Annotated in this window: 51 protein-coding genes and 1 pseudogene (1 of these 52 cut by a window edge); 43 read left to right on the top strand and 9 right to left on the bottom strand. The window is 61.8% G+C overall.

The features are described 5' to 3' along the window. On the bottom strand, positions 1–295 hold the 5' portion of the coding sequence (locus K0F86_RS06990) for a LysR substrate-binding domain-containing protein (protein ID WP_219133736.1). 599 nt of this gene lie to the left of the window's left edge; 295 of the gene's 894 nt are visible here — the first part of the coding sequence; its start codon is at positions 293–295; its stop codon lies beyond the left edge, outside the window. A 159-nt stretch (positions 296–454) separates the two neighbouring features. Here K0F86_RS06990 and K0F86_RS06985 point away from each other — a divergent pair, with 159 nt between their 5' ends. After that, complete coding sequence (locus K0F86_RS06985) at positions 455–1,948, top strand: acetyl-CoA hydrolase/transferase family protein (protein WP_219133735.1); 1,494 nt, start codon at positions 455–457, stop codon at positions 1,946–1,948. 81 nt (positions 1,949–2,029) lie between these two features. Here K0F86_RS06985 and K0F86_RS06980 read toward each other — a convergent pair whose 3' ends face one another. Continuing rightward, positions 2,030–2,692, bottom strand: a complete 663-nt coding sequence (locus tag K0F86_RS06980; RefSeq protein WP_219133734.1) for a TetR/AcrR family transcriptional regulator — start codon at positions 2,690–2,692, stop codon at positions 2,030–2,032. Positions 2,693–2,993: 301 nt separating this feature from the next. Between K0F86_RS06980 and K0F86_RS06975 the strand changes: the two genes are divergently transcribed. Further along, positions 2,994–4,115 (top strand): M14-type cytosolic carboxypeptidase, encoded by a 1,122-nt coding sequence (locus K0F86_RS06975; protein ID WP_096236951.1) that lies wholly within the window; start codon positions 2,994–2,996, stop codon positions 4,113–4,115. 12 nt (positions 4,116–4,127) lie between these two features. Next, positions 4,128–4,592, top strand: a complete 465-nt coding sequence (locus K0F86_RS06970; protein WP_219133733.1) for a CYTH domain-containing protein — start codon at positions 4,128–4,130, stop codon at positions 4,590–4,592. Positions 4,593–4,765: 173 nt separating this feature from the next. On the opposite strand, the gene K0F86_RS06965 is transcribed toward K0F86_RS06970, so the two are convergent. The 5 genes from K0F86_RS06965 to K0F86_RS06945 form a co-directional block, all read right to left on the bottom strand. Further along, on the bottom strand, positions 4,766–6,019 hold the full coding sequence (locus tag K0F86_RS06965; RefSeq protein WP_219133732.1) for a DUF2863 family protein: 1,254 nt from the start codon (positions 6,017–6,019) through the stop codon (positions 4,766–4,768). Between the two features lie 212 nt (positions 6,020–6,231). Beyond that, complete coding sequence (gene acnA / locus K0F86_RS06960; protein WP_219133731.1) at positions 6,232–8,952, bottom strand: aconitate hydratase AcnA; 2,721 nt, start codon at positions 8,950–8,952, stop codon at positions 6,232–6,234. A gap of 88 nt (positions 8,953–9,040) precedes the next feature. Then, a complete protein-coding gene (locus K0F86_RS06955; RefSeq protein ID WP_219133730.1) occupies positions 9,041–9,592 on the bottom strand; it encodes a hypothetical protein in 552 nt (183 codons plus the stop codon). Positions 9,593–9,605: 13 nt separating this feature from the next. Beyond that, positions 9,606–10,604: a CoA ester lyase gene (locus K0F86_RS06950; RefSeq protein WP_219133729.1), complete on the bottom strand. Its 999-nt coding sequence runs from the start codon at positions 10,602–10,604 to the stop codon at positions 9,606–9,608. A gap of 111 nt (positions 10,605–10,715) precedes the next feature. After that, positions 10,716–11,705 carry a malate dehydrogenase gene (locus K0F86_RS06945; protein WP_034752084.1) on the bottom strand — a complete coding sequence of 330 codons (990 nt, stop codon included), beginning with the start codon at positions 11,703–11,705 and terminating at the stop codon, positions 10,716–10,718. Positions 11,706–12,010: 305 nt separating this feature from the next. Between K0F86_RS06945 and K0F86_RS06940 the strand changes: the two genes are divergently transcribed. The 9 genes from K0F86_RS06940 to K0F86_RS06900 all read left to right on the top strand — a co-directional run bounded on the left by K0F86_RS06940 (position 12,011) and on the right by K0F86_RS06900 (position 19,504). Beyond that, positions 12,011–12,895, top strand: a complete 885-nt coding sequence (locus K0F86_RS06940) for a GntR family transcriptional regulator (RefSeq protein ID WP_219133728.1) — start codon at positions 12,011–12,013, stop codon at positions 12,893–12,895. Between the two features lie 306 nt (positions 12,896–13,201). Beyond that, the gene (sdhC, locus tag K0F86_RS06935; protein ID WP_219133727.1) at positions 13,202–13,624 is read left to right on the top strand and encodes a succinate dehydrogenase, cytochrome b556 subunit; all 423 of its coding nucleotides are present in this window, start codon (positions 13,202–13,204) and stop codon (positions 13,622–13,624) included. Beyond that, positions 13,624–13,989, top strand: coding sequence for a succinate dehydrogenase, hydrophobic membrane anchor protein (gene sdhD / locus K0F86_RS06930; RefSeq protein WP_034752078.1), 366 nt, complete (start codon positions 13,624–13,626; stop codon positions 13,987–13,989). The genes sdhC and sdhD overlap by 1 nt, the downstream gene beginning before the upstream one ends. A gap of 2 nt (positions 13,990–13,991) precedes the next feature. Beyond that, a complete protein-coding gene (gene sdhA, locus K0F86_RS06925) occupies positions 13,992–15,773 on the top strand; it encodes a succinate dehydrogenase flavoprotein subunit (protein WP_096236929.1) in 1,782 nt (593 codons plus the stop codon). Positions 15,774–15,782: 9 nt separating this feature from the next. Further along, complete coding sequence (locus K0F86_RS06920; RefSeq protein WP_034752075.1) at positions 15,783–16,493, top strand: succinate dehydrogenase iron-sulfur subunit; 711 nt, start codon at positions 15,783–15,785, stop codon at positions 16,491–16,493. Between the two features lie 100 nt (positions 16,494–16,593). Further along, on the top strand, positions 16,594–16,875 hold the full coding sequence (locus tag K0F86_RS06915) for a succinate dehydrogenase assembly factor 2 (protein WP_034752073.1): 282 nt from the start codon (positions 16,594–16,596) through the stop codon (positions 16,873–16,875). Positions 16,876–16,997: 122 nt separating this feature from the next. Beyond that, the gene (gene gltA, locus K0F86_RS06910) at positions 16,998–18,299 is read left to right on the top strand and encodes a citrate synthase (protein WP_035820759.1); all 1,302 of its coding nucleotides are present in this window, start codon (positions 16,998–17,000) and stop codon (positions 18,297–18,299) included. 97 nt (positions 18,300–18,396) lie between these two features. Then, positions 18,397–18,738 (top strand): helix-turn-helix domain-containing protein, encoded by a 342-nt coding sequence (locus K0F86_RS06905; RefSeq protein ID WP_219133726.1) that lies wholly within the window; start codon positions 18,397–18,399, stop codon positions 18,736–18,738. A 97-nt stretch (positions 18,739–18,835) separates the two neighbouring features. After that, complete coding sequence (locus K0F86_RS06900) at positions 18,836–19,504, top strand: NAD(P)H-dependent oxidoreductase (RefSeq protein ID WP_257572020.1); 669 nt, start codon at positions 18,836–18,838, stop codon at positions 19,502–19,504. An 11-nt stretch (positions 19,505–19,515) separates the two neighbouring features. Here the strand turns inward: K0F86_RS06900 and K0F86_RS06895 are convergent, their stop codons facing one another. Further along, entirely contained in the window at positions 19,516–19,971 is a 456-nt protein-coding gene (locus K0F86_RS06895) for a hypothetical protein (protein ID WP_219133725.1), read from the bottom strand. A gap of 117 nt (positions 19,972–20,088) precedes the next feature. Between K0F86_RS06895 and K0F86_RS06890 the strand changes: the two genes are divergently transcribed. The 20 genes from K0F86_RS06890 to K0F86_RS06795 all read left to right on the top strand — a co-directional run bounded on the left by K0F86_RS06890 (position 20,089) and on the right by K0F86_RS06795 (position 46,181). Next, entirely contained in the window at positions 20,089–21,063 is a 975-nt protein-coding gene (locus tag K0F86_RS06890; RefSeq protein WP_219133724.1) for a LysR family transcriptional regulator, read from the top strand. Between the two features lie 256 nt (positions 21,064–21,319). Continuing rightward, positions 21,320–24,172, top strand: coding sequence for a 2-oxoglutarate dehydrogenase E1 component (locus K0F86_RS06885; protein WP_219133723.1), 2,853 nt, complete (start codon positions 21,320–21,322; stop codon positions 24,170–24,172). A gap of 117 nt (positions 24,173–24,289) precedes the next feature. Then, the gene (gene odhB, locus K0F86_RS06880; protein ID WP_219133722.1) at positions 24,290–25,546 is read left to right on the top strand and encodes a 2-oxoglutarate dehydrogenase complex dihydrolipoyllysine-residue succinyltransferase; all 1,257 of its coding nucleotides are present in this window, start codon (positions 24,290–24,292) and stop codon (positions 25,544–25,546) included. Between the two features lie 94 nt (positions 25,547–25,640). Beyond that, the gene (locus K0F86_RS06875) at positions 25,641–26,021 is read left to right on the top strand and encodes a PspC domain-containing protein (protein WP_219133721.1); all 381 of its coding nucleotides are present in this window, start codon (positions 25,641–25,643) and stop codon (positions 26,019–26,021) included. After that, positions 26,011–27,438 carry a dihydrolipoyl dehydrogenase gene (gene lpdA, locus K0F86_RS06870; RefSeq protein WP_219133720.1) on the top strand — a complete coding sequence of 476 codons (1,428 nt, stop codon included), beginning with the start codon at positions 26,011–26,013 and terminating at the stop codon, positions 27,436–27,438. The genes K0F86_RS06875 and lpdA overlap by 11 nt, the downstream gene beginning before the upstream one ends. Positions 27,439–27,508: 70 nt before the next feature. After that, positions 27,509–28,606, top strand: coding sequence for a cell division protein ZapE (gene zapE, locus K0F86_RS06865; RefSeq protein ID WP_219133719.1), 1,098 nt, complete (start codon positions 27,509–27,511; stop codon positions 28,604–28,606). 19 nt (positions 28,607–28,625) lie between these two features. Continuing rightward, positions 28,626–29,330, top strand: a complete 705-nt coding sequence (locus K0F86_RS06860) for a hypothetical protein (RefSeq protein ID WP_257572019.1) — start codon at positions 28,626–28,628, stop codon at positions 29,328–29,330. A gap of 149 nt (positions 29,331–29,479) precedes the next feature. Beyond that, a complete protein-coding gene (locus K0F86_RS06855; protein WP_071076266.1) occupies positions 29,480–29,680 on the top strand; it encodes a YdcH family protein in 201 nt (66 codons plus the stop codon). A 43-nt stretch (positions 29,681–29,723) separates the two neighbouring features. Then, positions 29,724–31,766 carry an ATP-dependent DNA helicase gene (locus K0F86_RS06850; protein ID WP_374197268.1) on the top strand — a complete coding sequence of 681 codons (2,043 nt, stop codon included), beginning with the start codon at positions 29,724–29,726 and terminating at the stop codon, positions 31,764–31,766. 270 nt (positions 31,767–32,036) lie between these two features. After that, positions 32,037–32,642, top strand: coding sequence for a toll/interleukin-1 receptor domain-containing protein (locus K0F86_RS06845; protein ID WP_219133902.1), 606 nt, complete (start codon positions 32,037–32,039; stop codon positions 32,640–32,642). A 19-nt stretch (positions 32,643–32,661) separates the two neighbouring features. Further along, the gene (locus K0F86_RS06840) at positions 32,662–35,115 is read left to right on the top strand and encodes a tetratricopeptide repeat protein (RefSeq protein ID WP_219133717.1); all 2,454 of its coding nucleotides are present in this window, start codon (positions 32,662–32,664) and stop codon (positions 35,113–35,115) included. A 94-nt stretch (positions 35,116–35,209) separates the two neighbouring features. Then, a complete protein-coding gene (surE, locus tag K0F86_RS06835; RefSeq protein ID WP_071076269.1) occupies positions 35,210–35,947 on the top strand; it encodes a 5'/3'-nucleotidase SurE in 738 nt (245 codons plus the stop codon). Between the two features lie 9 nt (positions 35,948–35,956). Further along, a complete protein-coding gene (locus K0F86_RS06830; protein ID WP_219133716.1) occupies positions 35,957–36,847 on the top strand; it encodes a protein-L-isoaspartate(D-aspartate) O-methyltransferase in 891 nt (296 codons plus the stop codon). Positions 36,848–36,889: 42 nt separating this feature from the next. Then, positions 36,890–37,807: a peptidoglycan DD-metalloendopeptidase family protein gene (locus K0F86_RS06825; RefSeq protein WP_219133715.1), complete on the top strand. Its 918-nt coding sequence runs from the start codon at positions 36,890–36,892 to the stop codon at positions 37,805–37,807. An 8-nt stretch (positions 37,808–37,815) separates the two neighbouring features. After that, positions 37,816–38,847 carry an RNA polymerase sigma factor RpoS gene (gene rpoS, locus K0F86_RS06820; RefSeq protein ID WP_219133714.1) on the top strand — a complete coding sequence of 344 codons (1,032 nt, stop codon included), beginning with the start codon at positions 37,816–37,818 and terminating at the stop codon, positions 38,845–38,847. A gap of 134 nt (positions 38,848–38,981) precedes the next feature. Continuing rightward, the gene (rlmD, locus tag K0F86_RS06815) at positions 38,982–40,322 is read left to right on the top strand and encodes a 23S rRNA (uracil(1939)-C(5))-methyltransferase RlmD (protein ID WP_219133713.1); all 1,341 of its coding nucleotides are present in this window, start codon (positions 38,982–38,984) and stop codon (positions 40,320–40,322) included. Positions 40,323–40,785: 463 nt separating this feature from the next. After that, complete coding sequence (locus tag K0F86_RS06810; RefSeq protein WP_306823183.1) at positions 40,786–42,768, top strand: glycosyl hydrolase family 18 protein; 1,983 nt, start codon at positions 40,786–40,788, stop codon at positions 42,766–42,768. A gap of 75 nt (positions 42,769–42,843) precedes the next feature. Then, a complete protein-coding gene (locus K0F86_RS06805) occupies positions 42,844–43,890 on the top strand; it encodes a cupin-like domain-containing protein (protein WP_219133712.1) in 1,047 nt (348 codons plus the stop codon). Between the two features lie 272 nt (positions 43,891–44,162). Beyond that, on the top strand, positions 44,163–45,323 hold the full coding sequence (gene cfa, locus K0F86_RS06800; protein ID WP_374197272.1) for a cyclopropane fatty acyl phospholipid synthase: 1,161 nt from the start codon (positions 44,163–44,165) through the stop codon (positions 45,321–45,323). Between the two features lie 12 nt (positions 45,324–45,335). Then, on the top strand, positions 45,336–46,181 hold the full coding sequence (locus K0F86_RS06795) for a LysR family transcriptional regulator (protein WP_219133708.1): 846 nt from the start codon (positions 45,336–45,338) through the stop codon (positions 46,179–46,181). Between the two features lie 62 nt (positions 46,182–46,243). Here K0F86_RS06795 and K0F86_RS06790 read toward each other — a convergent pair whose 3' ends face one another. Then, positions 46,244–46,930: a Bax inhibitor-1/YccA family protein gene (locus K0F86_RS06790; RefSeq protein WP_034752039.1), complete on the bottom strand. Its 687-nt coding sequence runs from the start codon at positions 46,928–46,930 to the stop codon at positions 46,244–46,246. 220 nt (positions 46,931–47,150) lie between these two features. On the opposite strand from K0F86_RS06790, the gene ndk reads away from it, so the two are divergent. The 11 genes and pseudogenes from ndk to K0F86_RS27405 form a co-directional block, all read left to right on the top strand. After that, complete coding sequence (ndk, locus tag K0F86_RS06785) at positions 47,151–47,567, top strand: nucleoside-diphosphate kinase (protein ID WP_070223377.1); 417 nt, start codon at positions 47,151–47,153, stop codon at positions 47,565–47,567. 124 nt (positions 47,568–47,691) lie between these two features. Further along, positions 47,692–48,867, top strand: a complete 1,176-nt coding sequence (gene rlmN, locus K0F86_RS06780) for a 23S rRNA (adenine(2503)-C(2))-methyltransferase RlmN (protein WP_219133707.1) — start codon at positions 47,692–47,694, stop codon at positions 48,865–48,867. A gap of 56 nt (positions 48,868–48,923) precedes the next feature. Next, positions 48,924–49,655, top strand: a complete 732-nt coding sequence (gene pilW, locus K0F86_RS06775) for a type IV pilus biogenesis/stability protein PilW (RefSeq protein WP_219133705.1) — start codon at positions 48,924–48,926, stop codon at positions 49,653–49,655. A 67-nt stretch (positions 49,656–49,722) separates the two neighbouring features. Next, complete coding sequence (locus K0F86_RS06770) at positions 49,723–50,637, top strand: helix-turn-helix domain-containing protein (protein WP_306823182.1); 915 nt, start codon at positions 49,723–49,725, stop codon at positions 50,635–50,637. Between the two features lie 39 nt (positions 50,638–50,676). Then, positions 50,677–51,939 carry a flavodoxin-dependent (E)-4-hydroxy-3-methylbut-2-enyl-diphosphate synthase gene (gene ispG / locus K0F86_RS06765; protein ID WP_219133703.1) on the top strand — a complete coding sequence of 421 codons (1,263 nt, stop codon included), beginning with the start codon at positions 50,677–50,679 and terminating at the stop codon, positions 51,937–51,939. 51 nt (positions 51,940–51,990) lie between these two features. Next, the gene (hisS, locus tag K0F86_RS06760) at positions 51,991–53,352 is read left to right on the top strand and encodes a histidine--tRNA ligase (RefSeq protein ID WP_219133701.1); all 1,362 of its coding nucleotides are present in this window, start codon (positions 51,991–51,993) and stop codon (positions 53,350–53,352) included. Between the two features lie 54 nt (positions 53,353–53,406). Next, positions 53,407–54,075: a tetratricopeptide repeat protein gene (locus tag K0F86_RS06755; RefSeq protein ID WP_099762965.1), complete on the top strand. Its 669-nt coding sequence runs from the start codon at positions 53,407–53,409 to the stop codon at positions 54,073–54,075. An 85-nt stretch (positions 54,076–54,160) separates the two neighbouring features. Beyond that, complete coding sequence (bamB, locus tag K0F86_RS06750; RefSeq protein WP_219133699.1) at positions 54,161–55,306, top strand: outer membrane protein assembly factor BamB; 1,146 nt, start codon at positions 54,161–54,163, stop codon at positions 55,304–55,306. A 4-nt stretch (positions 55,307–55,310) separates the two neighbouring features. Next, the gene (gene der, locus K0F86_RS06745) at positions 55,311–56,657 is read left to right on the top strand and encodes a ribosome biogenesis GTPase Der (RefSeq protein ID WP_219133698.1); all 1,347 of its coding nucleotides are present in this window, start codon (positions 55,311–55,313) and stop codon (positions 56,655–56,657) included. A 242-nt stretch (positions 56,658–56,899) separates the two neighbouring features. Continuing rightward, positions 56,900–57,136 carry an RNA chaperone Hfq gene (gene hfq / locus K0F86_RS06740; protein WP_008450615.1) on the top strand — a complete coding sequence of 79 codons (237 nt, stop codon included), beginning with the start codon at positions 56,900–56,902 and terminating at the stop codon, positions 57,134–57,136. Between the two features lie 114 nt (positions 57,137–57,250). Continuing rightward, positions 57,251–57,671: pseudogene (locus tag K0F86_RS27405) on the top strand (GTPase HflX); the annotation flags it as partial.

Below are 57,671 nucleotides of genomic sequence, written 5' to 3'. Positions count from 1 at the left end.
GCGGGATGCCGACCGTCAGGCTGCCGCGCTGCAAGGCCTGGGTGTCGCGCACTTCCAGGGTCAGCTGGCGCATGTTCGCCAGCATTTCCTGGCCGTGCTGGTAGACGATGCGGCCCGTGTCGGTGAGCGTCAGCTTGCGCCCGTCGCGCACCAGCAGCTGCGCGCCCACTTCCTCTTCCAGCTGGCGCACCATCTTGCTGATGGTCGACTGGGTCAGGTGCAGCGATTCCGCCGCCTGCGTAAAGCTCGACAGGCGCACGGTTTCGACAAAATAGCGCAGGGAACGGATATCCAAGATGGGGCTCGCCTCGGCGAAGCATGAAAATATCGACTGGGTTTGGCGAAATTAATTCATGCCATGCATGTAAGCGGGATTTTATACTGAATCCACTTATGGGGTTGGTGTATGACAGCCATCCAGTTTGAGAATATTAAGAATATCAGGAGCATCACGATGTACGAGGACCGTATCCGCCACCCAGGCTTGCTCAGCAAAATCATGAGCGCCGATGAGGCAGCCAAATTGTTCCACAACGGTATGCGTGTCGGCATGAGCGGGTTTACCCGTGCCGGCGACGCCAAGGCCCTGCCGCGCGCGCTGGCCGAGCGCGCCCTGCAAGACCCGTTGAGCCTGACGCTGATCACGGGCGCCTCGCTGGGCAATGGCAGCGACGGCCTGATGGCCGAGGCCGGCGTGCTGGCGCGCCGCATGCCGTTCCAGGTCGACCCGGTCTTGCGCGGCAAGATCAACAAGGGCGAAGTCATGTTCATCGACCAGCATCTGTCGGAAACAGCCGAGCAGCTGCGTTCGGGCAACCTGGCCGCCGTCGACATCGCTGTCATCGAAGCGACGGCCATCACGGCGGCCGGCGCCATCATCCCGACCATGTCGGTGGGCAACTCCGCCGCCTTCGCCCAGCAGGCGAAGCAAGTCATCATCGAAATCAACCTGTCCACGCCGCTGGCGCTGGAAGGCTTGCATGACATTTACATTCCGCAAGCCTTGCCAGGGCGCGAACCGATACCCCTCACGCGCGTCGACCAGCGCCTGGGCAGCACGGCCATTGCCATCGATCCGGCCCGCATCGCCGCCATCGTCATCACGGACAGCCCCGACAGTCCGTCGAACGCCTTGCCGCCCGACGCGGAAACGCAGGCGATCGCCGGCCACGTGATCGCCTTCCTCGAAGGCGAAGTGGCGGCCGGGCGCATGGGCCCGGAATTGCTGCCGCTGCAGGCGGGCATCGGCACCATCGCCAACGCCGTGCTGCATGGCCTGATCGGTTCGCCCTTCCAGAACATGACCATGTATTCGGAAGTGCTGCAGGACAGCGCCATCGAGCTGCTCGATTCGGGCCAGCTGGCATTCGCCTCGGCCTCGTCGATCACCCTGTCGGCCGCCGTGCATCAAAAGCTGATGGACAATATCGACCATTACCGGTCAAAAATCGTGCTGCGCCCGCAAGAGATCAGCAATCACCCGGAAATCGTGCGCCGCCTGGGCATCATCGCGCTGAACACGGCGCTGGAATTCGATATCTACGGCAACGTCAATTCCACGCACGTGTGCGGCACGCACATGATGAACGGCATCGGCGGCTCGGGCGACTTCGCGCGCAACGGGCAGGTATCGATGTTCGTGTCGAAATCGGCGGCCAAGGGCGGACGCATTTCCAGTGTCGTTCCGATGGTCTCGCATGTGGACCATACGGAGCATGACGTCGACGTGCTGGTGACGGAGTGGGGTTATGCGGACTTGCGCGGCCTGGCGCCGCGCGAACGGGCGCCGCTGATCATCGAGCGCTGCACGCATCCCGACTACCGCGAGCAATTGCGCGCGTATTTTGACGCGGCATGCCAGCGCGGCGGTCACACGCCGCACCTCCTGGAGCAAGCGCTGTCGTGGCATACGCGCTATCAGGAAACGCAGAGCATGCTTGAAGCGTAGCAAGCTGCGCTAACAGCAAGACAGGGCAGGGCGGTGCAGTACCGCGCCTGCCCTTTTTTACGTCAGTTTCGACTCTTGTTGTCAGGCATCCGGCGCAAAGCGCAGGCGGATGCCTGTCGTGACGACGGCCAGCAAGTCGTCGATATGCGCATTCATTTCCGGGTGCGGCGTCCATGGGTCGCCCGCATCCATGACGATGCGCAGCGACACGAGGCCATGCAGCGATTGCCAGAAGATTTGCGTCATCGTGTGCAGCGCCGGCTCGTCCTGGCGCACCTGGCCCGCCTGCGCCAGTTCGCCGAACAGGTGCAGCGCATACGCATACGGATCCTGCTCGATATTGCCGTGTTCCACTTCGACGGCGTCGATTTCCGCATGCGGACGCAATTCCATGAAGATCAGCGAATATTCGTCGGGATGCTGGAAGCCGTACTCGATGTAGGCGCGGCCGACGAGGCTGATGCGTTCCCATGGGTCAATGCTGCTGGCGCAGGCGGCACGCATGGCGCGCACCAGTTCCAGCAAGTCCTTGTCCATGGCCTGGGCGATCAGGGTGGCCTTGTCGCGGAACAGGGCGTACACGACGGTGGTGGAAAAACCGGCCGCCTCGGCCACCTTGCGGATGGAGACGGCGCGCGCGCCGCCCTTCTTGATGAGATCTTTCACGACATCGATGATGTGCTCGCGCCGCGACTGGGCCTCGCGTAACTTTCTTTCCTGAATATTGGTCAACTTCTTGTCCACGACTCTTTCCTGGCGACTCAATGAAAGCAAGAATTATAGGGTGGCGATGGGCTGCCAATGTGTCTGGCATTGTTACAATTCGGTTTTTTGTCCGGTCGATGCGACAGAGCACCGTTTTTTCGCCCTTTTGCCCGGCGCTTTGCCATCGATGCCCCGGATTGGTGCATAAATCGCCCGCCCAGGCTTTGCTAACGGGGCCAAAGGGCGGAAAATAGCGGGATAGCTTACACTGCGTTTTTAGCGCGACGGCGGTAGCCCACGAGGCGACGCCGGAACTCTTACATTTGGACGGGATCATTACATGACCATTAAAATCAGCCAGAACTTCGACTCGGGCGCCATCGAGGTGGTAAGCGCCACCAGCGCAGGTGCCATCGACCTGAACTTGCGCAAGGATAGCCACGCCGACATCCATCAGTGGTTCCACTTCCGCCTGCAGGGCGCGCGGGACCAGGCATGCACGCTGCGCATCCTGAACGCGGGCCAGGCCACGTATCCGGCCGGCTATGAAGACTACCAGGCCGTGGCCAGCTACGACAGCGAAAACTGGTTCCGCGTGCCGACCGCATTCGACGGCCAGGTGATGACGATTTCGCATACGCCGGAACTCGACAGCGTGTACTACGCGTATTTCGAACCGTATTCGTGGGAACGCCATCTGCGCCTGCTGGGCGAAGTGGCCGAGCATCCGCTGGCGCGCGTGTCCGACCTGGGCAGCACGGTCGACGGCCGCGACATGAATATGGTCACCATCGGCAACCCGCAGGCGGAAAAGAAAATCTGGGTCATCGCGCGCCAGCATCCGGGCGAATCGATGGCCGAATGGTTCGTCGAAGGCCTGATCGACTCGCTGCTCGACGACGCCAATCCGATCGCGCGCAAGCTGCTGCAGCGCGCCGTGTTCCACATCGTGCCGAACATGAACCCGGACGGCTCCATCCGCGGCAACCTGCGCACGAATGCGGCCGGCGCCAACCTGAACCGCGAATGGATGACGCCTTCGCTGGCGTCCAGCCCGGAAGTGCTGTGCGTGAAAAACAAGATCCACGAAACGGGCGTCGACATGTTCTTCGACATCCACGGCGATGAAGCGTTGCCGTACAACTTTGTGGCCGGCAACGAAATGCTGGAAAACTTCACGCCGGCCCAGGCGGCGCACCAGAAAGCCTTCATCGAGCGCTACAAGCAGGCCAGCCCCGACTTCCAGGACAAGTTCGGCTACGCGGCCAGCAAGTACAAGTCGGACATGCTGACCCTGGCGTCGAAATATATCGGCCACCACTTCGGCTGCCTGGCGCTGACGCTGGAAATGCCGTTCAAGGAAAACGCCGACTTGCCGGATCCAAGCGTGGGCTGGAACGGCGCGCGCAGCGCGGCCCTGGGCGCAGCCATGCTGCAGCCTATCCTGCTGTCGCTGGATTGAACGGCGTTGATCATGGGTGTCGAGATCGAGCGTAAATTTTTGCTGGCCGGCGAGGCCTGGCGCGGCCTGGGCCAGGCGGTGCTGCTGCGCCAGGGCTACCTGTCGTCCGCGCGCGAGCGCGTGGTGCGCGTGCGCATCGAGGGCGACCAGGCGATGCTGACCATCAAGGGCGCGAACGTGGGCGCGACGCGCGGCGAGTGGGAGTATCCGATTCCGCTGGCCGACGCCGTTGAATTGCTCGACGGCCTGTGCGAACAGCCGCTGATCGAAAAATACCGCCACCGCATCGAGCACGCGGGCATGGTGTGGGAAGTCGACGAGTTCCTGGGTGCGAATGCGGGTTTGATCGTGGCCGAGATCGAACTGGCGTCGGAAGACCAGCCCTTCGAGAAACCCGACTGGATCGGCGCGGAAGTGTCGGGCGATGCGCGCTACTACAACGCGAACCTGATCCGCCACCCGTTTTCACAGTGGTGATGGTGTTGTAAATGACGTTGCAATGAAAAAGGCGGAACCTCGGTTCCGCCTTTTTTGCATGCGCTGGTGGTGTTGTCGGATTACGCGCTGCGCGCTAATACGACCTACAGCCCGTACCGGCATCGTAGGTCGGATTAGCCGGTACGGCGTAATCCGACAACACCGTTACAGCATCAGTGGAAATGCTCTGTACCCTGCGGCGTATCCTCGGGCATTTCCGCATGCGCCAGCTCACCGACAGGGTCGGCAAACAAAGGCGCGCCGCAATCGTCGCAGTATTCACCGACAAAACGTTCCGCGTGGCGCTTGATCTGCGTCACGCCAGCGGCGTTCAGGTGCTCGATGATTTCATCGACGGGCGTCTTTTGCTTGTCCAGCGCGGCGATGCCGACCTGGATCAGGCCTTCGATCGGCGTGCCATCCTCGTCTTCCTGGCCGTACAGGGGCCAGACGATGCCGTAGATGACGTCCGGCGCCTGGCGCAGGGTGAAGGCGATGCGATACTCGTCCACCTGGCTATCGGCCGCTTCTTCGCCGAAGCCGGCGATGACGGCACGCAGTTCCGACGGCTCGACGGCCAGCGTGTGCGTCAGGTAGTGCACGGCGGCGCGCACGGAGACGGGGCGTATCAGCTTGTCCGCTTCGCGGCAGGCCACATAGTACGCTTCCGGCAGCAGCAGTTCCAGGCCGCAGCCGGGCAGCAGGCGGGCGATGGTCGGCGTCGCCTGCGTGCGCCATTGTTCCAGGGCGGCGCTGCGCTCGGCGATGAAGTCGAGCTGGCTGGCCGGCGTCTGCCAGCGGAACAGCGGTGCGCCGCTTGGGGCCACCACGGCCACCAGCAGGTAGCGCGTGTCGGCCAGGAAGGGCGCCGTTTCCGCCTCTTTGCTGGAGGGCTTGACGGCCGTGCCTTTCAGCGCGGCCAGTGCCAGCTTCTGCGTCTTGACATAGGTCTCGACGTGGCTGCGCGGCAGCTGGTCGATCGAGTACAGGGTCGGCGCCATGGCCATCTTCGTGCCGTCGGCCAGCAGGTGGGCGGCGAAATGCGCCGACAATACGCCGTGCGCATCGCCGGCCATCGGGCCGGAAGCGATGGAAAAGCGCGTCCACGCGAGGATGGGCACGGCGACCAGCAGGGCGTCGTAGCGCACGTCTTCGTGCGTGATGACGGTCGATTCGCTGACGGCTTCAACGCAGTCCATCAGCACGTCGTAGGCGTTCAAGTCTTCCTTGAACAGGCTGCCCAGGGTGTTGTCGATGGTGTCCTGGTGGCCGGTTTTGAGTAATTTCTGGAGCTGCGTATCCAGGCTGTGTTCCCAGGACCGCTCTTCGAGACGGCTGGCTGCCTGTACGATCGCCTGGGCAAAGGTGACCAGGCGCTGGCTGTCGGCAGTCAGTTTATGGGATGAATCTTTGGAAGGACGACGCATAGCGGGATAAGAGTCTCGGAAAGTGAAAAAAATGGATCAGTCAAACAATGATAAACCCTTATAACCGTATTGTAGAGGATTCGGCCGCACGCAATACGTAAGCTGTTCTTAGATCATGCCAATAGTCGAAAATTCAAGTAAAAACGGGGCGGCAGGACGAAAAAAAACGCCGGTCGGAACCGGCGCTTTATCTTGCCTCACAGCTGGGCTGATTACTCGGCCAGCAGTTGACGCAATACGAATGGCAGGATACCGCCATGCTTGTAGTAATCGACTTCGATCGGCGTATCGATGCGCAGCAGCACTTTCACGTCGACGCTGGTGCCGTCGGCGCGGTGGATCACCAGGGTAGCCAGTTGTTGTGGCTTGATTTCGCCTTCGAGGCCTTTCAGGTCGAAGGTTTCATTGCCGGTGATGCCCAGGGTTTGCACGCTGTCGTCGCCGATGAATTGCAGCGGCAGCACGCCCATGCCCACCAGGTTCGAGCGGTGGATGCGCTCGAACGAACGGGTGATCACGGCTTTCACGCCCAGCAGTTGCGTACCTTTGGCCGCCCAGTCGCGCGACGAGCCCGTACCGTACTCTTCGCCGCCGAAGACCATGGTTGGCGTGCCTTCAGCAACATATTTCATCGCTGCGTCGTAGATCGACATTTCTTCGCCGGAAGGCTGGTGGATCGTGATGCCGCCTTCGACCGCCGAACCGTCCGCTTTCGCAGGGATCATGCGGTTCTTGATGCGCACGTTGGCAAACGTGCCGCGCATCATGATTTCATGGTTACCGCGACGCGAGCCGTAGGAGTTGAAGTCCGCTTTCAGGACGCCGTTTTCCTTCAGCCATTTGCCTGCAGGACCGTTTTCCTGGATCGAGCCGGCTGGCGAGATGTGGTCGGTGGTGATGGAATCGCCGAACACGCCCAGCGCGCGCGCGCCTTCGATGCCGGTGGCCACTGCCGCTGGCGTCATCGAGAAGTTGTCGAAGAACGGCGGTTCAGCGATGTAGGTCGATTTCGGCCAGTTGTAGACTTGACCGGAGACGGTGGTGACTTTTTCCCACAGCTTGCCTGGCGCGCCCTTGACGTCCGCGTAGTTGTCCTTGAACACCTTGGCGTTCATGGCGAACTTCATCATGGCCGACACTTCAGCCGAGGTCGGCCAGATGTCGCCCAGGTAGACGTCCTTGCCGCCCTTGCCCTTGCCGACAGGTTCCGTCATCAGGTCGCGCGTCATGTTGCCGGCGATGGCGTAGGCGACGACCAGCGGTGGCGAGGCCAGGAAGTTCGAGCGGATGTTCGGGTGAATACGCGCTTCGAAGTTGCGGTTACCCGACAGCACGGCCGACGCGACGATGTCGTGCGTGGCAATGGCGGCGTTCAGCTCAGGCGTCAGGTCGCCCGCATTGCCGATACAGGTGGTGCAGCCGTAGGCGGTCACGCCGAAGCCCAGTTTTTCCAGGTACGGCAGCAGGCCGGCGGCCGTCAGGTACTCGGTGACGACGCGCGAGCCAGGGGCCAGCGAAGTCTTGATGTGCGGTGCGACTTTCAGGCCGGCTTCGACGGCTTTCTTGGCCAGCAGGCCGGCAGCCAGCATCACGCTCGGGTTCGAGGTGTTGGTGCACGAAGTGATCGCGGCGATCAGCACGTCGCCGTTCGACACTTTGACGTTATTGGTGGTTTCGTACACGGCGTTCAGGTCGGCCGGATTCTTGTTGAAACCATTTTCGCTCGTTGGCTTGGCGAACAGTTCGGCGAAGTTCGCCTTGACGTTGCCGATTTCGATACGGTCTTGCGGGCGTTTCGGGCCGGCCAGCGACGGTGCGACCGTGGCCAGGTTCAGTTCCACCACGCGGGTGTAGTCGATGTCGCCCGCTTTTGGAATGCCGTACAGGTTTTGCGCCTTGAAGTAGCTTTCGAACGCGGCGATTTCAGCCTTGCTGCGGCCGGTGCCCTTGAAATAATCGATGGTCGCGTCGTCGACCGGGAAGAAGCCCATGGTCGCGCCGTATTCCGGTGCCATGTTGGCGATCGTCGCGCGGTCCGTCAGGGTCAGCGATTCGGTGCCTTCGCCGAAGAATTCGACGAACTTGCCGACGACTTTCTCTTTGCGCAGCAATTCGGTGATGGTCAGCACCAGATCGGTGGCGGTACAGCCTTCGCGCAGCGCGCCGGTCAGGTTCACGCCGATCACGTCAGGCGTCAGGAAGTAGACTGGCTGGCCCAGCATGCCGGCTTCCGCCTCGATGCCGCCCACGCCCCAGCCGACCACGCCGATGCCGTTGATCATGGTGGTGTGCGAGTCGGTGCCGACCAGGGTGTCAGGGTAGTACACGTCGCCGGCTTTCTTGCCTGCGTGGTGCACGCCGCGTGCCAGATATTCCAGGTTGACCTGGTGGACGATGCCGAAGCCTGGTGGCACGACGCCGAAGGTGTCGAATGCCTGCATGCCCCATTTCATGAACTGGTAACGCTCGTTGTTACGCGAGAATTCCAGTTTCATGTTCAGGTCCAGCGCTTTCTTTTCGCGGTAGTGATCGATGGTCACCGAGTGGTCGACCACCAGGTCGACCGGCACCAGCGGTTCGATCTTCTTGGCGTCGATACCCATCTTGGCGGCCACGTTGCGCATCGCCGCCAGGTCGGCCAGCAGCGGTACGCCGGTAAAGTCTTGCAGCACGACGCGCGCCACTACGAACGGGATCTCGTCGGTGCGCTCGGCGGTCGGGCCCCAGCTCGCCAATTGCTTGACGTGTTCTTCGGTGACTTTTTTGCCGTCGCAGTTGCGCAATACCGATTCGAGCACGATACGAATCGACACTGGCAGGCGGGAGACATTGATGCCCAGGCTTTTTTCCAGTGCCGGCAGGGAATACAGCTTGCCCTTCTTGCTATCCGAAATATTAAAGTCCTTGAGCGTGTTCAGAGTGTTGCGGGACATGACCTCTCCTTGTTGGGTATCGTCTATTTATTGATGATTCAAATTACAAAACATGACTGAGCCCCCGAAGAGGCCCTTGCTACGCACATCAGCCGCCGGTGACTGGCAAGACGCCCAGCGATGGCGCCGCTTCCAGCACTGCCGCCGGCTTGGCTTGCTCCGCATCCTTGCATTCATTGGCCAACTGGCGGCCCTGCTTGGAATCGAGCAGCATGCCTTTGGCCGGGATGCCGATCCAGACCAGGCCGTACAAGCGGTTTTCGAAGCGGTTGGCGCCGGTGGTGGTGCCAACGCGGCTCAGGCGGTGCAGGCGCTTCTTCCAGCGCAGGGCGATGTGTTTGTCGTCAGTCGCATTGGTGTAGATGGTAATTTTATTACCAAGTTCACAATTGAAATCCGTGGAGGCCGAGCCTGCGGTGTTCGGTTCATCGGCTTCTTCCTTGTCGGCGACCGACATGGCGAGCGGATGGTCTTCCTTGACGGCCGCCTTGGCCTTGGTGGTCTTGGCCTTTGGCTTGGCCTTGGCCTTGACTGCCTTGGGATTTGCCTCTGCCGTGGCGGCGAAGCTGGCTGGCGTCAGCGTGAGGGTCATGGCGCCCAGCGCGACGCTGCAGGCAATGGCTAATTTGGAGAGGGACATCGTGTAATTCCTGTCAGTTTTCAGTGGAGCTGGAAGAGGGGGTGTTGAGCAATGCAGCGGCCGCCTCGGGCAGGCCGAGGCCCGCCAGTTTGGCGCGTTGCAAAACGGTCCAATAATATCGGTAGCTGGCGCGGTCGTGCAAGCGGCCATTTTGCGCAATCGGTCCCCAGTTGGCGCGCAGCGCTTCATTGAGGATGTTGCTGGCCTCGTTGACTTCGGACAGGCGCGGCGTGAAGGCCTTGATGATGGGCTTGATCTGGTCCGGGTGGATGCTCCACATGCGCGTATAGCCGAACTCGGCTGTCGCGCGCTGGGCGTCGTTGGCCACCACGGCCGAATCGCGCACGTCCGTCGTCACGTTATGCGACGGCACCTTGCCGTGCGCGTGGCAGGCGGCCGCCACTTCGAGCTTGGCGCGCACCACCAGCGGGTGCGTAAACTGGCCCGGCGTGCGCATGGCGGCGGCGGGAATGGCGCCGTAATGGGCCGAAACGAAATCCATGATGCCGAAGGACAGGCATTCGACCTGGGGCAGGGCGGCGATCGCGTAGGCGTCGCGCAGCGCGCCATGCGTTTCGATCAGGATGTGCACGGGCAGGTTGTCGCGGCCGGCGCGGCGCGCGTGCAGGTTGATCAGGTCGATGGCCAGCATGGCATCCTGCACGCCGCCCACCTTGGGCACGGCGATGTAGGCCAGGCGCGATGCGGCGCTGCAGATGATTTCCACGTCGCGCGCGAAAAACGGGCTGTCGACGTCGTGCACGCGCACGCCGATGCGGTTGAATTGGTTCTCGTCGCTGGCCAGCAGGCCGGCGATCATGTGGGCGTGGGACTCTTCATTGCCGGCGCTGGCGCCGTCTTCGCAGTCGAACGTGATGTCGAACAGGGGCCCAAGCTCTTGTTGCAAAGCAATCGATTTACGCATCAGCTTTTCAGAGCCGGCGTAGTGGTCGCAAGCGGCGAGCAACAGCGGCTGGCGTTTGCCTTGGAATAAAACCTCGGAAGGGTGCATGCTTAAGGCATTTCTGCAGGTAAAAACTACTTGATAAAACAGCCGCGCCGCGAATCTCGCGGGGCGGCCTTCTTGGCGGGCGGCGCTCAGGCCGCGCCGCCAATACTGGATTTATGCCAGCAGGTGTTTCACGCCTTCGCGCTCTTCGGTCAGTTCTTTCAGGGTCAGGTTGATGCGCTCTTGCGAGAATGCATCGATTTCCAGACCTTGAACGATGGTGTACTCACCGTTGTCGGTGGTGACCGGGAAGCCGAACACGGTGCCTTCAGGGATGCCATACGAGCCATCGGAAGGTACGCCCATGGTGGTCCACTTGCCAGCCGTGCCCAGCATCCAGTCATGGATGTGGTCGATGGCGGCGTTCGCCGCCGACGCTGCCGACGACAGGCCGCGCGCTTCGATGATGGCCGCGCCGCGCTTGCCGACGGTCGGCAGGAACACGTTGGCGTTCCATTCCTGGTCGTTGATCAGGTCCTTGACGGCCTTGCCGTTGACGGTGGCGAAACGGTAGTCGGCGTACATGGTTGGCGAGTGGTTGCCCCAGACGGTCAGCTTCTCGATATCCTTGACGGCGGTGCCGGTCTTGGCAGCGACTTGCGACAGCGCGCGGTTGTGGTCCAGGCGCAGCATGGCGGTGAAGTTTTTCGCCGGCAGCGATGGTGCCGATTTCATGGCGATGTAAGCGTTGGTGTTGGCAGGGTTGCCGACCACCAGGACTTTGACATTGCGCGAAGCGACGGCGTCGAGCGCCTTGCCTTGTACCGTGAAGATCTGGGCGTTCGCTTCCAGCAGGTCCTTGCGTTCCATGCCTGGGCCGCGTGGACGCGCGCCAACCAGTACGGCCACGTCGACATCCTTGAAGGCGGTCAGCGGATCGGAGTGGGCGGTCATTTCCGTCAGCAGCGGGAAGGCGCAGTCGTCGATTTCCATCATCACGCCCTTGAGCGCCTTCTGGGCTTTTTCGTCCGGGATTTCAAGCAGTTGCAAGATGACAGGCTGGTCTTTGCCGAGCATGTCGCCATTGGCGATGCGGAACAACAGGGCGTAGCCGATCTGGCCGGCGGCGCCGGTCACTGCAACACGCATTGGGGTTTTAGCCATGATGAATCTCCAAAAATGGGAAAGAAAACGGGCTTGAAGCTGGGCTTACGCTTATCCGGAAAAACTATAATGATACCAAAACCGGCACGCGCCACCGAATTGCTGGTGTACGCCGCCGTCACGCTCGTGCTGCACGAGGCCAGAGTGGCTGGCCGACAACATAAAACGCTGGCTCACAAGTTTTATCGAAGGCAGTTTAGGCCTCCGATCTGTATCTGTCAATCATATCTTATGTCTTATATAAGACAGATAACTACGAGTGTTTTACTGGACGTGGGCAGTGATTTGTGTTGAAATGTCGGACTATGAATTCCGCCTCGTCCAATCTGACCAATAATGCCACTGCTGCAAGCGGGGCGGTCAGTCCGACCGCGGGCAGCCCGGCCACGCCCGCCGCCGCAGCGGCCAGCACGCCTGTCACCGTGGTGGCCAGCGCCAATACCACTACGGCGGCCACGCCCGTCGCCAGCGCTTCGCCCACCTTCAGTCCCCTGTACCAGCAGATCAAGGCGCTCATCACGCAGAGCCTGCAATCGGGCGAGTGGAAGCCGGGCGAGCTCATTCCCAGCGAAGTCGAGCTGGCAGGGCGCTTCAAGGTCAGTCAGGGCACGGTGCGCAAGGCCATCGACGAACTGGCGGCCGAGAACCTCGTCATGCGCCGCCAGGGCAAGGGCACCTTCGTTTCCACCCACCATGAGGCGCGCGCGCATTTCCGCTTCCTGCGCCTGGTGCCGGACGAAGGCGTGCCGCATTATCCCGAAAGTAAATTTATCGAAGTCAAGCGCGTGCGCGCGCCGGCCGACGTGGCGCGCCTGATGGACCTGAAGTCCGGCGACGCCGTCATCTTCATCAAGCGCGTGCAGTATTTCGACGGCGTGCCGACCATCGTCGAGGAGCTGTGGCTGCCCGGCCTGATCTTCAAGGGCCTGACGGCCGAGCGCCTGGTGGAATACAAGGGCCCCATGTACGGCCTGTTTGAGACGGAATTTGGCACGCGCATGATCCGTGCGTCCGAACAGATCCGCGCCGTGTGCGCCGATGCGGGCGCCGCGCAATTGTTAAATATTGACCTCGGCACGCCCTTGCTCAGTTCCGAGCGCGTGTCGTTTACCTACGGCGACAAGCCGGTCGAACTGCGCCGGGGCTTGTATCTGACCAGTCGCCATCATTATCAGAATGAACTCAGCTGAAGCGGCGGGGCGCCTGCGGGTGCCCGGACAAGCAGCAAGGCTGAAGTGCATCGCTTGCAAGATGCCTGTCGCAAGGCGGGCAGCGGAGACAGCAGAAAGCGCAGCTAAAGCATGGCCCGCTCCGGCGGGCCGTGCTTTGCCGGCGATTCTGTAATTAAATTACGTGAACTACGGAAAGTAGCGCGATATTTTGTAGTAAAAAACCATTTTGGTTATATGCAACAATAGATATTGGTGTGGGTTGCGAAAATCGGCGAAAATCGCGGCTTCGCTTCAATATTTAGTTATCAAGGGGAGGTTTTTGTTATGTCTGAAGCCGTAAGAGAAGTACCAAAAAAAGAACGGCCGGAATTCCGTAACATTCATGTTACCGAATTGTCGAACTACCGCATGGCCGTCGGCGCCATCGTCTCGATCCTGCATCGCATCAGCGGTTTCATCATGTTCGCCCTGCTGCCCTGCATCCTGTACATGCTGGAACAGAGCTTGCGTTCCGAAATGTCCTACGCTTACTTCCAGGGCATCGCCTCGCACTGGTTCGTCAAGCTGATCACCCTGGCTCTGGTCTGGGCCTTCCTGCACCACTTCTGCGCCGGCATCCGCCACCTGTTCATGGATGTGCACGTTGCCATCGAAAAAGATTCGGCCCGCAAGACCGCGACGTCCGTACTGGTCGTGAGCGTGGTGTTGACGGTATTGGTCGCTTTGAAACTGTTTGGAGTATTTTAATGGCAGACAATAACATCGGACCGAAACGCCTCGTCGTCGGTGCCCATTACGGCTTGCGCGACTGGCTGGCGCAACGCGTCACCGCCATCGTCATGGTGGCTTATGTGGCCATCCTGCTGATTTCTTTCTTGACTGGCAGCAACTTCAGCTATGAAGGCTGGGCTGGTCTGTTCGCACAGCAGTGGTTTAAATTGTTCAGCTTGGTGACTTTCGTCGCCCTGTTCTACCACGCATGGGTCGGCGTACGCGACATCTGGATGGACTACGTGAAAAGCGCTGGCCTCCGTCTGACCCTGCAAATTGCCACCATGCTGTGGTTGATCGCTTGTGCCGGCTGGACGGTACAGATACTCTGGAGTGTGTAATCGTGGCAGCATATAAATCTGCAATCCCTACCCGCCGCTTTGACGCGGTCATCGTTGGCGCCGGCGGTTCCGGCATGCGCGCGTCGTTGCAACTGGCTGAAGCCGGTCTGAACGTCGCTGTTTTGTCGAAAGTTTTCCCGACCCGCTCGCACACCGTGGCGGCGCAGGGCGGTATCGGCGCGTCGCTCGGCAACATGGCCGAAGACAACTGGTTCTGGCACATGTTCGACACCGTCAAGGGTGGCGACTATCTGGGCGACCAGGATGCCATCGAATTCATGTGCCGTGAAGCACCGAAGGTCGTGTACGAGCTGGAACACTTCGGCATGCCATTCGACCGCAACCCTGACGGCACCATCTATCAGCGTCCCTTCGGCGGCCACACGGCCCACTTCGGCGAAAAGCCGGTGCAGCGCGCTTGCGCGGCAGCCGACCGTACCGGTCACGCCCTGTTGCACACGCTGTACCAGCGCAACGTGCGCGCCCGTACGCACTTCTTCGTCGAATGGATGGCCATCGACCTGATCCGTGATGCCGAAGGCGACGTGATCGGTGTCGTGGCGCTGGAAATGGAAACCGGCGAATGCATGATCCTGGAAGCAAAGACGACGGTCATGGCAACAGGCGGCGCAGGCCGCATCTTCGCCGCGTCGACGAACGCCTTCATCAACACCGGCGACGGCATGGGCATGGCGGCACGCGCCGGTCTGCCGCTGCAGGACATGGAATTCTGGCAGTTCCACCCGACCGGCGTGGCCGGCGCGGGCGTCTTGATCACCGAAGGCGTGCGCGGCGAAGGCGGCATCCTGATCAATAGCGAAGGCGAACGCTTCATGGAGCGCTATGCGCCGACCCTGAAGGATCTGGCGCCGCGCGACTTCGTCTCGCGTTCGATGGACCAGGAAATCAAGGAAGGCCGCGGCTGCGGTCCGAACAAGGACCACGTGATGCTGGACCTGCGCCATATCGGCGCCGACACCATCGCCAAGCGCCTGCCGTCGATCCTGGAAATCGGCCACAAGTTCGCCAACGTCGACGCCACCAAGGAACCGATTCCTGTCGTGCCGACGATTCACTACCAGATGGGCGGCATTCCGACGAACATCCACGGCCAGGTCGTCACCCCGACCGGTCCGGATAATTCGGCGCAAGTCGTCAATGGCCTGTACGCGATCGGCGAATGCGCCTGCGTGTCGGTGCACGGCGCCAACCGCCTGGGCACGAACTCGCTGCTCGACCTGGTGGTCTTCGGCCGCGCGGCCGGCAACCACATCGTCAACAGCGGCCTGAAAGCCAAGGAAAACAAGCCTTTGCCAGCCGATGCTGCCGAATTTGCCATGGGCCGCCTGGCGCGCCTGGAAAACTCGACCGGCACGGAAACCGTGCAGGGCGTGGCGAACGACATTCGCGCAACGATGCAGAAGTACTGCGGCGTGTTCCGTACCGACGAGATGCTGAACAAGGGCGTCGAAGAAATCATGAAGCTCGACGAGCGCCGCAAGCACGTCTCCTTCAAGGATAAATCGATGGTCTTCAACACGGCCCGCGTGGAAGCGCTGGAACTGGACAACCTGATCGAAACGGCGAAAGCGACCATCGTTTCGGCAGCCGCCCGCAAGGAATCGCGCGGCGCGCACGCCCAGGACGACTATCCGCAACGTGACGACGACAACTGGATGAAGCACACTCTGTGGTATTCGGAAGGCAACCGACTGGCATACAAGCCAGTCGTGACCAAGCCGCTGACGGTTGATACCTTCAAACCGAAACCACGTACTTTCTAAGGCTATACCATGGCACGCACTCTTAAATTCAAAATCTACCGCTACGATCCTGACCAGGATGCCAAGCCGTACATGCAAGACCTGACGGTCGAACTGAAAGACACCGACAAGATGCTGCTCGATGCATTGCAGCGCATCAAGGCGGACGTCGATGACTCGCTGGCCCTGCGCCGCTCGTGCCGCGAAGGCGTGTGCGGTTCGGACGCGATGAACATCAACGGCAAGAACGGCCTGGCCTGCACCACCAACCTGAACGAACTGTCGGAGCCTATCGTGCTGCGTCCGTTGCCAGGTTTGCCAGTCATCCGCGACCTGATCGTCGACATGACGCAATTTTTCAAGCAGTACGATTCGATCAAGCCTTTCCTGATCAACGATTCGATCCCGCCTGAAAAAGAGCGCCTGCAGTCGCCGGAACAGCGCGAAGAACTCGATGGCCTGTACGAGTGCATCCTGTGCGCATGCTGCTCCACGTCGTGCCCGTCGTTCTGGTGGAATCCGGACAAATTCGTCGGCCCGGCCGGCCTGCTGCAAGCCTACCGCTTCATCGCCGATTCGCGCGACGAAGCCACCGGCGCGCGTCTGGACAACCTGGAAGACCCGTACCGCCTGTTCCGCTGCCATTCGATCATGAACTGTGTCGACGTCTGCCCGAAAGGCTTGAACCCGAACAAGGCGATCGGCAAGATCAAGGAATTGATGGTCCGCCGCGCGATCTGATTCGTCTGATCGCGTCCGCCGGGCGCCGTTTGCGGGAAGAGGGTATCCTCTCTTGTCTGCAGGCGGCGCCTGCAAAGCAGTACGTAAAGTGGTAAACCAAATGACAGAATCAATTTTGTCCTCGCATCAGGCCGACCCGGCCAACCGCGCCCGCCTGCGCTGGCGTTCACGCCGTGGCTTGCTGGAAAACGACATTATCCTGACCCGTTTTCTCGATGCGTATGAAACCGAATTGACCGATGAAGAAGTTGACGCGCTGACGCGTTTGCTGGATTTATCGGACAATGCATTAATGGATCTGGTACTGGCCCGTAAAGAGCCGGAAGGCGAAGTCGATCTGCCGCATGTGCGCGCACTGCTGCAACGACTGCGCATTGCCTAGACGCCTGGGCGATATATTGCAAACGGTGCGAGTGGCGCGCTGTAGCACTGCCGAATTGCGGTGCGAATTGCAGCCAGAATTTTTGATTTTAATTTCGACTCACTCCCGAGAAGGAAGAGCCCATGAATATCTCTGACACAAAAGCTACCCTGTCGTTCTCCGATGGCAGCCCATCGCTTGAATTTCCAATCTACAAAGGCACGGTTGGCCCGGACGTCATCGACATCCGCAAACTGTACGCCGGTAGCGGCAAGTTCACCTACGACCCAGGCTTTATGTCGACGGCCGCCTGCAACTCGTCGATCACCTACATCGACGGCGACAAGGGCGAACTGCTGTACCGTGGTTACCCGATCGAACAGTTGGCCGTCAACGCCGACTTCATGGAATCGTGCTACCTGCTGCTGAACGGCGAACTGCCGAACGCGGCGCAGAAAGCCAAGTTCGTCGACACCGTCACCAAGCACACGATGGTGCACGAACAGATGCAATTCTTCTTCCGTGGCTTCCGCCGCGACGCGCATCCGATGTCGGTCCTGGTGGGCACCGTCGGCGCGCTGGCATCGTTCTACCATGATTCGCTGGACATCAACGACCCGCGTCACCGCGAAGTGTCGGCCATCCGCCTGATCGCCAAGATGCCAACCCTGGTCGCCATGACCTACAAGTACTCGGTCGGCCAGCCGTTCGTGTACCCACGCAACGACCTGTCGTACAGCGCCAACTTCATGCACATGATGTTCGCCAATCCGTGCGAAGAGTACAAGGTCAACGACGTGCTGGTGCGCGCCCTGGACCGCATCCTGATCCTGCACGCGGACCACGAGCAAAACGCATCGACCTCGACCGTCCGTCTGGCCGGTTCGTCGGGCGCCAATCCGTTCGCCTGTATCGCTGCCGGTATCGCCTGCCTGTGGGGCCCTGCCCACGGCGGCGCCAACGAAGCGGCACTCAACATGCTGAAAGAAATCGGCACCGTCGAGAACATCCCTGCCTTCATCGAGCAAGTCAAGGACAAGAACTCCGGCGTCAAGCTGATGGGCTTTGGCCACCGCGTGTACAAGAACTTCGATCCACGCGCCAAGCTGATGCGTGAAACCTGCTACGAAGTGCTGCAAGAACTGGGTCTGCAAGACGACCCGCTGTTCAAGCTGGCGATGGAGCTGGAAAAGATTGCGCTGAACGACGAGTACTTCGTGTCGCGCAAACTGTACCCGAACGTCGACTTCTACTCGGGCATCGTGCAATCGGCGCTGGGCATCCCTGTGTCGCTGTTCACCGGTATCTTCGCTATGGCCCGTACGATCGGCTGGATCGCCCAGTGGAACGAAATGATCGCCGACCCAGAGCAAAAAATCGGCCGTCCGCGCCAGCTGTTCGTCGGTTCGACCACGCGCGAAGTACTGCCACTGGACAAGCGTTAATCCAGAGCAGTATCGAGCAAACAAAAACGGGCTTCGGCCCGTTTTTTTATGCCGGGCTGTTATGCTCAGCCCCTGGATCAACAGGAAGCACAATGCGATGAATGAAGAAACCTGCGCCCCCGGCGGCGTGGCCCTGGGCGATACGCCATTTGGCTATACCTTGTCGCTGATTGGCGGCAAATACAAGATGCTGATCCTGTATGCGCTCGCGGAAAACACGGTGCTGCGGCACAACGAACTCAAGCGCCATCTCGGCGGCATCGCCTTCAAGACACTCAGCGTCGTGCTGAAGGAGCTGGAGGCCGATGCGCTGATCGTCCGCAAGGAGTATCCGCAAGTGCCGCCCAAGGTTGAATACTCGCTGTCAAGCAAGGGCACCTCGCTGATCCCCGTGCTGCACACCCTGTGCGAGTGGGGCGAACGGCACCAGCCAGTCTGATCCGGATACGCTTGCTCAAGTGACTTTTTGCGGTCTTATAGCTTACTTTTCTTACTGTATGAGCAGTCAATGTGCGTACTTGTGGAAAGTACTCGCCATGACTATGCTGTTTCTGCCTCTGGGGGTGCGCGGTCACGTGCTGCGCGCCACGGGGCAGGGTACCGGCTTGCCTGCTTTCCTGTGCATGCGGGCCGGTGCATCCATTTCACTTCAGGAAAGCAGCATGATGAAAACCCTCGTAATCGTCTTCCATCCCTCCATCGCCACGTCGGTGGCCAACAAGCGCTGGCTGCAGGAATTGGCGCAGTATCCTGACCGTTACACCATTCATGATGTGTACCAGGCTTATCCGGACGGAAAAATCGATGTGGCGCGCGAGCAGGCGCTGGTGGAGGCGCACGCCAATGTGGTCTTGCAGTTCCCCGTGTACTGGTTTAACTGTCCGCCCATGATGAAGCAGTGGCTCGATGAGGTGCTGGCGTATGGATGGGCCTACGGCACGGGCGGCGATGCCTTCCAGGACCGCAAGGTGGCGCTGGCCGTCACGGCCGGCATCCGGCAGGCGGACTTCACGCCGCAAGGCAAGTGGAACGTCACCCTGGCGCAGTTGCTGGCGCCGTTCGATGTCACCCTGGCGTATATCGGCGCCGACAGCCGCCGCTTCTTTGCCTTTTATGGTGCGGAAGACGGTCCGAAGGAGGTGGGCTATGCCGAGCGACTGGCGCGCAGCGCGCAAGAGTATGAGCGCTTCCTGGCCGCCTTGTAGGGCGGGTTGTGTCAGTTGAATGCCGCTTCCAGGTGATGCAGTTCGACGTGCCGCCCCTCGAGTTGCAGGCTGGTGCCGTCATAGGGCTGGGGCATGACGATGCAGCGCGGCGCATTGTGCTTGAGGATGCCGCCCCAGTGGGCGACCCTGGCGCCGGCCTGGCGCCGGATCGCCTCGACCGTGGCGCCGCTGGCCAGGATGTGGGCTTGCGGAAAGGCTTGCTGCAATACGCCCAGGCCGAAATAGGCTTGCGGTGCGGCCACACTGATATAGATGGTGGTCAGGCGCTTGCCGCTGGCGGCGATGGTGTGCGCTAACTGCGCCGCATCGTCGCGCAGGAACTGGGCGTTGACGAGGATGGCATCGGCCATGCCGCTCAGCAGCAGCGAGGTGGACGGCGCGCGGCCCAGCACGTCCAGGCGGAAGGCGTCAAGGGTGCCGGAGGGGCGGGCGGCGCGTGCCAGCATAGGATTCTTTCGATATTCGATACTCTTGCTGCATATTATCCTTTCGACCAAATGCGACAAATAGGGTAGATTGCAACACTTAGTTGCATGGATCGGATGAATCAAGGGAGTACCCGCATGGACCGCATCACCGCCGCACAAGTATTCGTCGCCATCGCCGAGCGTGGCAGCATGGTGGCCGCCAGCGAGGCGCTCGACATGTCGCGCGCCATGGTGACGCGCTACCTGGCCGAGATGGAGCAGTGGGCGGGGGCGCGCCTGCTGCATCGCACCACGCGCCGGCTGAGCCTGACGGATGCGGGCGAAGCGACCCTGGCGCGCTGCCGGCAGATGCTGGAAGTGGCCGGCGCCATGGCCGTCGCCTCGCCCGGGGAGATCGACACGCCGCACGGCTTGCTGCGCATTACCTGCTCGCAATCGCTGGCGCAGACGGCGCTCGCTGGCGCAGTGACCGCTTACCTGCGGCGCTACCCGCGCGCCGCCGTCGACCTGCAGATGGAAAACCGCGCCGTCAATCTGGTGGAGCAGCGCATCGACCTGGCGATCCGCATCACGAACGCGCTCGAACCGAACCTGATCGCGCGCCAGCTGGCCAGTTGCGCCTCGGTGGTGTGCGCCGCACCATCGTATCTGGCGGCGCACGGCACGCCGCGCCGGGCGCAAGACCTGGCCCTGCATAACTGCCTGACCTATACGTATTTCGGCAAGAGCCTGTGGCAGTTCACGCACGACGGGGAAGCGCTCACTGTCCCCGTCAGCGGCCGCCTGTCGGCGAATGAGTCGCTGGTGCTGCTGGTGGCGACGGTGGCGGGGGCGGGCATCGCCATGCAGCCGCGCTATTCGGCCGCGCCGCTGATCGCCAGCGGGCAACTGGTGGAGCTGCTGCCCGCTTACGTGCCGCAGGACATGGGCATCTATGGTATCTACACCTCGCGCCAGCACATGTCGCCGCTGCTGCGCACCATGCTCGACTTCCTGGTGGACTGGTTTGCCGGCGATGCCGATTGGCTGGCGGCCATCGCGGCGGCGCCGTTGCCGGGCAGACCAGTCGGGCGCAAGCGGCACGCCAGCGCGGGCGTGAAAGTGCCGTAAGCGCAACAGTAACAGGCTGGCAAGCCCGGTAAAATCAGCACGCAGCTTACATTTGCTTGCCAAATAAAATTCAACTTGTCGTTGTTGCGTTACAATACCGCGTGCTATTCTAAATGACGGTATGCAGAATGCTGGTGCAATAAAAAAGCCCTTCCCCACAACTTGATGTGCAATCCGCTAACCGGTCAGGCCGTGTCGCGGAAGGTTAGATTAACCCGCTAATTCCTCGCGAAACGCGAAGAAAGGTGAGCAATATATGCAGCAATTAACGACCAACTCCTACCTGTTCGGTGGGAATGCTCCGTACGTGGAAGACCTGTACGAGGCGTATCTGAACAACCCAGGCTCGGTACCCGATAACTGGCGCTCCTACTTCGACGCGATGCAGCACGTGCCTGCCGTCGATGGCAGCAACAAGCCTGACGTGGCGCATGCCTCCGTGGTCGCCTCGTTCGCCGAGCGCGCAAAAGCTGGTCCGATCCGCACCGTGACCGCTTCCTTCGATGCTGAAATGGGCCGCAAGCGCGTCGCCGCCACCCAGTTGATCGCCGCTTACCGCTACCTCGGTTCGCACTGGGCCAACCTGGATCCGCTGCAACGCCAGGAACGTCCGATGATCCCTGAGCTCGAGCCGAGCTTCTACGGATTCACCGATGCGGACATGGACACCGTGTTCAACATCAGCAATACCTATTTTGGCCCCGAGACCGCCACCCTGCGCGATCTGCTCAACTATCTGCGCGATACCTACACGCGTTCGATCGGCGCCGAATTCATGTACATCTCCGACCCGGCCGAAAAGCGCTGGCTGCAAGAGAAACTGGAATCGATCCGCTCCACCCCGAATTTCACTCCAGAGAAAAAAATCCACATCCTCGACCGCCTGACCGCGGCTGAAGGCCTGGAACGCTATCTGCACACCCGCTATGTGGGCCAGAAGCGCTTCTCCCTGGAAGGCGGCGAAACCTTCATCGCCTCGATGGATGAAACCATCCAGCGCGCCGGCGAAAAAGGCGTGCAGGAAATCGTCATCGGCATGGCCCACCGCGGCCGCCTGAACGTACTGGTGAACACCCTGGGCAAGGCGCCGCAGGAACTGTTCGAAGAATTCGAAGGCAAGCATGGCGACGACCTGCCTGCCGGCGACGTGAAGTACCATCAAGGCTTCTCGTCGGACATCTCCACCGCGGGCGGCCCGGTCCACCTGTCGCTGGCGTTCAACCCGTCGCACCTGGAAATCGTCAACCCTGTGGTCGAAGGTTCCGTCAAGGCCCGCATGGATCGCCGCGGCGACGCGCAGGGTGCGCAAGTGCTGCCTATCCTGGTGCACGGCGATGCCGCTTTCGCCGGCCAGGGCGTGGTCATGGAAACGCTGAATCTGGCGCAAACCCGTGGCTACCATACGGGCGGCACGGTGCATATCGTGATCAACAACCAGATCGGTTTCACCACTTCGGATCCGCGCGATGCACGCTCGACCCTGTACTGCTCGGACGTCGTCAAGATGATCGAAGCACCGGTCCTGCACATCAACGCCGATGATCCTGAAGCCGTGGTGCTGGCGACGCAAATCGCGCTCGACTACCGCATGGAATTCAAGAAGGACATCGTCCTCGACATCATCTGCTACCGCAAGCTGGGCCACAATGAGCAGGATACGCCGGCACTGACGCAGCCACTGATGTACAAGAAGATCGGCCAGCATCCAGGCACCCGCAAGCTGTACGCGGACAAGCTGGTGGCGCAGGGCGTGATCCCTGCCGATGGCGGCGACAAGATGGTGGCCGCTTTCCGCGACGCCATGGACGCCGGCAAGCATACCGTCGATCCGGTCATCTCGAACTTCAAGAACAAGTACGCCGTCGACTGGCTGCCGTTCCTGAACAAGAAATGGACCGATTCGGCCGACACCGCCGTGCCGATGACGGAGCTGAAACGCCTGGCCACCCGCATCACCACCGTGCCGGAAGACTTCAAGGTCCACTCGCTGGTGGAAAAAGTCCTGGGCGACCGCGCCACCATGGGCCGCGGCGAAATGAACCTGGACTGGGGCATGGGCGAACACCTGGCCTACGCTTCGCTGGTATCGTCCGGCTACGCCATCCGCCTGACGGGCCAGGATGCGGGCCGCGGCACCTTCGTGCACCGCCACGCCGTCTTGCATGACCAGAACCGCGAGCGCTGGGATGCCGGCACCTACATTCCGCTGCAAAACGTGTCGGACAACCAGGCGCCGTTCACCGTCATCGACTCGGTGCTGTCCGAAGAAGCCGTACTGGCCTTCGAATACGGCTACTCGACCGCTGAACCGAACACGCTGACGATCTGGGAAGCCCAGTTCGGCGACTTCGCCAACGGCGCGCAAGTGGTGATCGACCAATTCATCAGCTCCGGCGAAGTGAAGTGGGGCCGCGCTTCGGGCCTGGTCATGATGCTGCCGCACGGTTACGAAGGCCAGGGTCCTGAGCACTCGTCCGCGCGTCCCGAGCGTTTCCTGCAGCTGTGCGCAGACAACAACATGCAAGTGGTGCAGCCGACGACGGCTTCGCAGATCTTCCATTTGCTGCGCCGCCAGATGGTGCGCCAGTTCCGCAAGCCGCTGGTCATCCTGACGCCGAAGTCGCTGTTGCGCAACAAGGATGCCGGTTCGCCGCTGACCGACCTGGCCAAGGGTGGTTTCCAGACCGTGATCGGCGAAGTCGACGACAAAATCGATGCCAAGAAAGTCAAGCGCGTCGTCGCCTGCTCGGGCAAGGTCTACTACGACCTGGTCAACGCACGCAAGACACGCGGCCAGACCGACACGGCCATCGTGCGCCTGGAACAGCTGTATCCGTTCCCGCACAAGTCGTTCGCTGCTGAACTGAAGAAGTTCCCGAACCTGGTCGAAGTGGTATGGGCCCAGGACGAGCCGCAAAACCAGGGCGCCTGGTTCCAGATCCAGCACAACATCTTCGAAGGCCTGGAATCGGGTCAGCGTCTGGCTTACGCCGGCCGTCCTGCTTCGGCGTCGCCTGCTGTCGGTTACTATGACAAGCACTACGCCCAGCAAAAAGATCTGCTGGAAACGGCATTCTCGAAGCTGAAGGGTTTTATCCTGACCAAGTAAGTGGCAGGGTAACGGGCGCCATGTCTATGCATGGCGCCTGTTCGCATACATCGTGACGGAGCGCCGCGCTTGCTACGCAGGGGCGGCGCCGCAATAACAAAATAAACGGAGTTTTACATGGCACAAATCGAAGTCAAAGTTCCCCAGTTGTCGGAATCGGTTGCAGAAGCGACCCTGCTGGCATGGCACAAGAAAGTCGGCGAGCCAGTCGCGCGCGACGAAAACATGATCGATATCGAAACCGATAAAGTGGTGCTGGAACTGCCGGCGCCCGCCGCTGGCGTGATCGTGCAGATCATCAAGGCTGACGGCGCTATTGTCGTCGCCGGCGAAGTCATCGCCATCATCGATACCGATGGCTCGGCCAAGGTCAGCCCGATGGAAGTGTCCGCCGTGCCTGCGCCAGCCCTGGCTGCCGCCGCCCAGGACGCCGCGACCGCATCCGCACCAGCTGCAGCGACCAAAGGCGATGTCGCCATGCCTGCCGCTGCCAAGATCCTGTCCGAAAAAGGCCTGTCCGCTGGCGACGTCGCCGGTTCCGGCAAAGACGGCCGCGTGACCAAGGGCGACGCCCTGGCCGCTTCCGCCAAGCCAGCTGTCGCGCCATTGGCGCCAGCCGCCGCCAAGCCGGCGCTGCAGCAAGTTGCCACGCCATCGGCCGCCAGCCTGGGCGACCGCCCTGAAGAGCGCGTGCCGATGAGCCGCTTGCGCGCACGTATCGCCGAACGCCTGCTGCAATCGCAATCGACGAACGCCATCCTGACCACGTTCAATGAAGTGAACATGCAGCCGGTCATCGACCTGCGCAACAAGTACAAGGACAAGTTCGAGAAAGAGCACGGCGTCAAGCTGGGCTTCATGTCCTTCTTCGTCAAGGCCGCCGTCGCCGCCCTGAAAAAATACCCGATCATCAATGCCTCCGTTGACGGCAACGACATCGTCTACCACGGCTACTTCGACATCGGCATCGCTGTCGGTTCGCCACGCGGCCTGGTCGTGCCTATCATCCGCAATGCGGACCAGCTGTCGATCGCCGACATCGAGAAAAAAATCGGTGAATTCGGCGCGAAAGCCAAGGAAGGCAAGCTGACCCTGGACGACCTGACGGGCGGCACGTTCTCGATCTCGAACGGCGGCACCTTCGGCTCCATGCTGTCGACCCCGATCATCAACCCGCCACAATCGGCCATCCTGGGCGTGCATGCGACCAAGGACCGCGCCGTTGTCGAAAACGGCCAGATCGTGGTGCGTCCGATGAACTACCTGGCCATGTCCTACGACCACCGCATCATCGACGGCCGCGAAGCCGTCCTGGGCCTGGTGGCGATGAAAGAAGCGCTGGAAGATCCCGCACGCCTGTTGCTGGACCTGTAAGCACTGTAGTCCCCCGGCGTCGCCGCCGGGGCAATGTAGCTGATACCCCTTGCCAGAAGACGCAGCTGGCTGATCTCAATGAAAGAGGATTCCCATGAACGTCTCTGAAGAAATCAAGCGTCTGCACGAGTTGCACCTGGCGGGCGCCCTGAGCGACGCGGAATTCGCGCAAGCGAAAGCCAAGCTCCTGAGCAATATCAACCTGGATAAATCGGACAGTCCCTCCGCCTCCGGCCCGTCGAACGCGTCGAACGACCTGGTGCAGGAATTCAACCGCCTGCGCCGTTCGCGCAACGACCGCTGGCTCGGTGGCGTCTGCGGTGGCCTGGGCCGCGCTTCCGGCATGGAAGCGTGGATCTGGCGTCTCGTCTTCGTCCTGTTTACATTGACCTTCGGCTTCGGCGTGGTGATTTACCTTCTATTGTGGATTTTCGTACCAGACGAAGAGATTGGAATAACAAAACATGAGTACTAAACAATTTGACGTAGTTGTCATCGGTGCGGGCCCTGGCGGCTACATCGCCGCCATCCGCGCAGCGCAGCTGGGCTTTTCCGTCGCCTGCGTCGACGAGTGGTCGAACGCCAAGGGCGGCGCCGCGCCTGGCGGTACCTGCACCAACGTCGGCTGCATCCCGTCGAAAGCGCTGCTGCAATCGTCCGAGCATTTCGAACACGCGGGCCACAGCTTCGCCGAGCACGGCATCGACGTCGCCGGCCTGAAGCTGAACCTGGGCCAGATGCTCAAGCGCAAGGACACGGTCGTCAAGCAAAACAACGACGGCATCCTGTACCTGTTCAAGAAGAACAAGATCGCCTTCTTCCACGGCCGCGCCGCTTTCGCTGCCGCCGCTGGCACGTATGAGATCAGCGTGACGGGCGCCGCCAACGAAACCCTGACGGCCAAGCACGTGGTCATCGCCACGGGCTCGAACGCGCGCGAATTGCCGGGCGCACCATTTGACGAGAAACTGATCCTGTCGAACACGGGCGCACTGACCATCGACGCCGTACCAGCCAAGCTGGGCGTCATCGGTGCCGGCGTGATCGGTCTGGAAATGGGCAGCGTCTGGCGCCGCCTGGGTTCCGACGTCACCGTGCTCGAAGGCCTGCCGGTCTTCCTGGGCGCCGTCGACGAGCAGATCGCCAAGGAAGCGTCGAAGCTGTTCATCAAGCAAGGCTTGAAGATCAACCTCGGTTGCAAGATCGGCGCGATCACGCCAGGCAAGAAAGACGTCACCGTGGAATTCGTGGACGCCAAGGGCGAAGCGCAAAAAGCCGTGTTCGACAAACTGATCATCTCGATCGGCCGTACGCCGAACACGAATGGCCTGGGTGCCGACAAGGTCGGCCTGCAGCTGGACGAGCGCGGCTTCATCGCCGTCGACGGCGACTGCAAGACCAACCTGCCGAACGTCTGGGCAGTGGGCGACGTCGTGCGTGGCCCGATGCTGGCGCACAAGGCGGAAGAAGAAGGCGTTGCCGTGGCCGAGCGTATCGCTGGCCAGCACGGTCACACCAACTTCAACACGATTCCGTGGGTGATCTACACCTCGCCGGAAATCGCGTGGGTCGGCAAGACCGAGCAAACCCTGAAGGCGGAAGGCATCGCCTACAAGGCCGGCACCTTCCCGTTCATGGCCAACGGCCGTGCGCGCGCGCTGGGCGACACTTCGGGCATGGTGAAATTCCTGGCCGATGCGACCACCGATGAAATCCTCGGCGTGCACATCGTCGGTCCGATGGCCTCCGAACTGATTTCCGAAGCCGTCGTGGCGATGGAATTCAAGGCTTCGGCGGAAGACATCGCGCGCATCTGCCACGCGCATCCATCCTTGTCGGAAGCGACCAAGGAAGCGGCACTGGCGGTTGACAAGCGCACGTTGAACTTTTAATTGTAGTTAGTCCTACAGGGGCGCTCGCGGATTTTTTCCGCCGGCGCCCTTGTGCGTTAAAGCGAATCCCATGAACGTAGAAGAGTTTTACCAGCACGCGTTGCAGAAGCGTGATTTCAAGGCCGATGCCGCCCAGCGGCGCGCGGTCGACCGCCTGCAGCTGTGCTATGACGAGTGGGTGGCCTACAAGGGCCAGCGTTCGAGCACCTTCAAGCGCCTGCTGAACCGTCCCGCCGTGCCGAAAGGCGTGTACATGTGGGGCGGGGTAGGGCGCGGCAAATCGTTCCTGATGGACAGTTTTTACTCGGTCGTGCCCCTGGTGCGCAAGACGCGATTGCACTTCCACGAATTCATGCGCGGCGTGCACCAGCAGCTCGATGAATTGAAAGGCGTGGCCGACCCGCTCGATGAAGTGGCCAAGCGCATCGCCAAGAAATACCGGCTGATCTGTTTCGATGAATTCCACGTCTCCGACATCGCCGACGCGATGATCCTGTACAACCTGCTCTCGGCCCTGTTCGCTAATGGCGTGTCGTTCATCATGACCTCGAATTACGACCCGGACCTGCTGTATCCGGACGGCCTGCACCGCGACCGCATGCTGCCGACCATCGCGCTGCTGAAGGACAAGCTCGACGTGATGAACGTCGACGCGGGCGTCGATTACCGCGGCCGCGCGCTGGAACAGGTGGAAAGTTACTACACGCCGCTGGGCGCGGACACGGACCGGGCCTTGCGCGACGCCTACACGCGCATCGCCGAGACGGCCGACGAAGACGCGCGCATCCGCATCGAGAGCCGCGAAATCCATTGCCTGCGCCGCGCCGGCGGCATCATCTGGTTCGATTTCGCCACCCTGTGCGGCGGACCCCGCTCGCAAAATGATTACCTGGAAATCGCCAGCCGCTTCCATACGGTGATATTGTCCGGCATACCGGCCATGTCGGCGGCGCAGTCGTCCGAAGCGCGCCGCTTCACCTGGCTGATCGACGTGTTTTATGATCAAAAGGTCAAGCTGATCATGTCGGCCGAAGTGGCGCCCGAGCAGCTGTACACGAACGGCATGCTGGCCAACGAGTTTCACCGTACCGTTTCGCGTATCATCGAGATGCAATCGCGCGAATACATGGAAAAAGAACAGCGCGGCGCGGCCGACGCGATCGTTTGAGGCAGGGATAATGAAGATGATGGCAAATACACTATACAAGCTGGGCGCCGCGCTGGGCCTGGCCCTGGCATTGTCCGCCTGCGCGCACCAGGGGGCCGCGGCATTGGATGAGGTTGGCGCACCGCAGGTGCCCGCCACCTTGTCGGTGGAGGAAGCGGACGCCAAGCTGAAGCAGTCAGCCAGCGAGCGCGAGGCGGCGGAAAATGAGTTTGCCGCGCGGGAACTGGAGTGCTACGACAGGTTTTTCGTGAATAACTGCCTCGACAAGGCCAAGGAAAAGCGCCGCCTGATCCTCGTGCGCCTGCGCGCCGTCGACGCGGAAGCGAATTACTTCAAGCGGGCCGAATCCGTGCGCCTGCGCGACATCGACTTGGCCAGGACGCAGGAAGATGCGCGCCTGGACGCCGAGCAGCGGGCTGCGGCCATGCCCAAGCCTGTGAAGGTCGTCGCGCCCGAGCCGGCGCCGCCCAAGCCGGAAGGCAAGAGCGTTGCCGAGCGCGAGGCTGCGCAAGCGGCGAAGGTGGCGAAACAGGCCGCCGCCGATGCCGCCGACGCGCCGCGCCGCGCGGCCCGCGAGGCAGACTATGCGCGCAAGCAGGCTGACGCCGTGGCGCGCCAGAAAAGAGTGGCGCAACGCCTGGCCGAGCGCCAGGCCGAAGCGCAGGCCAAGGCTGCCAAGGCGGCCGCGGATGCTGCCAGCACGCCTGTACCGCCTGCCAAATAAGAAAGAGCTGCGCGCGTGGGGCATGCCGGAAATGGCGTGCCCTAACGCGCGCGGCGGGTTAAACTATGCACTTGCCGGTGATGCCGGCATCAATGGCTGCCTGCGTACCTTGCGCGCGCCTGTTACCAACACTGCCTGGAACGCAACACATGAGCGATGCACAGCATATACAGCGGCGCCTGATTGAACTCAACGTGGAGCACCGTGACCTCGATGCCGTCATCGAGTTGCTGATACTCGATGGTCACCATGACGAGCTGCAGCTGCGCCGCCTGAAAAAGCGCAAATTGCAATTGAAGGATCACATCACCTTGCTGAAAATGCAGTTGGTGCCCGACGTTCCCGCCTGAGGGGCGCCAGTAGCGTCCAGTCCAGCCTTCACCTAAGTATATTTTGACCGATCACAATTTATTGCCCGTAAACCCAGAAGGCCAGCCTGCCAGTCTGCCAGCCGAACCGCAGGCGGCGCCTGGCAAGCACGATGCCGACATCGAGCGCCTGTTCGGCGCCGGCGGCCCGCTCGGTCCCGCCGTGGGCAGCTACAAGCCGCGCCGTTCGCAAACGGAAATGGCCAAGGCCATCGCCCACGCCATCGACAGCCAGACCACGCTGATCGCCGAGGCAGGCACGGGCACGGGTAAAACCTTTGCCTACCTGGTGCCGGCCCTGATGTGGGGCGGCAAGACCATCGTATCCACCGGCACGAAGAACTTGCAGGATCAATTATTCCTGCGCGATATCCCCACCGTGCGCGCCGCGCTGCAGGCGCCCGTCTCGGTGGCCCTGCTGAAGGGCCGCTCGAACTACGTCTGCCACTATCACCTGGAACGCACCCTGCAGAACGGGCGCATGACCTCGCGCGACGACGTGGGGCATTTGCGCGAAATCTCGCGCTTCATCAAGATGACCAGCTCCGGCGACAAGGCGGAACTGGCCAAGGTGCCGGAAAACGCCATGATCTGGAACCTGGTGACGTCCACGCGCGACACCTGCATGGGCGCCGAGTGCCAGTATTACCAGGATTGTTTTGTGATGAAGGCCCGCAAGGAAGCCCAGCAGGCCGACGTGGTGGTGGTCAACCACCACCTGTTCTTTGCCGACGTGGCCCTGAAGGACACGGGCGTGGCGGAATTGCTGCCTTCGGCCAATACCATCATCTTCGATGAGGCGCACCAGCTGCCCGACACGGCCACTTTGTTCTTCGGTAACACGGTGTCCACGTCGCAAATCCTGGAACTGTGCCGCGACGTGCTGGCCGAGGGCCTGGCGCACGCGCGCGGCATCGACTGGGCCAAGACGGTGACGGTGGTGGAAAAGGCGGCGCGCGACCTGCGCCTGACGTTCTCGCAGGATATCGTGCGCCTGTCCCTGCCGCAAATCGCCCCGTCGAGCGACTTCTTTCCGGCGCTCGACACGCTCAAAGATGAGCTCGACGGCATGGTGGCCGTGCTGGAAACCCAGGCGGAACGGGCGGAAACGCTGGAACAGTGCCGCGTGCGCGGCGTCGAACTGGCGCAGCAGCTGAGCGGCTGGAAGTTCGATCCGAAGGCGAAAGTGGCGGCCGGCGAAGAAGCCGTGTTCTGGGTGGAGGCGTTTTCCAGCTCCTTGCAGTTGCATAAAACACCGTTGTCGATCGCGCCGATCTTCAACAACCAGCGCGAAGGCACGCCGCGCAGCTGGATTTTCACGTCCGCCACCCTGGCCGTGAAAAACGATTTCAAGCATTTTTCGGAACAGATGGGCTTGACGGGCGAACCGTCGCATACGTGGCCGAGCCCCTTTGACTATGGCCAGCAGGGCTTGCTGTTCGTGCCGCAAAACCTGCCGCAACCGAACTCGCTGGGCTACACGGACGCCGTCATCGACTGCGCCTTGCCCATCATCGAGGCGGCGGGCGGGCGCACCTTTTTCCTGTGTACCACCTTGCGCGCCGTCAAACGCGCGGCCGAGCGCCTGACCGACGAATTCAAGCAGCGCGGCCTGAACTTCCCCCTGTTCGTGCAGGGCGACAAGGGCCGCACGGAATTGCTGGACCAGTTCCGCGCCGCCGGGAATGGCGTGCTGATCGGCAGCCAAAGCTTCTGGGAAGGCGTCGACGTGCGCGGCGATGCGCTCTCTCTGGTGATCATCGACAAGCTGCCGTTCGCGCCGCCCGACGACCCGGTGCTGGCGGCGCGCATCGAAGTGATGGAAAAACAGGGCAAGAACGGCTTCATGCACCATTCGCTGCCGGAAGCCATCATCAACCTGAAGCAGGGCGCGGGCCGCCTGATCCGTGACGAGGGCGACCGCGGCGTGCTGATGATCTGCGATCCGCGCCTCATTTCCAAGCCGTACGGCAAGCGCATCTGGCAAAGCCTGCCACCGTTCAAGCGCACGCGCGACACAAACGAAGTGGTGGAATTCTTCCGCAACCTGCCCGCCAAGGGCGCTTAAGTCTTCGTTGCCGGCGCCAGTTGCGCGCCGGCATATTTCCCTTTGTTATCAAGCCTCTGGCGTTTTCGCGCCGTGTTTGCCTGCGCGCCAGTCATGCCAGAAATGGGCGTGATCGTGCCAGTTTCTGGCTTTTTTTGCCATGTCCAGGACGCCGGACACATCTTTGCGCCAGCGCAAACAGGCTTGTTGCCGGGCGGTCTACAGTGAGCTCATGCCTTGCAGGATGAAGGCGCGGCGATGGCAGCGCCGCACGGGGAACAGGGGGATGCCATGGAGATCCGCTACGGCTGTTTCTTGAGCTATGCACACGGCCAATATGCGTTCATGAACAAGTTCAAGAATGATCTCATCGAGGCGCTGGCTTGCTATCTGGAACCGCACCTCGACCGTGAAGAAGTGCTGTTCATCGACAGCGAGCAACTGGGCGGCGGCGACGATATCGACCTGCGCGTGGCGCGCGCCATGTGCCAGAGCGTCTGCATGATCGTGCTGTACACGCCCAAATATGAAGCGCACGGCTATACGCGGCGTGAATTTGCTGCCATGCAACTAATCGAACAGGAGCGGCGCGCCTGGTATGAGCTGCCCAGCCACCTGATCATCCCCATCATCATGACGCGCCATCCGGACGGCTTGCCACCGCAAATCACGGAGTCGGGACTGTACGTCGATTTCTCCGGCTATACGCTGGCCAGCGGCGACCTGAAGTCGAATCCGCAATACTTGCCCGACATCGACCGCATCGTGCAGCGCATCGCCAAGCATTACCACTTGCTCAAGCGGTCAACACCGCCCGGCCACGATTGCAGCCGTTTCGTGTTGCCCGATATTCCACCGGAATGGCGCGCCATTCCGCCTCCCCACTTTCCGCGTTAATCACGTAAAAGGTCCTGTCATGGAATGCCAACGCCTCTCCCTGCCGCCTTTGAGCGCCCCTGGCGAAGTCGTCACCTTCTATTCTTACAAGGGAGGTACCGGCCGCACCATGGCCCTGTCGAACATCGCCGTCCTGCTGGCGCGCCGTGAAAACGCCAGCGTGCCCGTGCTGATGCTGGACTGGGACATGGAAGCGCCGGGCCTGCACCATTATTTCGAGCAGCACGAGGAACGGCCGGGCGTGCTCGAGTTCTTCGAGGCGTGCCGCCAGCAGCTCGAGCGCATCAGCCTTGAAAATGGCGGCGGGCAGGGCGCAGGCCGCGACGATGCGGCGCTGGCGCAACGCGTGCTCGACGCCATCGACTGGCAGCAATACGTGGTGCGCGTCGACCAGGGCAGCCCGCTGTACCTGATGCGCGCGGGGCGTTTCGATGCCAGCTACAGCGAACGCCTGGCGCAGATGCGCTGGGATCAGCTGTTCGACACTTGCCCGGCCCTGTTCCGCTGCTTCGCCGATACCCTGGCCCAGCATTTCCGCTACGTGCTGGTCGATTCGCGCACGGGCCGCACGGACAGCGCCGGTATCTGCACCACCTTGCTGCCGAAAAAGCTGGTGGTGGTCTTCACGCCGAACCGGCAAAGCCTGGAAGGCGTCGACGCGCTCGTCACCCGTGCCATCGAATACCGCCGCAGTCATGAGGATGAACAGCGTCCGCTGCTCGTCTACCCCTTGCCTTCGCGCATAGAAATGGGCGATGGTGCGCAGCGGGCAGAGTGGCGGCGCGGCGACGCGCACAAGGGCATCGCCGGCTTCCAGCCCATGTTCGAGCGCCTGCTGCGCACCTCCTACGGCTTGCCGCAGATTGCCCTCGACAGCTATTTCGACGAAGTCCAGCTGCAGCAGACGAAAACCTTTGCCTATGGCGAACAGCTGGCCGTGCGCATCGACCAGGGCGGCGACCGCTTTTCCCTCACGCGCACCTTCGAAGCCTTTTTGCACTGGATGACGGGCGGCTACTTTCCCTGGCAATCGAGCCGTGAAATCGCCTTGCTGGGCGCCATCGGCGAAGCGCGCCAGGCCTTGCTGCTCGAACCGGGCCGCGCCGTGGCCCTGCCGCTGGCGCGCGACCTGGCCCGCCTGGGCGAGCTGTACCGCAAGGACGGGCGCAGCGCGCAGGCGCTCGATGCCTTTCGCCAGAGCGTCGAGATCCGCGTACGCCTGCTGGGCGAGGAGCATCCCGACAGCCTGGCGTGCAAGAGCGGCATGGCGCGCCTGCTGCGCCAGCTGGGCAAGCTCGATGAAGCGCGCTTCCTGGAAGAAGACGTGCTCGATGTGCGCGAGCGCGTGCTGGGCAGCGAGCATCCCGACACCCTGGCCGCCCGGGCTTGCCTGGCGCAAACGCTGTTGCTGCAGGGGGAAATGGCGGCGGCGCTGCTGCTGCGCGATGCCGTGCTGGCAAGCTACGCGCGCCAGCTGGGCAGCGAGCATCCGCTGACGCTGGAAGCGATGGATGGCCGCGCCGCCACCTTGCTGCGCATGGGGCGGCTGGCGCAGGCGCAGCAAGTGCTGGGCACGGTGGTGGCGGCGCGCGAGCGCCTGTTTGGCGCCGAGCATGGCGATACCTTGCGCAGCAAGCTGGCCCTGGCGCAGGCCCTGGGGCGCGCAGGCGACCTGGAAGGCGCGCGGCGCCTGCTCGCTGCCGTGCTGCAGGTGCAGGAGCGGCGCCTGGGCAGCGACCATGCGGCCACGCTGGCCACGCGCGACTTGCTGGCCGATATCGTGGCCGGGCAGGGCGACTGGGCCGGCGCGCGCCAGCTGCACGAAGACCAGGTGGCGGCGCGTGAGCGCACGCACGGGCTCGACCATCCTGAAACCCTGATGAGCCAGCGCAAGCTGGCCGAGGCGCTGCTGCGGCGTGGCGAGCTCGATGCGGCGCGCAGCGTGCAGGAGCAGGTGCTGGAAGTGCATGCGCGCCTGCTGGGCGAAGACCACCTTGATACCTTGCACAGCAAGAAGCAATTGGCCGGCACCCTGCAGCAGCAGGGTGACAGCGAGGCGGCGCGCCTGCTGGAAGACGCCGTGCTCAGTGGCAGCGACCGCTTGCTGAATGCGCCCGTCACGGGACATGCGGACAGCGTGCTGGACGGCGCCCGGCATTTGCAGGAAACCATCCTGGCCGGCCGCGCCAGCGGGCAGGACGTGGCCGAGCCGGACACCCTGGCCAGCATGATCTCGATGTTGCAAGGCATGATCGAGCGCGAACAGTATGCGCAGGCGGGCGAACTGGCCGAACATTTGAAGTCCGGTCTGCTGCGTCCGGGCGTGCCGGGCAAGCTGCGCAGGCGCGGCATGGCGCAGATGAAAAGAATGTATAAATTGCAAGGCGACCTGAATGCCTTGCTGGCCTTGCAGGAGGATGAAGTGCAGGCGCTGGAAGGGGCGTTATCGGAAGCGCGCATCGAGCAGCGCTGACGCCTTGCGCCATGTCAGCGCGGCGGCATAAATAATGCTGCCATTCGGCGCGTGGCACGCGCAGTGTTGGCATTGCTTCAGGTAAAATCTCGTTATGAGAATTCTTATCAGTAACGACGACGGTTACCTGGCGCCAGGCCTGGCGGCCCTGGCCGACGCGCTCGCGCCCATTGCGGAAATCGTTGTGGTGGCGCCCGACAGCAATCGTTCGGGCGCGTCCAATTCGCTGTCCCTGGACCGGCCCCTGTCCGTGCACAAGGCGGCCAACGGCTTTTATTTTGTCAACGGCACGCCCACCGACTGCGTGCACGTGGCGCTGACGGGCATGCTCATCGAGCGCCCCGACCTGGTGGTGTCCGGCATCAACAACGGTCCCAACATGGGCGACGACACCCTGTATTCGGGCACCGTGGCGGCCGCCACGGAAGGCTATCTGTTCGGCATTCCCGCCATCGCCTTTTCCCAGTCGCAATTCGGCTGGGCCAACCTGGACGCGGCCGCCCGCGTGGCGCGGGAAATCGTCGAGCGCCAGTTCGATGCCCTGCAGAAACCGTATTTGCTGAATGTGAACATCCCCGCCATTCCATATGAACAATTGCAAGGCGTGGTCGCCACGCGCCTGGGCAAGCGCCATTCGGCCGAGCCCGTGATCCGCGCCCTCGACCCCCGTGGCCGTGAAATCTTCTGGATCGGCCCCGCCGGCGCCGCCAAGGAAGGCGGTCCTGGCACGGACTTTTACGCCGTTGAACATGGACAAGTCTCGATCACGCCGCTGCAGATCGACCTGACCCATACCACCCAACTCGATGCACTGGCAAAAGGCCTGGCATGACCGCTCACTATGACTGACAAGCCGCGTACCTTCCCCCTTACCCTCGATTCGCTGGCCGGCAAGCCCGCCAGGCAGGGCGGGGGGCAGTCGCTGGCGCAGTCGCGCATTGCCACGCCGCAGACGGCGACGCAGAATGCGGCGCAAAATGCGGCCAGGGGAGGCGCGCCGTACCATGGCGCCACGCTGCCCATCGCGCCGTCGCGTGCCCAGGCCATCGCCAATGAGCGGGCGCAGCCGGCGGTGCTGTCGCCGCCACGGCAAAATCCGCTGGTGTCGGAGGCCGTACGCCGGGCCATGGTAGCGCGCATCGCGAAACAGGGCGTCAAGGACCAGGTGGTGCTCGACGCCATGCAAGCCGTGCCGCGCCATCTGTTCATGGACGAGGCGCTGGCGTCGCAGGCGTATATCGACGCCTCCTTGCCCATCGGCCACCATCAGACCATTTCGCAGCCGTATATCGTGGCGCGCATGATCGAAGTGATGCGCCAGGGCGGCAACTTGCAGCGCGTGCTGGAGATCGGCACGGGCTGCGGTTATCAGGCAACGGTGCTGTCGCTGGTGGCGAAAGAGGTGTATTCGATCGAGCGCATCCGGCCCCTGCACGAGCTGGCGAAGGCCAATCTGCGCCCGCTGCGCGTGTCAAATCTGCGCTTGCAGTACGGAGATGGTATGCTTGGCCTGCCGCAGGCGGCGCCCTTCGACGGGATCATCCTTGCCGCAGCCGGCCTGGAAGTCCCGCAAGCCTTGCTGGAACAGCTGGCGCCCGGCGGGCGTCTGGTTGCGCCGGTGGGGGCTAAATTGCAACACTTACAACTCATTACCCGGGTGGGGAAAATGGAATGGACCAGCCAGACCCTGGAAGACTGCCATTTCGTGCCTTTGCGCCCGGGCACCATATGATCCCCGGATCAGCTAGCAAGCAGGACATACAATTACATGCGAATGATTAAGAAAAGTAACATACTTCTATGTAGCCTCACCTTGGCCGCGCTGTTGAGCGGTTGCGGCACCACGGGCGTCCAGGCACCCGTCGTGGAGCGTCATACATCGGGCAGCAGCGCCGCCGCCAGCGATCCGCGCGACCGCGACCCGGCCTACTACACGGTCAAGCGCGGCGATACCCTGTTGCGCATCGCCCTGGAACACGGCCAGAATTACCGCGACCTGGTGGCCTGGAATGACTTGAGCAACCCGAACGACATCAAGGTCGACCAGGTATTGCGCGTGTTGCCGCCGAATGGCGACACGGGCGGCGCGCAAACATCGGCCATCGTCATGCCGCCGGTGACGGAAACCAAGCCGGCCGCACCCGTCGTGCCGAAGAAAACCGGCCCGCGCGGCGAGAAGCGCGCGTATTCCGACGCCGCCCTGGCCGAGTTGCGCGCCGAGGGCGGCAGTGCCGACGCCAAGCCGGCGCCTGCGCCGGCCGCAACTGTCGCCGCCGCACCGGCCGCCGCCGCGGCAGCCCCTGCGGCATCGGCGCCTGGCGACGAGAAGATCAGCTGGATGTGGCCGTCCGAAGGCAAGGTCATCGGCACTTTCGACGAAGGCAAGAACAAGGGCGTCGATATCGCGGGCAAGGCGGGCCAGCAGGTGGTGGCGGCTGGCGCGGGAAAAGTCATGTATGCCGGGAGCGGAATCCGTGGTTATGGTAATCTTGTCATCGTAAAGCACAGTAATAGTTTATTGTCGGCATATGCGCATAACCGCAGCATCCTGGTGAAGGAAGGGCAGAACGTCAACAAAGGCCAGGCCATCGCTGAAATGGGCGATTCCGATGCCGACCGCGTGAAGCTGCACTTTGAAATCCGCCAGCAGGGCAAGCCTGTCGACCCTTCGAAATTCCTGCCTAACCGTTAGGTAAAGCAATGACACACGCGCCGCACGATCAGTTGGACGATGAGCCGGACCTGCCGGAAGACGGGACAGACGAAGTCGTGACAGACGATGCCGGCGAACTCGACGGTATTGATGCCGTCGACGCGGGCGAGGGCGGCGAGGCGGCCAGTGTCAGCGTGCTGGTCGAAAGTGTCGATGAACTCAAAAAAGTGCTGGCGGCCGAGCTGTCGACCGATACCACACAGCACTATCTGAACCAGATCGGCACGCGGCCCCTGCTGACGGCGGCGCAAGAGGTGCATTACGCCACGCTGGCCAAGCAGGGCAATTTCGAGGCCCGGCAAACCATGATCGAGCACAACCTGCGCCTGGTTGTGTCGATCGCCAAGCATTACATCAACCGCGGCGTGGTCTTGCTCGACATGATCGAGGAGGGCAACATCGGCCTGATGCGCGCCATCGACAAGTTCGAACCCGAACGGGGCTTCCGTTTTTCCACCTACGCCACCTGGTGGATACGCCAGAGCATCGAGCGCGCCATCATGAACCAGGCGCGCACGGTGCGCCTGCCCGTGCACATGGTGCGCGAACTGAACCAGATTTTGCGCGGAAAGTATCACCTGGAAGCCCAGCATCACGACGGCAAGGATGCCACCGCGGAAGACATCGCCCACCTGGTGGGCCGTCCCGTGGAAGAGGTACAGGATATTCTGGCCCTGTCCGAGCACGCCACCTCGCTCGACGCGCCGCTCGACAACGATCCGCAGTCGTCGCTGATGGACATGTTGCCCGGCGCCAGCGAAGACAGCCCCGACGCGCGCGCGGAACACCATGAAATGACGGTGCTGGTGCGCGACTGGCTGACCAAGCTGCCCGACAAGCAGCGCGTCGTCATCATGCGCCGTTTCGGCCTGGACAACGACGATCCGGCCACGCTGGAAACCCTGGCCGAGGAAATGGGCGTGACGCGCGAGCGCGTGCGCCAGATCCAGCAGGAAGCCCTGATTAAACTCAAACGTGCCATGGCGGCGCGCGGCGTGGTGCGCGACTCTCTGCTCTAAGCTGGCGGCCGGTCCGGCTTTTGTCGGCCTGCATCTGCTATCATACGCCCCGCTCGCGGCGCCTGACCTTTCCCCGATTCTTTCAAGTTCCAGCGCGGCCCTGCGTCCTGGCCCACTCTTACCTATTGATCGCTATGCAAGAAAATATCATCGAAATCAAATCGCTCGACATGGACGCCCGTGGCGTTGGCCATATTGAAAACGAAGACGGCTCGCCGGGCAAGGTCGTGTTTGTCGAAGGCGCATTGCCGGGCGAGCGCGTCAGCTTTGTGACGTTCAAGAAAAAGAAAAACTGGGAAATGGCCCGCATGACGGCGCTGCACCGTGAATCGTCCATGCGCGTGACGCCCAAGTGCAAGCATTTCGATAACTGCGGCGGCTGCTCGATGCAGCACCTGGAGCCGTCGGCGCAGGTGGCGATCAAGCAGCGCGTGCTGGAAGATAACTTGTGGCATATCGGCAAGGTGCGTCCGCAAAGCATCATGCGCCCCATGTATGGCCCGACGTGGGGCTACCGCTACCGCGCGCGCCTGTCCGTGCGCCACGTCAAGAAGAAAGACGCCGTGCTGGTGGGCTTCCATGAAAAGAAATCGGCGTTTGTCGCCGACATGGATAGCTGCGAAATCCTGCCACCGCATATCTCCGCCATGCTGCTGCCGCTGCGCGGCTTGATTGCTTCGCTGTCGATCTTCGAGCAGATGCCGCAGATCGAGCTGGCCGTCGGTGAAGACGTCACCGCCATGGTCTTGCGCATCATGGCGCCGTTGACGGCGGACGATGAAACGAAATTGAAAGCCTTTGCCGACGAGTACGGCGTGCAATGGTGGCTGCAGGTGAAAGGGCCGGAAACGGCCGTGCCGTTCTATCCGCTGGACAAGCAATTGCATTACCTGCTGCCGGAATTCGGCGTCAAGATGCCGTTCAAGCCCGTCGATTTCACGCAGGTGAACCACCACATCAACCGCGTGCTGGTGTCGAAAGCCCTGCGTTTGCTGGAAGTGCAGCCGACCGACCGCGTGGCCGACCTGTTCTGCGGCCTGGGCAATTTCACCTTGCCGCTGGCCACGCAATGCAGCGCAGTGGTGGGCATCGAAGGCAGCACCACGCTGACGGAGCGGGCGCTGGAAAACGCACTGGCCAATGGCCTGGCGGAAAAAACCTCGTTCTCGACGCGCAACCTGTTCGAAGTCACCACCGACGACCTGATCGCCTTGGGCCGTTTTGATCGCATCCTCGTCGACCCGCCGCGCGATGGCGCCATGGCCCTGTGCCAGGCGCTGGTCGGCCTGTCGCAAGTGCGCCCCGACCTGCTGCCGAAACGTATCGTGTATGTGTCGTGCAGCCCGTCGACCCTGGCGCGCGACGCCGGCATCCTGGCACTGGAAGCAGGTTATGTATTGAGCAAGGCGGGCGTGGTGAACATGTTCCCGCATACGTCCCACGTAGAGTCGATGGCGGTATTTGATTTGCTCTGAGGGCACACCTGAGAAAACGTCCATAGCTGCGTTGCCTTGCCTAGCCGTACTATTCGTACTGTCTTCGGCAAGGCGCCTTGCTCTGAACGTTTTTCAGGCGCGCCGAGGCTATCCATGCGCTGGCCTGGATTCCGCGCTAATACCACTCACAGCGTATTGTACAACTGGTCTGTCTTTTCCCGATCCAGCGTCTTTTTGCATCTTCCCTCTGCCGTTTTTTCATTGTCCAGTAGGACAACACGCCGTCTGGCTGTGCCGCTGCGCTTTCTGCGCGAAGTGGTATTGCCCACTTCGAGGCCACTTCAAAACCACTTGACCGCCTATTTTTTCAGCAGCATGCTGTTCTTGCAACTGCAAAAAACAAAATCACAGGGTAGCTTTTCATTGAAGCAGAGTTGTATTTCCGCAAACCTGAACAGGAGACAACGTGGAAAATTTAATACTCAAAAAAACAATCAGGAACATGATGGTATGTCTGGCCAGCGGTGGCGTGCTGGCGGCATGCGGCGGCGGTGGCGACGCCAGCGCGCCCGGCGGCTCGCAATTGCTGGCGGCCAGCACGGTGGTCGCCTGCGTGCCGTGGCAAGAGGGCGGCACGTACAACGCGGGCACGGTGGTCACTTACCTGGGCGCCAATTACACGGCCCTGGTGACGCAGACCGATCATGTGGGCTCCGGCTGGAATCCCGTTTCCACGCCGAGTCTGTGGAGCGCGGGCGGCACCTGCGATGGCGGCACCACGCCGACACCGACTCCCACCCCGACGCCAACGCCAACCCCGACGCCGACGCCGACGCCGACTCCGGCGCCAACGCCGAACCCAACGCCTACCCCGACGCCAACGCCAACCGGCGGCACCTGCGCATTGGCTTGGGCAGCCGGCACGGCCTACAGCGCGGGCGCCACCGTCAGCTATGCGGGCACGAATTACCGTGCCAACTACTGGACGCAGGGCGACAACCCGTCGACCAGCAGCGGCGCCGCCGGCACGGGCAAGCCGTGGACCAGCCAGGAAATCTGCAGCATCACGCCGACGCCTACCCCGACGCCTACTCCAACCCCGACACCGACGCCGACGCCGACACCTACTCCAACGCCGACTCCTACCCCGACGCCAACGCCAACGCCGACACCTACTCCAACGCCGACTCCTACCCCGACGCCAACGCCAACGCCGACTGGCCGCGAAGTGGGGTCGTACTTCGCGCAGTGGGGCGTGTATGGCCGCGACTATGAAGTGGCGAATGTGCACTCCAGCGGCGTGGCCGACAAGTTGACCTTCATCAACTACGCTTTCGGCAATATCTATCCGAAAAACGGCGGCTACGAATGCGCCATGATCACCAAGACGGAGCCGGGCGCGACGAATCCGAATTCGCCGGACGCGGGCACGGGCGGCGATGCCGAGGCCGACTACATCCGCACGCCGAAGCGCACCGTCGATGGCCAGGCGATTCCTTGGGACGCACCGTTGTCGGGCAACTTTTTGCAGTTGAGAAAGCTGAAGGCGGCGCACCCGAACCTGAAACTGTTCATCTCGCTGGGCGGCTGGAGCTGGTCGAAGAACTTCTCCGTCGGTTCGGCCACCGATGCGCTGCGCAAGCAGATGGTGCGTTCCTGCATCGATATCTACATCAAAGGCAACTTGCCGGTGCAGGGCGGTCGCGGTGGCGCGGGTGCGGCGGCCAACATCTTTGACGGCATCGACATCGACTGGGAATACCCGGTCGGCGGCGGCCAGCCGTACAACACGGTCAGCCCCAATGACAAGCGCAACTTCACCTTGCTGATGGCGGAATTCCGCAGCCAGCTCGATGCGCTCGGCACCGCCAACGGCAAGCGCTACCTGTTGACGGCCGCTGTCGGTGCCGGCAAGGACAAGATCGACAACACGGAACCGGCCCTGTACTCGCAGTACATGGACTGGATCAACCTGATGACGTACGACTTCCACGGCGGCTGGGAAAACAGCACCAACTTCAACGCCCAGCTGTATGCCGACCCTGCTGATCCATCGACGGGCATGGCGCGCGAATACGTGGGCGACAAGGCGGTGCAGTACATGATTGCCGCCGGCGTGCCGCGCGACAAGCTGCTGCTGGGCATACCGTTCTATGGCCGCGGCTGGACGGGCGTGGCGCCGGGGCCGAACGGCGATGGCCTGTACCAGGCTGCCACGGGCACGGCGCCGGGCACCTACGAGTCGGGCATCGAGGACTATAAAATCCTCGTCGCCAAGAGCGGCACGCGCTACTACCATCCCGTGACCAGGCAGCTGTACCTGTACACGGGGGCGGGCGGCCAGTGGTGGAGCTATGACGACCCGACCGTCATCGGCACCAAGGTGAAATATGTGAAAGACCAGGGCTTGCGCGGCGCGTTCTCGTGGGAACTCGATGGCGATGCGAATGGCGTGCTGGCGACCGAGGTATGGAAAGTACGGTAATGCGTCGTTAGGGTAGGGCGCGGCCGGACAGTGCATGCTGTCCGGCCGCTGATGCATATAAAAAGGAGACAGGTAATGGCGGCCGTATCGACAGTGGGAGCAAAACAGCTGGAGCAGAAGCAAGACCCGGAGCTGGGCCGCGAGTGGCGCAGCTGGATCGCGGAAAACCTCATGCTGGGCAGCCATCCGTCGGCGTTGATGCCGGTGCTGCAACAGGCTGGCATCGCGGAAGGCCTGGCGCGCCGCGAAATCGAACTTGCGTTGCACAGCCCCTACCTGGCCGGCGCCGTGCGCCTGTCGAACCGGCTGGCCAAGCGCGACTGGGTGATCGATATCCAGCGCAAGCTGAACCAGTTGCGTTCGCCCGAGATACCGCGTCGCGACAAATTGACGGCGCAGGAATTTCTCGACGAGTACTATTCCACCAACCAGCCCGTCATCATCACGGGCATGCTGGATGAGTGGCCGGCGATCCGAAAATGGAGCCCGGCCTACTTCCGCGACCATTTTGCGCAGCGCGAAGTGGAAGTGCAGTTCGGCCGCGAAGCGGACGCCCAGTACGAAATGAACAGCGTGGCGCACAAGCGCAAGATGGCGTTCGGCGAGTACGCCAGCCTGGTCGAGGGCAGCGGCGCGACCAACGATTTCTATATGACGGCGAACAACGATTCGCAAAACCGGCAAGCCTTGCGCGAGCTGTGGGACGATATCGGTCAGCTGCCCGAATACCTGGAGCAGAGTGGCGGCCCGACGGGGTTTTTATGGTTTGGTCCGGCCGGCACGGTGACGCCGTTCCACCACGACCTGACGAACAACTTCATGGCGCAAGTCAAAGGGCGCAAGCGGCTGCGCATCATGGCCGCCTGCGAGGTGGCGCGCGTGTACAACCAGCGCCACTGTTTTACCCCCGTCGACGGGCGCGACATCGACCTGCGGCGCTATCCGCTGATGGCCGACGTGCAGGTGCGCGAATGCGTGCTGGCACCGGGCGAAATCCTGTTTTTGCCCGTTGGCTGCTGGCATTTCGTCGAAGCGCTCGACGTATCGATGACGGTGGCGTTTACCAACTTCAAATGGGATAACGATTTTTACAGCAAGTATCCGTCGAATCACGACTTTTGATGGTAGGGCTTACTTGCCGCGAACAGCCGCCTTACGGGCGGCTTTTTTCATTGTACGGCAGGTATCTTGTATAAGATATTTCCATAAAATAATTTATTTAAATCATTTTGCAGCAATTATTTTGATATGAATGACCATGATGTTTCATTATCCAGATGGCCATGGCGGGCGGATAATTTTATGGCTGGTGTGTCGCCGGGCCTCTGAGGGGGCGTGATGGCGCGCCAGCACCGACAACCATCTGGAGGCGGCAGGGCATGAACACGCAGCAAATGACACAGTTACAGCAAGCACCAGCAGGTAGTACTGAACTCCAGCTCGACACGCGGCTGACCCGCGAAGCGGCCGAATTGCTGGCCAGGGCCGACATCCACCTGAATGGCCGCGCCGCCTGGGACATGCAACTGCGCAAACCGGGCGTGCCGGAACGGGCTTTCGCCAGCGGCAACCTGGGCCTGGGCGAAGCGTACATGGATGGCGACTGGGATGCGAGCCAGCTCGACGAATTCTTTTGCCATCTGTTGCGCGCCAGGGTGGCCGACGACGTGCGCCCCATGCGCCTGCTCTTCCATGCGCTGACTGCGCGCCTGTTCAACTTGCAGACGGAACGCCGCGCGTGGATGGTGGGCAAGGAACACTACGACCTGGGCAACGCCTTCTATACGGCCATGCTCGATCCGCGCATGACCTATACGTGCGGCTACTGGAAGGATGCGGCCAACCTGGCCGAGGCGCAGGAAGCCAAGCTCGATCTGATCTGCCGCAAGCTCAGGCTGGAGCCGGGCATGCGCGTGCTCGACATCGGCTGCGGCTGGGGCAGTTTCATGCGTTATGCGGCGGAAAAATACCAGGTGCAGTGCGTGGGCGTGACCATCTCGCAAGAGCAGGTCGCGTATGCGCGCGGCATGCCGGGCGGAGACAAGTTGGACTTCCGCCTGCAGGATTACCGCGACACCGATGAAAAATTCGACCGCATCGTCAGCATCGGCATGTTCGAGCATGTGGGGCATAAAAATCACCGCACCTTCATGGAGGTGGCGCACCGCTGCCTGGAAGACGACGGCCTGTTCCTGCTGCACACGATCGGCAAGAACAAGCGTCAATCCGCGTGCGACCCGTGGATCGACAAATACATCTTCCCGAATGGCGACTTGCCGTCGATCGGGCAAATCGGTGACGCCATCGATGATCTGTTTGTCGCCGAAGACCTGCACAACTTCGGCGCCGACTACGACAAGACCCTGATGGCCTGGCACGCCAATTTTGAGCAGGCGTGGCCGCAGTTTTCCGCCCAGCTGGGCGAGCGCTTCCACCGCATGTGGTCATACTATTTGCTGTCCTGCGCCGGTGCCTTCCGCGCGCGCGACTTGCAGCTGTGGCAATGGGTCTTGTCGAAGCAGGGTGTATTGGGTGGCTATGCGCGCATCAGCTGATATGATGGATTGATGGATATCAATCAAGCGCGTACCTTCCTCGAAGTGGCTTCCTGCGGCAGCTTCATCATGGCGGCCGAGCGCATGCACGTGACGCAAACGGCCGTCAGCGCCCGCATCCGCACGCTGGAGCAGCAACTGGGGCGCCAGTTGTTTGTGCGTAACAAGGCGGGCGCCCGCCTGACGTCGGCCGGCGAGCGCTTCATGCGCCACGCGGCCACCATGGTGCAGGTGTGGGAGCGGGCGCGCCACCAGGTGGCCTTGCCGCCGGGGCGCGACGACGCCGTCAGCATCGGCTGCGAGCTGAGCCTGTGGCAGCCGCTGCTCGGCGACTGGCTGATACGCATGAGCCGCGATTGCCCCGAGATCGCCTTGCGCGCGGAAGTCGACAGTCCCGCGCGCCTGCTTGACGCCGTGCACGACGGTTCGCTCGACCTGGCCGTGCTGTACAACCCGCCGCAGCGTCCGGGCCTGGCCAGCGAATTGCTGGCCGAGGAAAAGCTGGTGATGGTGACCACGCGCGCGGACGGGCAGATGCATGCCGATACGTATGTGTATGTGGACTGGGGACCCAGCTTCGCGGCCAACCACCAGGCGACGTATCCCGAGCTGAGCAGCCCGCCCGTCTCGATTTCGCTGGGGCCGCTGGCCCTCGTCTACCTGCTGGAAGTGGGTGGCGCCAGTTACTTTCGCATCGGCAGCGCGCAACCCTATCTCGATGCCGGCTTGCTGCACCGCGTGCGCGACGCGCCCGAATTCTCGCACTCCGCCTACGCCGTCTACGCGGCCCAGCGCGACAACCCGACCCTGGATCGCGCCCGCGCCTGCCTGCTGGCGGTGGCGGAGAAGATCAAGTAGGTTCGACAGACGTAAAAAAAGCCGACCCGTGGGTCGGCTTTTTGCTGTTTCAATCGCCGCGCTTAGTCGCGGCTGCCGCCGGCGAAGCCCAGCAGGGAAAGCAGGCTGGTGAAGATGTTATACACGTCCAGGTAGATGCGCAGGGTGGCCGAGATGTAGTTGGTCTCGCCGCCGTTGATGATTTGCTGCACGTCATACAGGATGTAGGCCGAGAAGATGGCGATGGCGACCATGGAGATCACGATCGACAGTGCCGACAGGCCCAGGAAGATGTTCGCCACCGATGCCAGGATCAGCACGATCACGCCGGCGAACAGCCATTTGCCCATGGCCGAGAAGTCGCGCTTCGACACCGTGGCGATGGTCGCCATCACGGCCAGGATGGTGGCCGTGCCGCCGAACGCCGTCATGATCAGCATGCCGCCGTTCGAGTAGCCGAGCGTGCGCGTCAGGATAGGCGTGAGCATCAGGCCCATGAAGAAGGTGAAGCCCAGCAGGACGGCAACGCCCAGGCCCGAGTTCTTGGTTTTCTCGATCGCGTACATGAAGCCGAATGCGACGGCCATGAAGATGATGAAGCCCATGCCGCCGGTCAGCATCGGCAAATGCATTTGCACGCCGATGAAGGCGCCCAGCACGGTCGGTATCATGGACAGTGCCAGCAGCCAGTAAGTGTTGCGCAAGACCTGATGGCGGACTTGCTGCATGCCCCCCGACAGGTCAAAGGTGCGTTGCATGTTCTGATTCATAGTGCCTCCGTGTTGTCAATTCAAATTACTACTTTACCCAAGGATAGCATGAGGGGCGGAATTTGCCAAAAAAGCAGCTTAAGATTTCATTAAACTCAAGCGGCAGGGAAGGATGCCCCCTGCCTGTCTGGGTGATATGGGGTGGAGTATGGTAAAATCAAAGGTTGATTGAGTTATCAATTTACCGTTTAAACCTTACTTTTTATTGGAGTTTTCACACATGGCAATCGAACGCACCCTGTCGATCATCAAACCAGACGCAGTTGCAAAAAACGTAATCGGTCAAATCTACACCCGTTTTGAAAACGCTGGCCTGAAAATCGTTGCGGCACGCATGACCCAACTGTCGCGCGAACAAGCTGAAGGCTTCTACGCAGCGCACAAAGAGCGCGGCTTCTTCAAGGATCTGGTCGACTTCATGGTTTCCGGTCCAGTCATGATCCAGGCCCTGGAAGGCGAAAACGCCGTTCTGGCCCACCGTGACCTGATGGGCGCGACCGATCCGAAGAAAGCAGAAAAAGGCACGATCCGCGCCGATTTCGCCGATTCGATCGACGCCAACGCCGTACACGGTTCCGACGCTGTCGAAGCTGCTAAAGTGGAAATCGCTTACTTCTTCCCAGAACTGAAGGCTTAATTGCCTTAGATAACGTTATTTCCTGGCGTTATCTGTGAAATAACTTATCACCCCCTGTTCCCGCTGCGCTGTGGTGCTTTGCTCCTGATGCGCGCGGGGACGGATTTTTAGAATAGACAAGATCATGAATACGACGACCCTCACCAACTTGCTGGACCTCGATCCCGCGCAACTCATCGCCTACTGCGCCGAGTTGGGAGAGAAACCGTTTCGTGCGAAACAATTGCAGCGTTGGATACACCAGTTCGGCGCTTCCGACTTCGACGCCATGACGGACCTGGCCAAGTCGCTGCGCGACAAGCTGGCCACGCGCGCCGAAGTGCGCGCCCCGGCCGTCATCAGCGACCACACGTCGACCGATGGCACGCGCAAGTGGCTCGTTGACGTGGGCAATGGCAATGCCGTGGAAACCGTGTTCATTCCGGAAGAAAACCGCGGCACCCTGTGCATCTCGACCCAGGCCGGCTGCGCCGTGAACTGCCGTTTCTGCTCGACGGGCAAGCAGGGCTTCAACCGCAACCTCAGCGTTGGCGAAATCATCGGCCAGCTGTGGATGGCGGAATTCGAATTGCGCCGTACCAAGGGCATCGAGCCGGGCCCGAAAGGCGAGCGCCAGATCACCAACGTGGTGATGATGGGCATGGGCGAACCCCTGCTGAACTTTGAGCCGACCGTCACGGCCCTGAAATTGATGCTCGACGACAACGCCTACGGCCTGTCGCGCCGCCGCGTGACCCTGTCGACCTCGGGCGTGGTGCCGATGATGGACAAGCTGTCGCAGGAAGTGCCGGTGGCCCTGGCCGTCTCGCTGCACGCCTCGAACGACGCCTTGCGCGATGGGCTGATTCCACTGAACAAGAAATACCCGCTGAAGGAATTGATGGCGGCCTGCAAGCGCTACCTGGAATTCGCCCCGCGCGATTTCATCACGTTTGAATACTGCATGCTCGATGGCGTCAACGACAGCGACGAGCACGCGCACGAACTGCTGGCGCTGGTGCAAGACCGCGAGTTCGGCGTGAACTGCAAGTTCAACCTGATTCCGTTTAATCCTTTCCCCGAGTCGGGCCTGTTCCGCTCGAAAAACCCGCGCATCAAGGCGTTTGCCCAGGTACTGATGGATGGCGGCATCATCACCACCGTGCGCAAGACGCGCGGCGACGATATCGATGCGGCCTGCGGCCAGCTGGCCGGCGAAGTCAAGGACCGCACACGGGTGCAGGAACGCATGGAAAAGATGACCGAGTATCAACAGAAATTTGGCGCCAATTTCGGCAAGATCGTGGAGATCCGCTCCTGATGCGGGGAAGCATGGCTTATCCTGGCGCACTTGCCGCGGCTGTTGTCAGCCTGGGCGTGCTGCTGGCCGGCTGTGCTGCCACCGCGGACAAGGAGCAAGCCGCATCGGTCGAGCAGCGCGCCGCCTTGCGCTTGCAGCTGGCCAGCGCCTATTATATGCAAGACCAGTTCGTGGTGGCGTTGGCCGAGGCAGAGCAGGCGGTGCAGCTGGTACCGGACAACGCCCAGGTGCGCGGCATGCGCGCCCTGATTTTTGCCGCCCTGCGCCAACCTGGGGCTGCTGAAAAAGATTTTCTTTACGCATTGCGCCTCGCGCCCCACAATCCCGAGTTGAGCAATAATTATGGCCAGTTTCTGTGCCAGACCGGGCGCGCGGCGCAGTCGTTGGCGTATTTTGATGCCGCATTGCAAGATGCCGCCTATGGCACGCCTGCACTGGCGCTGCATAATGCGGCGGCGTGCAGCCTGGTCATGCAAGATTACCCGCGCGCCGCCAGCTACTGGCTCAAGGCGGAGCGCATCGCACCTGGCGCGGCAATCACGTATGCCGGCCTGGTGCGCGTGTATTACGAACAGCAGGACTACCGGCAAGCGGCTCATTACCTTGAGCGGCTCGGTAAAGTAGCGACAATGGAGAGCCAGGCGGCCGATGTGCTGTGGCTCGGGATCAAGGTGCAGCATAAGCTCGGGGATGCGGGTGCGGAAGCTGGCCTGGGGGCGCTTTTGCGCCACCACCATTCCGGCTCCCCCGAATATGCTGCTTATCAAAATGGGGCGTTTGATGAGTGAGACAGGGATACCAATGAATTCAGAGTGGGCAGAAACGCCTCAGCAGCAGCCCCAGGGCAATCTTGCGTTGGCAGGTGCACAGTTGAAGGCGCAGCGCGAAGCGCTGGGCTGGCCGGTGGAACAGGTGGCCGACCAGCTCAAGCTGGCGCCACGCCAGGTGATCGCGCTGGAAGAGGGCGACATGGCGGCCTTGCCGAACCTGGCCGTGGTGCGCGGTTTCGTGCGCGCCTACGCCAAGGTGGTGCGTCTCGACGCGGCGCCGCTGGTGGCCATGATCGAAGTCCATCCGGCGCCGGCGCAAGACCCGGCCGCGCCCGTGCGGCGTGAAATTTCCGCCACGTTTTCCGAGTCGCGCTTCCCGTCGATGACGCAGCGTTCGTCGAACCAGACTCCCCTCTGGATCGCCGGCGCCGTGGCCGTCGTCGTGGCGGCCGCCTTTGGCGCCTACAAGCTCGGCTATGTACCGGCCAGCCTGTTGTCCTCGCACGCCGAGAAAGAAACCGTGCATGCGGACGTGGGCCCCGTGGAAACGACCCTGATCAAGCCGGGCCAGGACTTGACGCCCGTGCAGACGCCGTCCGTGCCGCTGATTTCCGTGCCGCCACCGCCAGGCAACGATACGCAGACGGGCGCGCCTGTCTCCAACGTCGCTTCGGCGCCTGCCGCCGCCGTGCCGCCAGCAGCTGCTCCGGCGGCGATGGCCGCCGTCACGCCGCCCGTTGCCGCCGCTGCCGCTACCGTGGGCGCGAATACGCTGGTGTTGAAGGTGGAGCAGGATTCCTGGGTGGAAATCCGCCGCCCTGGCAGCTCGCCGCTGATTTCGCGCATGGTCAAGGCGGGCAGCACGGAAACGTTCGATATCGCGGGACCGGCCACCCTGGTGGTGGGCAAGCCGGGTGCCGTGCAGGCAACCTTGCGCGGTGCCAAGCTGGATCTGCCCACCGTTGCCGGTGGCACGATTTCCCGTGTCAGCATCAAATAATTGCAGTCATCGTTCAAGCAAACTCAGAAGATAATATTTATGGCTACCTCGAAAACAGCGATCGGCTCCGGTCCTTCCGGCCGCCGCGACAGCCGCAAGGTACTGATCGCGCACGGCCAGCGTCAGATCTGGGTGGGCGGCGACGCCCCCGTGGTGGTGCAGTCGATGACGAACACGGATACGGCCGACGCCATCGGCACGGCGATCCAGATCAAGGAACTGGCGCGTGCCGGTTCGGAACTGGTGCGCCTGACGGTGGACCGTCCGGAAGCGGCTGCGGCCGTGCCGTATATCCGCGAGCAGCTCGACAAGATGGACATCGACGTGCCGCTGGTGGGCGATTTTCACTATAACGGCCATACCCTGCTCAACGATTACCCCGATTGCGCGCGCGCGCTGTCGAAGTACCGCATCAATCCGGGCAACGTGGGCAAGGGCGCCAAGCGCGACACGCAATTCGCGCAAATGATCGAAGCGGCTTGCAAGTACGACAAGCCGGTGCGCATCGGCGTGAACTGGGGCAGCCTCGACCAGGCCTTGCTGGCGCGCATCATGGATGAAAACGCGGGCCGCGCCGACCCTTGGCCGGCGCAAGCCGTCATGTATGAAGCGCTGGTGACGTCGGCGATTGAAAACGCCGTGCGCGCCGAAGAGCTGGGCCTGGGCCGCGACAAGATCATCCTGTCCTGTAAAGTCTCTGGCGTGCAGGACCTGATCGCCGTGTACCGCGAGCTGGCCCAGCGCTGCGACTATCCGCTGCACCTGGGCCTGACGGAAGCGGGCATGGGCAGCAAGGGCATCGTCGCTTCGACGGCGGCGCTGGCCGTGCTGCTGCAGGAAGGCATCGGCGACACCATCCGCATTTCGCTCACGCCCGAACCGGGCGGCGACCGCACGCGCGAAGTCATCGTCGGCCAGGAAATCCTGCAAACCATGGGCTTGCGCAAGTTCGCGCCGATGGTCATCGCCTGCCCCGGTTGCGGTCGCACGACGTCGACCACCTTCCAGGAGCTGGCCGACAACATCCAGACCTACCTGCGCGAGCAGATGCCGGAATGGAAGATAGCGTATCCGGGCGTGGAAGCGATGAACGTGGCCGTCATGGGCTGCATCGTCAACGGTCCAGGCGAATCGAAACATGCGAACATCGGCATCAGCCTGCCCGGCACGGGCGAGTCACCGGCCGCGCCCGTCTTTGTCGACGGCGAAAAAGTCGTCACCCTGCGCGGCGAACGCATCGTCGAGGAATTCCAGGACATCGTCCTCAATTATGTTAAAAGCCATTATGGCGCAGCAGCGTAGGTCGGATTAGCGCTACGCGCGTAATCCGACAATCAAGTTAAAGAGAACACTATGTCCGAAAATAAAAAGCTCGACAAGATCACCGCAGTCAAAGGCATGAACGATATCCTGCCGGCCGATGCCCCGCTGTGGGAATTGTTTGAAAATACGGCGCAATCCGTGCTGCAAAGCTACGGCTTCCAGCAAATTCGCACGCCGATTGTGGAAGAAACGAAATTGTTCGCGCGCGCCATCGGCGCCGTGACCGATATCGTGGAAAAGGAAATGTACTCGTTTATCGATTCGATGAACGGCGATAACCTGACCCTGCGTCCTGAAGGCACGGCCGGCGTGGTGCGCGCCGTGGTCGAACACAACCTCGTCTACGAAGGCCCGAAACGCCTGTGGTACAAGGGCCAGATGTTCCGCCACGAGCGCCCGCAGAAAGGCCGCTACCGCCAGTTTCATCAGTTCGGCGTGGAAGCCATCGGTTTCACGGGCCCGGATATCGACGCCGAGATCATCATGCTGTCGCGCCGCCTGTGGGATGACCTGGGCCTGGAAGGCATCCGCCTGGAACTGAACTCGATCGGCGACGCGGACGAGCGCCTGCGCCACCGCGCCGACCTGATCGCCTACCTGGAAAGCCACAGCGAGCTGCTCGACGAAGAAGCCAAGCGCCGCCTGCACAGCAATCCGCTGCGCATCCTCGACACCAAGAACCCTGCCATGCAGGACCTGGTCAATGGCGCACCGAAGCTGCTGGACTACCTGGGCGAGGAATCGCTGACCCACTTCCACGGCGTGCAGAAGATCTTGAACCACAACAATATTCCGTTCACCATCAATCCACGCCTGGTGCGCGGCCTCGATTACTACAACCGCACGGTGTTCGAGTGGGTCAGCGACAAGCTGGGCGCGCAAGGCACGGTGTGCGCCGGTGGCCGCTATGATGGCATGGTGGAAATGTTCGGCGGCAAATCGACGCCCGCCGTCGGTTTCGGCATGGGCGTCGAACGCCTGGTGCTGCTGATGAAGGATGCGGCCGAGCCGGAAGCACCGGCCCAGTGCGACGTGTATCTGGTGCACCAGGGCGAGCAGGCAGGCTTGCAAGCGTTCGTGCTGGCCGAGCGGATTCGCGATGCGGGGCTCGACGTTGTGCTACATTGCGCAGCGAGCAACGGCGGCGGCAGCTTCAAGACGCAAATGAAAAAGGCCGATGCCAGCGGCGCGGCGTTTGCCGTGATCATGGGCGACGATGAAATCGCCAACAATGTCGCGACGGTGAAAGCCATGCGCGAAGCCGATGCGGGCGCGCAGCAGAGCACGGTGCCGTTCGACGATGTCGTCGATTACGTGGTGGACCAGATCATTGGCGACCACGATTGCGGCCACGACCACGGTCCTGGCGGCCACGTGCATCACCACCATTGATTTGAAGCAAGACCGTACTACCCTCGATCAACTACTCATTAAAACTGACGACCCATGGCATACGATCACGAAGAACAAGAACAACTGGCAACCCTGAAGGCCTGGTGGCAGCGCAATGGCAATCTGACCTCCTGGGTCCTGATCGTGGCGCTGGCAGGCTACAGCGGCTGGGCTGGCTGGCAGTACTACCAGCGCACGCAGGCCGCGCAAGCCGGCCAGCTGTACGACGAACTGCAAAACGCCATCGCCGCCAAGGACACGGCCAAGGTGATGCGCGCGGCCGGCGACATGCAGTCGCGTTTCGGCGGCACGGCGTATGCGCAGATGAGCGCCCTGGCCGCGGCCAAGGTGGCGTTCGACGCGAACGACCTGAAAACGGCGAAGACCCAGCTGCAATGGGTAGCCGAGCATGGCACGGAAGAGTACAAGGCCATCGCCAAGCTGCGCCTGGCCGGTGTCCTGCTGGACGAAAAAGCCTACGATGAAGCGTTGAAGGTGCTGGCGACGGCCACCGTGGCGCAATTTGCCGGCGCCGTGGCCGACCGCAAGGGCGACATCCTGGTGGCGCAAAACAAGCTGGCCGATGCCCGCACGGCTTACCTGGCCGCGATAGCCGCGACGGACAAGAACAATCCAGGCCGTCAACTGATTCAGGTCAAACTGGAAGCGATTGGCGGTACGGTGCCGGAAGACAAGGCCAAGGCTGACAAGGCCGCCGCCTGACAGGAACACTGACGGTGTGGCCGCGCGGCGTTGTGCGCCGCCTGCCTTGCCCTTACAAGTACAAGAAAAAGGTTGGATAACACTTATGCGTGTCACTGAAAAGCTGGTAGCTGCAAGTCTGTTGGCCCTGATGGCCGGTTGCTCGTCGTGGAACCCGTTCGCCTCGAAAGACCCGAAAGTCGAACCGGCCAAGCTGGTCGAGTTAAAATCGAGCATCGCCGTGCGCGACGCCTGGAAGTATTCGATTGGCAAGGCCGGCGTGTACGCGTTGACGCCGGCGCTGGCCGGCAGCAGCCTGTACGTGGTCAGCGCCGATGGCGCGCTGGCGCGCCTGGATGCGGCCAGCGGCCGTGAAACCTGGCGCGTCAAGGCCGGCAGCGACATCACGTCAAGCGCCGGCAGCGATGGCAGCGTGGTGGCCGTGGGCGCCGCCAAGGGCGCCGTGCTGGCGTTTGACGCCGATGGCAAGCAGCTGTGGAAGGCACAGGCGTCCAGCGAAGTATTGACGGCGCCCGTCGTGGGGCAGGGCGTGGTCGTGGTGCGCAGCGTGGACAACCGCATCGTCGGCTTTGACGCCAGGACGGGCGAGCGCAAGTGGACGGTGCAGCGCGCCACGCCGGCACTGACCCTGCGCAATGCGCCGGGCATGGTGCTGGGCGGCGCGAATGTCTATGTAGCCCAGCCGGGCGGCAAGCTGCTGGCACTGACGGCGGCCACCGGTGTGGTACGCTGGGAGATCGTCGTCAGCGAACCGCGCGGCGCTACCGAACTGGAGCGCGTCTCCGACATCGCCGGCACGCCGGTGGTGTTTGAAGGCGAAGTGTGCGCCGTCACGTACCAGGGCAAGGCGGGCTGCTTCGATGCAGCCACGGGCGTGCCGCGCTGGACCAAGCCGTTCTCGTCCGATGTGGGCGTGGCCGTCGACCAGCGTTTCGTGTTTGCCGCCGACTCCCAGGGCGCGGTGGTGGCGTTCAGCCGCGAAGGCGGCCAGAGTGCCTGGAAGAATGAGGCGCTGGCGCGCCGCCGCCTGTCGACGCCGGCCTCTTTCGGCCGCAGTGTCGCCGTCGGCGACTATCAAGGTTATATCCACTTCCTGTCACGGGAAGATGGCGCATTAATAGGTCGTGTCAGCACCGACGGTAGCCCGATTGTTTCGGCTCCTGTTGTTGCCGGTTCGAATTTGATTTTTCAAACCCAATCAGGGACAGTGACCGCTCTCGCGGTCGAGTAATACAATGAAGCCGGTAATTGCACTAGTAGGTCGACCCAATGTTGGGAAATCGACTTTATTCAATCGTCTGACCCGCTCGCGCGATGCGCTGGTGGCGGATTTGCCTGGGTTGACGCGCGATCGTCACTATGGCGAAGGCCGTGTCGGCGAACGTCCCTTCCTGGTCATCGATACGGGTGGTTTCGAACCCGTCGCCAAGGAAGGCATCATGCACCAGATGGCACTGCAGACCAAGCAGGCCGTGGCCGAGGCCGACGTGGTGGTGTTCATCGTGGACGGCCGTCAAGGCCTGACCCCGCATGACAAGACCATCGTCGACTTCCTGCGCAAGAGCGGTCGCCCGGTCTTGTTGGTGGTCAACAAAAGCGAAGGCATGCGCTATACGGCCGTCGTGTCCGAATTCTATGAATTGGGCATGGGCGATCCGTATGCGATCTCGTCGGCGCACGGCGACGGCGTCAACGACCTTGTCGAAGTGATGCTGGACCTGGCGTTCGCGCAGCGTCCGGATGAGCCTGAAGAGCTGGAAAAGACCGACCGCGGCATCAAGATCGCCCTCGTCGGCCGTCCGAACGTGGGCAAGTCGACCTTGATCAACACGCTGCTGGGCGAAGAGCGCGTGATCGCCTTCGACATGCCGGGCACGACGCGCGACTCGATCGAGATTCCGTTCGAGCGCGATGGCCAGCAATACACCTTGATCGATACGGCCGGTATCCGTCGCCGCGGCAAGGTGTTTGAAGCGATCGAGAAATTCTCGGTGGTGAAAACCCTGCAGTCGATTTCCGAAGCCAACGTGGTGGTGCTGATGCTCGACGCGCAGCAGGATATTTCCGAGCAAGACGCGCATATCGCCGGCTTCATTCTGGAATCGGGCCGCGCGCTGGTGGTGGCCGTGAACAAATGGGATGGCTTGCAATCGCACGAACGCGACGAGATCAAGATCGATATCGACCGCAAGCTCGATTTCCTGTCGTTCGCGCAGATGCATTTCATTTCGGCGCTGAAGGGCACCAACATCGCTCCATTGATGAAGTCGCTCAACGCCGCGTATGCGGCCGCCATGTGCGACCTGTCGACGCCGAAGCTGACGCGCGCCCTGATCGAGGCCGTGGAGAAGCAGGAGCCGCGCCGCAAGGGGTCGATTCGTCCGAAGCTGCGCTATGCCCACCAGGGCGGCATGAACCCGCCTGTGATCGTTATTCACGGCAATGCGCTCGACGCCGTTGGCGACCCGTACAAGCGCTATCTGGAAAAACACTTCCGCGATACGTTTGCCCTCGTCGGCACGCCGCTGCGCATCGAACTGCGCACGGGTAAAAACCCGTTTGCGCGCACGCCAGGCAAGTAATGCGTTAACAGCTGGATTAAGTGCATATTAAGGCGCCGCAGAGATAATGCGGCGCCGACAGCCAATTCGATGGCTTTTGCACGGAAATAATAAAGTGTTAATGCGCCATGCGCGACAGCGATCGCGAAAACAGGTTACAGTAGCTATGACGCATCTTTCTTTCTTTGAAAGGTGTGAGAGCACTTGAAATCAAGCGAGTCGCCTCCAATTCTTACACAACAACATAAACAAACGGAGCTGTTATGAGCAACAAAGGGCAACTGTTACAAGACCCATTCCTCAATGCATTACGCAAAGAGCATGTTCCTGTCTCGATCTACCTGGTCAATGGCATTAAATTGCAGGGCCATATCGAATCGTTCGATCAATATGTCGTATTGCTGCGCAATACGGTGACACAGATGGTGTACAAGCATGCCATCTCGACAGTGGTGCCGGCCCGTGCCGTCAATCTCAATATTGAATCTGAAGCGGAGTAAAGCGTTGAGCTTGACGGCCCAGCGCCTTTCACCCTCCATCGCCCCCGTCCGCGCCAGCGGCGCTGATGCGTTTGCATCGGCGTCGGCGTCCGCCGCAACTTGTCTGATGCCATCATGCGCGCCGTACTAGTCGGGGTTGACTTCGGTCACAGCGACTTCGCCGCCAGCATGGAAGAACTCATGCTGTTGTCGCGTTCGGCTGGCGCGGACCCGATTTCCACCATCACGGCCAAGCGTTCCAGTCCCGATTCCGCGTATTTCGTCGGCAGCGGCAAGGCCGATGAAATTGGCGACATCGTCGTCAACGATGGCCTGGAAATCGTCATCTTCAACCATGCCCTCTCACCTGCCCAGCAGCGCAATCTGGAAAAGCGCCTGAATGTGCGGGTGCTCGACCGTACCAGCCTGATCCTCGACATCTTCGCGCAGCGCGCCAAGAGCCACGAGGGCAAGCTGCAAGTCGAGCTGGCCCAGTTGCAGCATCTGGCCACGCGCCTGATCCGCGGCTGGACCCACCTTGAGCGGCAAAAGGGCG

Origin of the sequence: Janthinobacterium sp. UMAB-60 (genome assembly GCF_900095235.1) — a bacterium.
Classification (GTDB): Bacteria; Pseudomonadota; Gammaproteobacteria; order Burkholderiales; family Burkholderiaceae_D; genus Janthinobacterium.
This window is presented reverse-complemented; position numbering and strand designations above follow the sequence as displayed.

Coding starts and splice junctions, on each gene's coding strand:
- K0F86_RS06885 (WP_219133723.1), top strand. CDS start 21,320: ATGCAGCAATTAACGACCAACTCCTACCTGTTCGGTGGGAATGCTCCG.
- K0F86_RS06970 (WP_219133733.1), top strand. CDS start 4,128: ATGGGTGTCGAGATCGAGCGTAAATTTTTGCTGGCCGGCGAGGCCTGG.
- sdhD (WP_034752078.1), top strand. CDS start 13,624: ATGGCAGACAATAACATCGGACCGAAACGCCTCGTCGTCGGTGCCCAT.
- hisS (WP_219133701.1), top strand. CDS start 51,991: ATGTCCGAAAATAAAAAGCTCGACAAGATCACCGCAGTCAAAGGCATG.
- K0F86_RS06875 (WP_219133721.1), top strand. CDS start 25,641: ATGAACGTCTCTGAAGAAATCAAGCGTCTGCACGAGTTGCACCTGGCG.
- K0F86_RS06900 (WP_257572020.1), top strand. CDS start 18,836: ATGACTATGCTGTTTCTGCCTCTGGGGGTGCGCGGTCACGTGCTGCGC.
- K0F86_RS06825 (WP_219133715.1), top strand. CDS start 36,890: ATGATTAAGAAAAGTAACATACTTCTATGTAGCCTCACCTTGGCCGCG.
- K0F86_RS06860 (WP_257572019.1), top strand. CDS start 28,626: ATGGCAAATACACTATACAAGCTGGGCGCCGCGCTGGGCCTGGCCCTG.
- K0F86_RS06975 (WP_096236951.1), top strand. CDS start 2,994: ATGACCATTAAAATCAGCCAGAACTTCGACTCGGGCGCCATCGAGGTG.
- K0F86_RS06920 (WP_034752075.1), top strand. CDS start 15,783: ATGGCACGCACTCTTAAATTCAAAATCTACCGCTACGATCCTGACCAG.
- K0F86_RS06915 (WP_034752073.1), top strand. CDS start 16,594: ATGACAGAATCAATTTTGTCCTCGCATCAGGCCGACCCGGCCAACCGC.
- K0F86_RS06805 (WP_219133712.1), top strand. CDS start 42,844: ATGGCGGCCGTATCGACAGTGGGAGCAAAACAGCTGGAGCAGAAGCAA.
- ispG (WP_219133703.1), top strand. CDS start 50,677: ATGGCTACCTCGAAAACAGCGATCGGCTCCGGTCCTTCCGGCCGCCGC.
- K0F86_RS06940 (WP_219133728.1), top strand. CDS start 12,011: ATGAATTCCGCCTCGTCCAATCTGACCAATAATGCCACTGCTGCAAGC.
- K0F86_RS06965 (WP_219133732.1), bottom strand. CDS start 6,019: ATGCGTCGTCCTTCCAAAGATTCATCCCATAAACTGACTGCCGACAGC.
- zapE (WP_219133719.1), top strand. CDS start 27,509: ATGAACGTAGAAGAGTTTTACCAGCACGCGTTGCAGAAGCGTGATTTC.
- hfq (WP_008450615.1), top strand. CDS start 56,900: ATGAGCAACAAAGGGCAACTGTTACAAGACCCATTCCTCAATGCATTA.
- rlmD (WP_219133713.1), top strand. CDS start 38,982: ATGCAAGAAAATATCATCGAAATCAAATCGCTCGACATGGACGCCCGT.
- odhB (WP_219133722.1), top strand. CDS start 24,290: ATGGCACAAATCGAAGTCAAAGTTCCCCAGTTGTCGGAATCGGTTGCA.
- der (WP_219133698.1), top strand. CDS start 55,311: ATGAAGCCGGTAATTGCACTAGTAGGTCGACCCAATGTTGGGAAATCG.
- K0F86_RS06950 (WP_219133729.1), bottom strand. CDS start 10,604: ATGCACCCTTCCGAGGTTTTATTCCAAGGCAAACGCCAGCCGCTGTTG.
- sdhC (WP_219133727.1), top strand. CDS start 13,202: ATGTCTGAAGCCGTAAGAGAAGTACCAAAAAAAGAACGGCCGGAATTC.
- K0F86_RS06790 (WP_034752039.1), bottom strand. CDS start 46,930: ATGAATCAGAACATGCAACGCACCTTTGACCTGTCGGGGGGCATGCAG.
- K0F86_RS06855 (WP_071076266.1), top strand. CDS start 29,480: ATGAGCGATGCACAGCATATACAGCGGCGCCTGATTGAACTCAACGTG.
- K0F86_RS06895 (WP_219133725.1), bottom strand. CDS start 19,971: ATGCTGGCACGCGCCGCCCGCCCCTCCGGCACCCTTGACGCCTTCCGC.
- rpoS (WP_219133714.1), top strand. CDS start 37,816: ATGACACACGCGCCGCACGATCAGTTGGACGATGAGCCGGACCTGCCG.
- K0F86_RS06955 (WP_219133730.1), bottom strand. CDS start 9,592: ATGTCCCTCTCCAAATTAGCCATTGCCTGCAGCGTCGCGCTGGGCGCC.
- rlmN (WP_219133707.1), top strand. CDS start 47,692: ATGAATACGACGACCCTCACCAACTTGCTGGACCTCGATCCCGCGCAA.
- K0F86_RS06810 (WP_306823183.1), top strand. CDS start 40,786: ATGATGGTATGTCTGGCCAGCGGTGGCGTGCTGGCGGCATGCGGCGGC.
- K0F86_RS06830 (WP_219133716.1), top strand. CDS start 35,957: ATGACTGACAAGCCGCGTACCTTCCCCCTTACCCTCGATTCGCTGGCC.
- K0F86_RS06795 (WP_219133708.1), top strand. CDS start 45,336: ATGGATATCAATCAAGCGCGTACCTTCCTCGAAGTGGCTTCCTGCGGC.
- K0F86_RS06905 (WP_219133726.1), top strand. CDS start 18,397: ATGAATGAAGAAACCTGCGCCCCCGGCGGCGTGGCCCTGGGCGATACG.
- cfa (WP_374197272.1), top strand. CDS start 44,163: ATGACACAGTTACAGCAAGCACCAGCAGGTAGTACTGAACTCCAGCTC.
- ndk (WP_070223377.1), top strand. CDS start 47,151: ATGGCAATCGAACGCACCCTGTCGATCATCAAACCAGACGCAGTTGCA.
- K0F86_RS06985 (WP_219133735.1), top strand. CDS start 455: ATGTACGAGGACCGTATCCGCCACCCAGGCTTGCTCAGCAAAATCATG.
- K0F86_RS06845 (WP_219133902.1), top strand. CDS start 32,037: ATGGAGATCCGCTACGGCTGTTTCTTGAGCTATGCACACGGCCAATAT.
- K0F86_RS06840 (WP_219133717.1), top strand. CDS start 32,662: ATGGAATGCCAACGCCTCTCCCTGCCGCCTTTGAGCGCCCCTGGCGAA.
- lpdA (WP_219133720.1), top strand. CDS start 26,011: ATGAGTACTAAACAATTTGACGTAGTTGTCATCGGTGCGGGCCCTGGC.
- K0F86_RS06945 (WP_034752084.1), bottom strand. CDS start 11,705: ATGGCTAAAACCCCAATGCGTGTTGCAGTGACCGGCGCCGCCGGCCAG.
- gltA (WP_035820759.1), top strand. CDS start 16,998: ATGAATATCTCTGACACAAAAGCTACCCTGTCGTTCTCCGATGGCAGC.
- K0F86_RS06890 (WP_219133724.1), top strand. CDS start 20,089: ATGGACCGCATCACCGCCGCACAAGTATTCGTCGCCATCGCCGAGCGT.
- acnA (WP_219133731.1), bottom strand. CDS start 8,952: ATGTCCCGCAACACTCTGAACACGCTCAAGGACTTTAATATTTCGGAT.
- bamB (WP_219133699.1), top strand. CDS start 54,161: ATGCGTGTCACTGAAAAGCTGGTAGCTGCAAGTCTGTTGGCCCTGATG.
- surE (WP_071076269.1), top strand. CDS start 35,210: ATGAGAATTCTTATCAGTAACGACGACGGTTACCTGGCGCCAGGCCTG.
- K0F86_RS06755 (WP_099762965.1), top strand. CDS start 53,407: ATGGCATACGATCACGAAGAACAAGAACAACTGGCAACCCTGAAGGCC.